Genomic DNA, 45,401 nt, shown 5'->3' on the forward strand with positions numbered 1-45,401 from the left:
ATGCACCACGATACTGAAAACTTATCCAAAGGCCGCCCTACTGTTTTACTGTTCGATGTAAACGAAACTTTACTCGACTTATCTGCCATGCAAAAAGCCGTGAACCATACTTTTGGCAACGAGCTGGCTTTTAAGTTATGGTTCTCTTATTTGTTAACGTATGCGCTCGTGGAGAACTCAACCGGCACCTACCACGATTTTAGCGAAGTAGGCAAAGCCGCTATGCAAATGGTGACAAAAGTGATAGGCAAGGATGTGCCTCAGGAAAAGCAACAGGAACTGGTGGGTATGGTAAAGGAAACGCAACCGCACCCCGACGTTATACCTGGTTTAAAGAAGCTGAAAGAGGCAGGTTTCCGGCTGGCCACGCTTACAAATTCTCCTGCCAAATCAAGTATACCGCACCTGGAGCAGGTTGGCCTGAAGTCTTATTTTGAAGAAACCTTTAGTGTGGATAGCGTGGAAAAATTCAAACCCCATGGCAGTCCTTACCAGTATGCTGCAGATCAGTTAGGTGTTGCCATAGGTGATGTAATGATGGTTGCCGCCCATGGTTGGGATATGGCTGGTGCCTTACGTGGCGGCCTGCGTGCAGCTTTTATTTCACGCCCCGGCCAGGCACTTTACCCCCTCGCCCCGGAGCCGGAACTTACCGCCCCTAACCTGCTGGAGCTGGCCGATATGCTGGTAGAGATGAAGTAGCTGATAACAAGTATAATTACGCTGTTTCAGGCAAGCCTGTTATTGCTCTTCGGATTGTAAATCCGAAAGAGCGTGGGGAATTTACCCTCTGCTCTTTCGGATTTGCAATCCGAAAGTTTTTTACTACCAGGATTTATAATCCGCCACCAACCACGTATCCAGTTGCATGGGGCTGAAAAACAAAGTACATACAGGTTATTTATACTTCCTCAGGCTGACTGTAGTAGATTGGGTAGATGTGTTCACGCGCCCTGTTTACCGGCATATTGTTATCGACTCTTTGAAATACTGCCAATAACACAAAGGCTTGGAATTGTACGCATGGTGCCTGATGAGTAACCACCTGCACCTGATAGCCGGCGCCACAGAAGGACATATCCTGTCAGATATTCTCCGGGACTTTAAGAAATTCTCTAACAAAGCTATTGTAAAGGCGATACAGGAAGAAAATGAAAGCCGCAAAGATTGGCTTCTCAACCGTTTTGCTTTCGCAGCGGCCAACGATGTAAAAACTAAGAACTTCAAATTCTGGCAAGACGGCAACGAAGCCAAAGAGCTACACTCAAACAGCTTCATGGAGCAGAAACTGCAGTACATTCACCAAAACCCTGTGGTGGCTGAGATTGTAGCCGAACCGGAGCATTACCTGTATAGCTCCGCCCCGAATTACGCTGGTCAGCTCGGGCTGCTGGATGTTATTTTGCTGGAGTAGAAATAGGATTGCAAATCCGAAAGAGCGGGATCACTTCTTATTTAAAAACCTATTTCAAGGTAAAAAGCTCTCCCTCCCCCGCAACCTTCTCCTGCTCCCTCCTGTTCAGGTATAGACAATTGTTTATTTGTATCTTTGTAAAGAAGAAGCTGCAGAACACGACTAGCTAAAAGTCCTGTGTTCTGCCTTTGCTGTTTTGTTATAGAGCTGAATGAAAGTAACTGATTTTTTAGAATTGTACCGCCTCGACAGTATGGTGCAAACTGTTGCCGAGCGCTTAAAAGCCCAAGAACCTTACCGCCTCCAGCTAAAAGGTATGGCGGGTAGCCTGGATGCTGTCATGGCCTCGGCGGTTTATACGCTTAACTATGGGCATCAGCTTTTCGTGATGCACGACAAAGAAGAAGCTGCCTATTTCTATACTGATCTCAAAAACCTGCTTGGTGAGCAGAAAGACATCCTGCTTTTCCCAACATCCTACAAGCGGCCTTATAGCTTCGACGATACCGAGAACGCCAACATACTCATGCGTGCCGAGGTGCTCAACCGCCTGAACCAAAAAACCGGCAAAGGTGAGCTGATCGTGACTTACCCGGAGGCGCTGACAGAGAAAGTGATCAACAAAAAATCGTTGGTAGAGAATACACTAGGCGCCAAAGTAGGTGAGAAGCTGGACACGGCTTTTCTGAGCGAGATGCTGGCCGAGTATGGCTTTGAGCGCACCGAGTTTGTATACGAAGCAGGCCAATATGCTGTGCGTGGCGGTATTGTGGATGTATTTTCTTACGCTAACGACCTGCCGTATCGCATCGAACTCTTCGGTGATGAGATAGAAAGTATACGCACCTTCGACCCCGATACGCAGCTGTCTGTAGAAACGAAAAAGGCGATTTCTATTATCCCGAACGTACAGACAAAGCTGCTGCAGGAAACCCGTGAGGCCTTTCTCGACTTTTTGCCTGCCAATACCACGCTCTGGTTTAAAGACGTGCGCCTGACGCTGGACGTGATAGATGAGTATTTTGACAAGGCTTCGCACAACTTCGAGAAGCTGATGGCGGGCAGTGGCGGCACCCAGATTGTGTCGGACCCGGAGCAGCTGTTTCAGACGCAGAAGCAGTTTAAAAAGCTGCTTGACAAGTATACTATAGTGGAAATTGGCAAGCGCTTCCATTTCAAAAATGCAGAAGTGATGCAGTTGCAGGCCAAGCCGCAGCCATCGTTCAACAAAGATTTCAAAAGGCTTGTTAAAAACCTGCACGAGCAGCAGGGAGATGGTTTTGTAAATGTGATTGCCACAGATTCGCCGCGCCAGATAAATCGCCTTACCCTGATTTTTGATGAGTTGGACCACGATGTACGCTTCCAGCACCTGCCTATCTCACTCAGTGAAGGGTTTATTGATTCGACCTTAAAGATAACCTGCTACACCGACCACCAGCTGTTCGACAGGTTCTACCAGCACAAGGCTAAGGAGGGTCACTCCAAAACCAAGGCCATGACGCTGAAAGAGCTGCGCTCGCTGCAGCCCGGCGATTATGTAACCCACGTGGATTACGGCATCGGGCGTTTTGCCGGACTGGAGAAAGTGGAAGTGGGAGGCCGTCTGCAGGAAGCTATTCGCCTCGTGTACCGCGACGACGATTTGCTGTATGTCAGCATCCACTCGCTCCACAAAATAAGCAAGTATAGCGGCAAAGAAGGCGGCCCGCCAAGTATGAGCAAACTGGGTTCGCCGGAGTGGGAGAATAAAAAGAAGAAGGTTAAGAGCAAGGTAAAAGACATTGCCCACGAGCTTATCAGCCTCTATGCCAAACGCAAGGCCGCACCGGGGTATGCTTATACAAAAGATGGCTTTCTGCAGGCCGAGTTGGAGTCGTCGTTTATTTACGAGGACACCCCGGACCAGGCTAAATCCACGGAAGATGTAAAAGCCGATATGGAGCAGCCGCACCCGATGGACAGGCTGGTGTGCGGCGACGTGGGTTTCGGTAAAACTGAAATAGCCATTCGTGCCGCCTTCAAAGCCGCTTGCGATGGCAAGCAAGTTGCCATACTTGTGCCCACCACCATACTTGCCATGCAGCACTACCGCACCTTCCGCGACAGGCTGGAGCAGTTTCCGGTAACAGTGGATTATGTGAATCGCTTTAAAACAACCAAGGATACCAAAGAAACACTAAAGCGTGTGGCCGAGGGCAAGGTAGATATTTTGATCGGTACGCACCGCATCGTGAGCAAGGATGTAAAATTTAAAGACCTTGGCCTGATGATTATAGACGAGGAGCAGAAGTTTGGCGTGAAAACAAAAGACAAACTCAAGGAGATGAAAGTAAACGTGGATACGCTCACGCTTACTGCCACGCCTATTCCGCGCACGCTGCACTTCTCGCTGATGGGTGCCCGCGACCTTTCTGTTATCGCTACGCCGCCGCCAAACCGCCAGCCGGTAAAAACCGAACTGCATGTTTTTGACGAAGGCTTGATTCGGGATGCCGTTGTAAACGAGATGAAGCGCGGCGGTCAGGTTTTCTTCGTGCACAACCGTATTAAAGATATTGAAGAGATTGCGGATATGATTCTGCGCCATGTGCCGGACGCCAAGGTAACCTATGCCCACGGGCAAATGGAGCCTGAAAAACTGGAGAAACGCATGATGAAATTCGTGAACGGCGAGTATGATGTATTGGTAAGTACTAACATTATCGAGTCGGGTCTGGACATTGAGAACGCCAACACCATCATCATCAACCGGGCGCACATGTTTGGTTTATCGGACCTTCACCAGATGCGTGGCCGTGTGGGCCGCTCCAACAAAAAGGCCTACTGTTACCTGCTTACACCACCAGTTGCCGGCCTGCCAAGCGATGCCCGCAAGCGCCTGAGCACCCTGGAGGAATTTTCGGACCTGGGCGAAGGTTTCAAAATTGCCATGCGCGACCTGGACATACGCGGCGCTGGAAACTTACTGGGCGGCGAGCAAAGCGGCTTTATTACCGACCTAGGTTTTGAGATGTACCACCAGGTGCTGGACGATGCCATCAAAGAGCTGAAGGAGACAGAGTTCAGAGAGTTGTTTTTGGGCGATAACCTGGAGCAGTTTATAGAGCCGGTGCGGGACTGTAATATCGAAACAGATATGGAAGTGCTGATTCCGGAGAGCTATGTGAGCAACATATCGGAGCGGCTTAACCTCTACAGCAAATTAGACAGCACCAAAGACTTACAGGACCTGGAGAAGCTGCGCGCAAGTATAGTAGACCGTTTCGGGCCGCTGCCGGAAGCTGTGCAGCAGCTCGTGGAGATCGTGAAGCTAAGGTGGCAGGCACAGCAGTTAGGTTTCGAAAAACTTACCATCAAAAAAGAAACAATCAAAGGCTACCTGCCAAGCGAGAACAACGACAAGTATTTCCAGTCCGACACTTTTGGCAATATTTTAAAGTATGTGCAGCAGCACCCGCGCCGCTCACGCCTGAAAGAAGCCAAAGACAAGCTGATTGTGATAGTAGAGGATGTTCAGTCCCTGAAAGACGCAAAAGAGGTTTTCGAAGAATTTGGCATTAAAGCGGTTGCCCAGGCTTAACCTGATTTTCTCTTGATTTACAAGCCGTCTGCTATACTTTGCCTACTGTAACAAAGTATAGCAGGCGGCTTGTCACTTTATACTTCACATAAAAGTAAACTCTCTACTAACCTATTAGAAGCAACTTGCATGCTCACGTTGCCCACTCCCTGCTTTTTTATACTTGATGCTTCTGGAACATGCTCTCCAACCGCCAGCTTCAAGGTTGAGGATATACTAAGTATGGGCCTGCTCAGCTCTCTTCTGAAAATTTCAGACGAAACAGATCAGGGCAGTTTCTAAAAGAAGCTGACTTTAACCTGAAGCACCAACCTATTCTGAACAAAAACCTGCAACCTGGAGGCAGCCATATTTCTATAAAAGATGCCACAGAGCTCGTACAATGTAGGGTCTGCGAAAAAGCGCGCATAGCTACGGATAAAAGCCCTAAAAACTAAACAAAATCAGCTAAATTTGGTATTACCGCTTAGCTATGCCAGAACAAGGCAGCAGCATGGCGCATGTTGTTACCTTTAAGCCGGGTACGGCAGCTATCACTTTTACTAACATCCATCAATGGACCAAGCAGCAGCTGTTAATACGAAGATAGATTTCACCCAATTATTTAAGGCAATGCCGGGTGCCTTTCTGATTCTATCACCCGACTTCCAAATACTTGCCGCCACAAACGGTTATTTAGATGCTACCTCAAAGAAACGGGAAGAGATAGAAGGGCAATTTCTTTTCGATGCCTTCCCTGACAACCCCGCAGCTTTGCCCAAAAAGCTTTCTGATAACCTGCACACCTCCCTGCTAAAGGCTCTCAAGACAAAGCAGGAGCAGCGCATCGATTCTAACCGTTACGATATTCCTCTTCCTCAAGAAAAGGAAAAAGGGTTTGAGGAGCGCTATTGGCAGGTTATAAACGCTCCCGTTCTGACAGAAGCAGGCGATGTGGCCTATATTCTACACGAAGTGCGCGACATTACCGAGAAAGTATTCGCAGAGCGTGAATTCGCCTCCACTCAAGACAACCTGATGATCATGTCGAAAGTGGCTGGCGCTGTAGTATGGGAATGTGATGTACCCGTCAACAAGCTGGTCTGGAGTGATAACTATAAAGAGATTTTTGGCTATGCCGACAGCGACCTGGTTACAACGCTGGATGTGTGGGACGAGCAAGTGCACCCTGATGACTTCCCGCAGCTGCGCGACAGCCTGAACAACGCGCTCTTGACCGGGCAAAAGTCATGGACTGGCGAGTACCGCTACCGCCGCGCAGACGGAACTTACGCGAATGTGCTTGATCATGGCTATATTTTCTATGACCCACAGCAAAAGCCACTGCGCATGCTGGGCTCTATGGTAGATATAACCAACCAGAAAAAACACGCACACAAGGTAAAGGAGAGCAACGAACGCTTCGAGCGCATAGCCATGGCCACAAATGACGTAATATGGGATTGGGACCTAGTAAACCAGACCGTGTGGTGGAACGAAGGTTTTAAGACTTTGTTTGGGTACGATGACGCGGTCCTTCAACAGGAGCCAGGACCTGAATCGTGGACAAACCGCATTCACCCTGATGACATAGCCGCTGTCAGCGACACCATCCATCATACAATAGACCATGGCAGTGTATGGCAAGCGGAATACCGCTTTCGCTGCCAAAACGGCGCCTATAAGCTGGTGCTTGACAAGGGCTACGTTATCCGGAACGAGAAAGGCGAATCGGTGCGCATGGTTGGTGCCATGGTGGACATAACGGAGCAACGCGAAACCGCCCTGAAGCTACAGGCATCTATGGCCCGCACCAAAGACATTCTGGAATCGCTGCCCCTGATGACCTGGACAGCAACCCCTGATGGCAACGTAGATTATTACAGCTCCCGCTGGTACGACTATACAGCTGCTAGTTTTGATAAGCTCAGAGATTGGGGATGGGGGCACTTTATTCACCCGGATGATTGGGAGATGACGAAAAAAGTATGGTTAGATTCCCTGAAAGATGCCTCTCCCTTTTACCTTGAAAACCGCTGGCTTAGTAAAAACGGCGAATACCGCTGGTTTCTGGCCCGCGCGCTGCCGATCTACGACAGTGACGGCAACATTACCATGTGGGTCGGCTCACATACCGACATAGAAGAACAGAAGCAGATGATGCTGAAGCTGGAGGATAGCAACAGTAAATTTATGATGCTGGCGGAGTCTATCCCTCATATTGTGTGGAGCGGAAACCCTGACGGACATGTGGACTACTTTAACCAACAGTGGTACAACTACACCAAAATGACGCAGGAGGAGACATTGGGCTTCGGCTGGGGACCATCGCTGCACCCCGACGACCAACAATCCACTGTGGATGACTGGCTGCACTCAATGCGCACTGGTGAAAAGTACGAGCGTGAGCTACGCCTCCGAGATATTTATACAGATGACTACCGCTGGTTTCTGGCCCGTGCCCTCCCTCACCGCAATGCCGATGGAGAAATAGTTAAGTGGTTCGGAACAGCCACTTACATACATGAGCAAAAGTTGCTCCGCGAGAAAGTAGAGGAATCCGAGAAGCAATTTCGGTTCCTAGCTGAGTCTATTCCGCAGCTGGTCTGGACTACGCGCCCGGATGGATACACGGATTATTTTAACAAACGCTGGTATGAGTACACCGGCCAAAAATTTGAGGATAGCTTCGGTGAAGCTTGGAATACTGTGCTGCACCCCGATGATCAGAAACGCGCCATGGATCGCTTCCAGTATTCTCTCCGCACCGGTGAGTACTATGAAATAGAGTACCGCATCAAGAATGGCTATAACAACACTTACCGCTGGTTCCTGGGCCAGGGCATGCCGATGCGCGATGAGAAGGGGAATATTATCAAATGGTTCGGCACCTGCACCGACATCGAGGACCACAAGCGCGCGGAGGAGGAGCTGGTGGAAAAGAACATCGAACTAGAACGCATCAACCAAGACCTGGACAGCTTTGTATACACAGCCTCTCATGACCTGAAACTGCCGATCATTAACATGTCCGGCATCTTTGACGAGTTGATGAACGACGCAACATTCAACGACCCGGATGCCCCGAAGCTGATCGAAATGTTCAATAAGTCTTTAAAGCAGCTGCACAACACCATATATGACCTGAGTGAGGTAGTGCGTATCCAGCGCACGAAAGACCATAAGCTGGATGACATAGACCTTAACGAAACAATCAAGGATGTGCTGACAAGCGTACAAGATCAGGTTGATGGCATGGGGGCCAAAATCTCAGTCGACTTCTCTGCTGTAGATAAAGTGCCGTTTACACGCTCCAGCCTGAAGAGTATACTTTATAATTTGGTCAGCAATGCCTTAAAGTACCGCTCCCCGGACCGTGTGCCGGAAATCAGTATTGTATCTGCCGTTAAGGCTGATTACATAGAACTGAAAGTACAGGACAATGGACTGGGCATCGACATGAATAAACATGAGAGCAAGCTATTCCAGATGTTTAAGCGCTTCCATAACCATGTAAAAGGTTCAGGGCTAGGATTATACATTGTAAACAGGCTCTTAAGCAACCACGGCGGCTATATCAACATCGAAAGCTCCGTGAACGAGGGTACTACCTTTTACCTATACTTTAAACTGAAGAAATAACACAGATACCGAACATGAGAAAGCTGAATACCATACTGCTGATCGATGACGATGAAACAACCAATTACCTGAATCATCGCCTGCTCAACCGCCTGGAGGTAGCCCAAGATATTAGAGTAGTAATGAACGGCGAAGAAGCCCTGGATTATCTGGAACACGCCTTTGCGAACGTGGACGGCTATCCCCGCCCTAACCTTATCTTCGTGGATATTAAGATGTCTGTGATGGATGGATTTGAGTTTTTGGAGGAGTATCAGAAATTCACGCCCGAACAGAAAGGCGATACTGTTATGCTGATGCTTACTTCCTCAGCCAGCTTCTATGACCTCGAAAAGCTGAAGCATTTCCCGGACGTGCGCAAGCACTACTCCAAGCCGCTGGCCGAAGGTGACGTCCGCGAGATTATGCAGGAGTATTTTTAGCAGCTATTTTATACTTGCTACAGTAGCGGCACCCTTACTGGTAAGGGTGCCGCTACTGCTTTATACTATGCCCGCTCTTTAACTATAGTTCTTGCATTACCGTAAATATAACCCCACACTGTTGTGGGTAATATTTTCACGAACATACAAAAGACACAGATAAAGCTATGGCAGATGAACAACGCAATCGCAATAACCAAGAGATAGGTAAAGACCTGTATAAGAAGGACCAGGAAAAATGGGGCCAGCAAGGCCAGCGCTACGGTTACCGCGGCCAGGATGACCGCCAGTGGGGCGAAGGCAATTATTTCCATACCGGCCCAAACCCGCGTGGCGCTCAGGACAGTAACAAGCAGAAGTACGGTGACAATTACCAACATGACCGCCGTTCTACTTATGCCCAGGAGCGAAATGCTCACCTACGCGATCATTATGGCAGCAAGCAAGGCAGCGCCTATCGCGAAGATAACCAACAGCTTAACTACGGCAACCGCGGAGACCAGGGGCATAGCATGCACCGTCCGCAAAGGTCAGGAGGCTCATTGCAAGGCAACTACAACGACATGAACGACCACCGCAACGAACCGTGGCGCGAAGCTCCGGGTAGCCAAAGCCGCTACAAAGAAGATGATTACCGCTACGGCAGCGGCTCTCATAACTGGTACCGCGAGGGCCGCTACACACCAGATAGCGACGCAACAGCACCATACCCACGCGATAACCGAGGCTTTATGGACCGCATGAAAGATACCTGGAACGATATCTGGCACTCTGACGACCCGGAGTATAGCCCGCGCCACCAGCACCAGAGTGGGGCTGACCGTGTAGATTCGTATAAACGTTATGGCTCAGAGCCTTACCGCGACCGCGACTTTGACAGAGGCTACGAAGGAGGCCCTCGCTGGGCAGACGAAACAGACTCAGGCAAAGACAGTGACTATAACAATACCGACAGGAACCAACGCTATCGCCGCTAAACCGTATTGCTTTATTATATTAGGTAGATTTGGTAGTAGATTAGTTTTAGTTAGAAACAACAAAGCCAGTTCCCTCGGAGCTGGCTTTGTTGTTTCTGGCTTTTTTGCGTATCTTAAAAAGGAACATCCTGATTATCATGCCGTACACTTAGAAGCTACAGGCCTTTCAGGATTATTTTTTGACCATTTAAGAAACACAGCATGCAGCACGAAGAGCAAGATCCAAGACACCCGCACCATTGGGAACACCAGCGCCACCGCCGCCACCCGCACCCGGAGCACTTTAACGACTTCAGGAGCCGTTGGGGAGAGCCTATGCCGCCTGTTAACCGCCATCCGCAGGACTGGCATCCGGAAAACACAGACCGATTTGAGCAAGAAAACCGGAGGCTCAACCGTGAAGAGTGGCTACCTGAGCAGCAGCATTACCGCCAGCAGCAGCACCATCGTATAAACGAGCAGCACCCGCACGAGCCTATTTGGCGCCAGCGCGATGTGCACTTTGACCCAAGCAACCAGCGTGCTGAAGACCGTTGGTCCGAAGATCCACTGATGCCGCACCCGCACCGCAGGCCCCAGCGCCATTACGATGGCTTTTGGCAGGACTATGAAGATTAACTATGTTTTGCTGAAAGGGTAAAATGTTAAAAGCCGGTTATACCGGCTTTCGTTTTTTCTGGCCACTTATACTGCTAAAACAACCTGCGCAGGCCTACCCCCACTGATATCAACTCAGGCAAACCCGGCACAAGGTTTACCGAAAGCTCCGTATCCTGCTTTAGTTTATAGTTATACTCAAACTCACCGCCGTACCAGTAAAACCTGTATTGCCACTGCCCATGCCGGTTAAAGTAGCCGTCGTCTCCGTAGCCTTCTAGGGTGTTCCAGTCTTTGCGGTAAACCAATGTGGGGCCAAAGCCGCCGTTTACAGAATGCCTGCCGCTGCGGAAAAGTATACCCCGAAAACCCAAATGAGTAAAACCGGCTAACTCAGCGGCACAGTCAGCATACAGGCCTTGCTCGGCACGAATGCTGACCCTATCTTGCAGTACAAAGCGCTCATAACCTACTATAGCCCCCAGGTTTAGCACAAAAACGCCGTTCTTATCTAATCGGTTTGGGAATAATTTGGGATCCTGGCTTTCCTTAAGGTGTGTGGAGAGCCCGAAAAACTTAACTGTTACAGCATTTTTATAGACAGGCTCCTGCTGTTGGGCCCAGGCCGGTAACTGCAGCAAAAGTAAAAGCAGCCACAGCAGCATGTTTGGCAGTGTAACTTGGTATATCATTATTGCTTTATACTTGATCTGTAAAAGTTAGTCTTTCAAACCAGGCAATTCTATTTAAATTTATACTTTGTATTTTTGCAGGGATGGAGGAACTGGAAAGTTTACTGCAGCGCGTGCGCGCCTGCCGCATCTGCGAAGAACACCTGCCGCTGGGGCCACGCCCTGTGCTGACAGCCAGCAGCACCGCAAAGCTACTGGTGGTAGGGTAGGCTCCTGGCACTAAAGTGCATGCCAGCGGCATCCCCTGGAACGACCAAAGCGGCAAACGCCTGCGGCAGTGGCTAGGCCTGGAGCCGCAGGTGTTTTACGATGCCAGCAAGGTGGCCATTATACCGATGGGTTTCTGCTACCCCGGCAAAGGCAAATCCGGGGATCTGCCGCCCCGCCCTGAGTGTAGCCTGCACTGGCACCAGCAATTGCTGGAACAGCTGCCGAATATCCAACTCACGCTGCTCATCGGCAAGTATGCGCAGGAGTACTTTTTGGGAGATCAGGCCAAGCCTACTTTAACTGAAACCGTAACCAATTGGCACCAATACCTACCTTCTTACATGCCCATGCCCCACCCTTCGCCGCGCAATCAGTTCTGGCTTCGTCGCAACCCATGGTTTGAGGCCGATGCCATACCGTATGTACAGCAACTTGTGAAGTCCATTATCTAAGAGTATACGTATATTCATTTTCTGTAGTACATTACCGAACACGCCCTAAGTCCATACTTGCTATATGATAAACTACCCCTCAAGCAAACTGCCAGATGTTGGCACCAGCATCTTCACGGTTATGTCGGCGCTTGCTAACGAGCATAAGGCCCTAAACCTGTCGCAGGGTTTCCCGGATTTTAATTGCCCGGAGCCGCTGATAAACCTGGTGACAAAGTATATGCAGGAGGGTTTTAACCAGTATGCGCCCATGCATGGCATGCCGCAGCTGCGCCACAAAATCAGCCTGAGAATAGAGAAGCTGTACGGTTACCTTCCGAACCCGGACACAGAGATAACAGTTACCTCCGGTGCCACAGAGGCCTTGAATGCTGCCATCACCGCCGTTGTTAAGCCCGGCGATGAAGTGGTGGTACTGGAGCCTTGCTACGATAGTTATGCGCCAGTTATCCGGTTGTGCGGCGGTTCCCCTATCTATGTGCCGTTGGCGCTGCCAGATTTTTCAGTGGATTGGGATCAGGTGAAGAAACGACTATCGCCTCGCACCCGCATGATCATCATCAACACACCCCACAACCCCACTGGAGCCGTTATGACACGGCAGGACATGGACACGCTGGCCAATTTGCTGGACGGCTCGGATATACTGGTGCTGAGCGATGAGGTGTATGAGCACATGGTGTTTGACGGGCAGCAACACTACAGCGCCTTACAGCACCCGCAGCTCCGCGTGCGCAGCTTTGTAGTTTCCTCGTTCGGTAAAACATATCACACCACCGGCTGGAAAGTGGGTTATACCATCGCGCCGCCACAATTGACTAACGAACTGCGCAAAATGCACCAGTTCATCACTTTCTGCACCGCTACTCCTTTTCAACTGGCCATTGCAGATTTTATGGATCAGGAGGGGCATTATCTCGGGTTGCCGGACTTTTATCAGGCTAAGCGCGATTTCTTTGTGGAGCAACTGCAGCAAAGCCGCTTTGAGCTCACTCCTTCGGCAGGCACTTATTTTCAGCTGGCTAAGTATAGCGGCATCTCCAACGAGTATGACCTGGATTTTGCCAAGCGTCTTACAACTGAAACTGGCGTAGCGGCCATCCCTGTTTCCGCTTTTTACCATGATAAAACAGATAACAAGTACCTGCGCTTCTGCTTTGCCAAGAGCGAAGAAACCCTTAAAGCAGCCGGAGAGAAGCTAGCTAAACTTTGATCAATAATTGTTAATTGTTTTAACTCTCGTTCATGAACCTACGCGTTACCATAGTACAAACGGAGCTGCACTGGCAGGATGCCGAGGCAAACCGCAACATGTTCAGCGAAAAGCTGGCCAATGCCGCCCCTAAAACCGACTTGATAGTGCTGCCCGAGATGTTTACCACCGGCTTCAGCATGAATGCAGCCGATGTGGCAGAAGAGGCCAACGGCACCACGCTGAACTGGATGCAGCAGGAGGCGAAGCAGCACCAGGCGGTAGTAACAGGAAGTGTGATGGTGCGGGCGGAGGAGCAGCATTTTAACCGGCTTTACTGGGTGCGTCCCGACGGCAGCTTTGCCACCTACGATAAGAAACACCTGTTCCGGATGGCCAAGGAGCACCATACGTATACTTCTGGCAAAGAGCGGCTGCTAGTGGAGCTGAACGGCTGGAAAATTTGCCCGTTGGTGTGCTACGACCTGCGCTTCCCGGTTTGGAGCCGCAACACAGATAGTGCCTATGACCTGCTGCTGTACGTAGCCAACTGGCCCAAAATACGCCGCCAGCCGTGGCGCACGCTGCTCCAGGCCCGCGCTATCGAAAACCTGGCTTATGTGGCAGGCGTAAACCGCGTAGGCACCGACGGCAACAATCACCCTTACTCCGGCGACTCTGCTATCATTCACCCTAAAGGTTACCATTTACTAGAAACAGCCGAGGTAGAGGGCATCCATACTTTAACTTTAAGTAAAAAAGAGCTGGAAGATTTCAGAGAGGCGTTCCCGGCGCATTTAGATGCCGACAGGTTCAGTTTGGAAGGGTGATTTACGTTAGCACCAGAGGCTTAATAAAGTTGCTATACCGGGTCCAACCACCCCTAACCCCTCCTTGTCTAAGGCGGAGAATTTTACCCCGCCCCAGCCCTCCTCTTTTCTCGAGGGCCTCTACCCCCAAAACAGGGGCGGGAGTTCGGTTCAAGTTGCATTAGCGGTGGCTATCGAAAACGGTCCCAGCCTTTCCGTTGAGCGCCTTGTATTGATGCGGCGCCCGTAAGGGCAGCCTGCAGCGGAGCTAAAGAGGGCCCCTACCCCCGGCAGCTTCAATACACCGCGCGATGCGGGAAGACGAGGCCTCCCTTAAAGAGGGCCCCTACCCCCGCCTGGAGAGAGCCAAAGCCAGAGCTGGAACGAGCAGGATCTAGAGCCTTAGATGAACGGTAGCTAGCAAGTATAGCCTGTATCAAACTGAAGAAAACAGCAGCAACAAAGTATAGCCATAGATGGTATGAGCTGTTAACCAGCACTAGCCCGCAAGTACAGCCATAACGCTAAAATCATACTTCCAGAAACTGCCTCACCGCCGGCACTACCTCCTCCTCCCGCACTACCTTTAAGTCTACATGCGGGCGTGCAGCAAAGATGCGCTGGAGGCGCGGGTGCTGGCCCTGCAGCAGTATCAGCCGCTGCTTTCCCTCTACAAACAGTTCCTCCAGCAGCGGCATCAGGCTATTTAGGTCAGCAGTGTTTTCATCAGACTTTATACTTACCACCGCACGTTCAGACTCCCGGAGCAGGCGCAGGGCGTAGTGCTGCAGCAGTTTATCAGAAGCAGCATCCAGGTCAAGTACAGAGACGGCAGGCATACTTTGGCGCACCTGCTTCACCACCGGCTGATGAAAGGCTGTGCTTACTGCTAAATCAACGTATAAATATGCCTGCATCAGCGTACTATCAATCTAACAGAAGTATGGCTGCCGCTTTCGGAGCTAGCCCTCACAAAGTAAATACCAGCCTGCAGCCCCTGCACCTGCAAGGTATGGGTATGGGTATACTTGTTAGGATGGCTGCGGTAGACGCGCTTGCCCACCGCATCGTATACTTCCAGCTGCACCGGCTCCGAAGCCTGTACTTTTACTGGTGTTTCCTGGTTGTTGTCGTGCGGGTTAGGATATACCAGCAACGAGAGTTTTTCACCTGCACCTGTGCCCGCCTTGTAGCCTGAAGTTTGCTGCAGCAAGTATAAACCACCGCCTCTAGACCCCAACACCAAGTACAGTTTGCCTTCTCCGCCTAGAGGCGCTGCTGCTATACTCAGGCCGTTGCCCAACCTGGTAGCCTGCACCTGCTCCGTTAGCTCGTTTTCCAGCACTTCTGTTTCGGCAGTTAAGGCAGTAGTTATACTTTGGGTGATGTTTTGGAAGATGCGGAGTTCGCCGCTTTCATCCACTGTCAACAAATCTAGTGCGCCGTCGCCGTCTATATCATACACGAAAGGATGCAGGTAGCGGCGCTCAAAATTATAACCGATTCCTCCAAAGCTGCTGTTCTCCAACGTATAAACCGGTGCCGAAGCCGTGCCTGTGTTACGGTAAAACTCCAGGTTGCTGGCCGCTTTGCCTAACAGCAAATCCAAGTCGCCGTCGCCGTCCAGGTCTGCAAAAGCGGGCGAATCGCTGTGGGCTGTTTTTAGCAGCTCCTGCTGCTGCGCCAGGTCATAGGCTGCTGGCTGGCCTGTGGCTGCCAGGTTGCGGAGCCAGGTAATGCGGGTAGTGCCTTCGCTCTTTGCTGTAAGCACAAGGTCTGGTTTGCCATCACCGTTCACATCGGCAAAAAGAGGTTTTATACTATAAAGCTGCTGGCTGTGCAGTTTCAGGAAGTCGTCGGTTACCAACTCAAAAGCCGGATCGGTGGCAGTGCCGGTGTTGCGGTAATAGCTGATGGAGCCGCTGTAAATGCCGTTTCGGTAGCTGGCATCGTTCCCGACCAGCATATCCAGGTCACCGTCGCCGTCCAGGTCTGCAAAAGCGGGGTAAGCGCCTTCGCTCAGGTCAATCATATGGCCCTGCAGAAAATCATCCTGCACAAAACTGAACTCAGGCTTGTCGGTTGCGCCCAGATTGCGGTAAAGCCAGGTGGAGCGCTGAAAATCCATGTCTGTTATTTCAGCATACGCCTGTGGCGCCACCAAAAGGTCAGGCACGCCATCAAAGGTGACATCCTCATAATAAGCCGCCGGAAAAAGGTTAAAACTGGCAGGCTTGCTGGTCGGGAACACAGGTGTGAAACCGTTCATCAGCGCCTGATTGCGGTCGCCTTTGTTTTCCATCATCACCAGGTTATCACAGGCTACGGCTCCCATCAGTAGGTCTTTATCCCCGTCAGCATCGGTGTCTATCAGCAGCAAAGAGGAACCGTCGTGACCGGAGTGCATGGGCGCGTTTGTACTCTCTCCCTCACGCATCTGGCAGGTTTGCCCGAACTCAAAGCTGTTACAGCCTTCACACTCCGTAATGCCGCCCCACCAGTCAGTTTGCTGCTCAAACTGCAGCGACCCGCAGGCAAGCCCCTGCTCGGCCTGCACGTTGCGGTACAGCTCCAGGTAATAGCCTTGCGCAAAATGGGAGATCAGGATATCCAGGTCGCCGTCGCCGTCTATATCCGTAATGGTAGGTACATCAGCACTGTTCATCTGCATGTTTACCCTGCCGTTTTTATAGCGCAGGGCGTCGGTTGCCAAAGTAAACTGAGGCTGCCCTCCCGGCTCCTGCACAAAAACCCGTATGCCCAGCGGAGAACTGGTAAAGATGTCTTTCAACCCATCGCAGTTGTAATCGCGCAGCAGCACCCAGTAATCCAGATCATCCGGAAAAAAGCTTTCATACTCCGGCGCATACTTGTACCGCCACTGCCCCGCCTCCTGCACCGCCAGCCAGGTGTATACTTTGCGCACCTGCCTATCAAACGCAAACAGGTCTTCCTGCCCGTCTTGGTTCAGGTCTATGGTGGAGAACTGGGGCGTATTTAGGCCTCCGCTCCACGGGTTTAGAAGGTCTTTTGTTTGCGTAGTTACAGGTATATCCTGCGTCATCCGGAACCGGAGCGGCTCCTGTTGCTGCGCCTTAGCGCCAACCGTTGCAAAAAGTATAAACAGAAGCGGGATCCAAGGTTTCATAAGCGTAGGTTTGGTGCCAGGTACGGCTATAGGCTATTTTGATGAACGAGACACAGCCTGCTGTCGTTTATGTTTATTTGAATGTATATTGCCATCGTATTAAGCCTCTATACTTTTGATGTACCAGGCTTGACGGCGAGCATCCGATTTAAGTTAAAATTACGCATTTCATGCAGAATAAAATTGAGTTTCTATACCAAAAATACCTGGAGTGCCACCACGTGAGCACCGATTCCCGCGCCGACCAGGACCAAAGTATGTTCTTTGCCTTGAACGGCTCTAATTTTAAAGGAGCAAAGTTTGCCCAAATGGCCTTAGAGAAGGGTGCAAGATTTGCCGTGGTGGATGACCCAGGTATGGCTTCGGAAAATGTGCTTGTGGTGGAGGACACGCTGCAGGCGCTGCAGGATCTGGCGCGCCACCACCGCCGCCAGTTAAGCATACCGGTTCTCGGCATTACGGGCTCTAACGGCAAAACCACCACCAAAGAGCTGATTTATGCGGTGCTGAGCCAGAAGTTTAACACGCTTTACACGCAGGGCAACCTGAACAACCACATCGGGGTGCCGCTCACGCTGCTGCGCATTAAACCGGAGCACGAGATGGCCATTATCGAGATGGGGGCCAACCACATCGGGGAGATTGCGCTGCTGTCAAGTATAGCCCAGCCAACGCACGGCATGATCACCAACATTGGCAAGGCGCACCTGGAGGGCTTTGGCAGTCTGGAGGGCGTGGCGCGTGGCAAAAGCGAACTGTATGTGCACCTGCTGGAGCATGGCGGCACCGTTTTTATCAACACCGGCAACGAACACCTCATGCGCATGAGCCGCCGCATAGAAGATAAAATAACTTACCCTGCACCAGCCGATTACTACTACAGCGAATTGTTAGAAGCATCGCCTTACGTGGTTTACAAAGATGAGGAAGACAATGTGGTGCAGACGCAGCTGGTGGGCAGCTACAACTACGAGAACATGGCCGCCGCCGCCTGCATCGGCAAGTATTTTGGCGTGCCATTGCAGCAGGCAAACGAAGCCATTGCCAACTACAGTCCGGTAAACAACCGCTCGCAGGTGCTGCAGAAGGGCAGCAACACCATTATTCTGGATGCCTACAACGCCAACCCTACCTCTATGGCCGCCGCTGTGCGCAACTTCGGAAGTATGCATGCGCCAAAGAAGGTAGTTATACTTGGCGATATGTTTGAAATGGGTGCAGAGAGCGAGGCCGAGCACCGCGCACTGGGCGAGGTAGTGGCCGAGCAGCCTTTTGATACAGTTATACTTTGCGGTAAGGATATGAAGTATGGCGCAGAGGTAAATGAGAGCTTTTTATACTTTGAGACGAAGCCGGAGCTGCAAACCTGGCTGCGCAAGAACCCGGTAGCGGAGAGCTATGTGCTGATAAAAGGCTCACGGGGCATGGGGCTGGAGACGCTGGTGGAGGAGCTTGGCTGATAACTGTATGCTATTTATTCTGAACGAAAAGGGGCAGGAGCAATAAAACTCCTGCCCCTTTTGCTGTTTAGGAAGGCAACATGCTTCAGGTTTCTATGTTACTTACCCTCCTTTTTCAGCTCTATTTTGCAAACAAAAAGCCCTGTAAAAGCATCTAAAATCATTTCGAGGCGGGGAAACTGTAAAAAGGCATGCTGCTTTACATATAAATATTTTTATATTTATATGTATTATTCGCATATTTTCACATAAAATTTTTAGCCATGAGAAACAAGCTACTACTACTCACCCTCCTACTCTGCTTCTGCTAACTGGCGAAAGCGCAAACACAGGATTCTATTTTTTATAGGCACTCGTTAGGGGTAACTGTAAACCCGATTTATGATGCTGATGGCTTCACAGCCAAGCATCCCACTGCATTAGGGTTGATATACAGGCATTTGTATAAGTAAAGCAAAGCCATTAGGTTGGGCGCTTCTGGGGCTTATGACCAAAGAACATATTTAACAACCCACCAAGAACATCCTGCACCACAAGATTCTCTTGTTAGCACTAAGTTCATTGAACTTGCAATAGGGTATGAGTGGCGAAAGCAGCATAATGAACTAATTTCTTTAGGCATGGGGATAGATGCTTCTTCATATATATCACGCAAGCATGAAGAAGTGGATAACATTTTAATTGGAGACAACACTTTGATCCGCCAAAAATACGAACAGGATTTCAAAACAAGTGGCTATGGTGTACAGCCATTCCTAAACCTCCAGTTAAAACTGACTCCTCGGCTTTTTTTAGCAGCAGAATGCAAGGCATCTATAATGTACAGCAAAACAGAATATACCGCTGCAGGCACACAAGGTAGTATAGATGCACGCCCTGAAGACAGAGGAACACTATTTGGAGGCGATAAAAGGGAGAAGTTTACCACCAGCATAAAACCAATATCCTCGCTTCAGTTAAACTTCAGACTATAAAACTCAACAAACTTAAATATAAAACAGATGTACAAACTTAATCTACTGCCAAGCATTAGGTATTGCCTATTACTCCCTTTATTATTTTTTACCCACTATACTTTTGGGCAAGTTCATGGCTACACTACAGTATGCCCTAATGAGGAGGTTTCTTATACCGATGATAATGCTCCCAATGGAACGGCTACTTGGACGGTTACAGGAGGAACATTTACCTCATCGAGTTCAGGGAATGATTTAAAAACTGTGAAAATCAAATGGAACAACACTACTACACAAGGTGCTGTTAAAATTACAGTGCCAATCACAGACAAACCTTCTTACACTAAATCATTAAATGTGGGCATCAAATCCGTGAACGGCGAAACACCCAATCCCATTCGGGCATTTCTTGGTAGTGTGGAGCAGCCGGTGAACTCCATCAACGGTAGTCGCACATTTAAATTGGAGTGGTGCGAAGGAAGAACTTACACGTTCATCTCCCAAAGACAAGAACTTTCCTAACACGAATGTGCCTATAGACCATTACCTGTGGGACCTGCCGACGGGCTGGACTGTCGCAGATAACAGGGCCTACTGGAACGGCAGCAGTTACGAAGATATAAAGGTCATTCCCGCTAAGGGAGATGGCGGCACCACAATTAATAAAGTAAGGGTGCGTGCCTACAGCAAAACTTGCAACACATCTTATAACTACGGTTCTCCGCTGTCTTACGTTAGTAACGAGGAAGTTCTATATATTGACCGTGAGCCACAACTCGGCAACATTACTGCCTCCCGAGCAAGCCTACACTGCGGAGACAAAAGCTCTATTACATTTTCGGTGCCTACCTTGCCGAATGCTGCCTACTACACATGGCCTTTACCCGCTGGTTGGTCTATCTCTGGCTCTGCCGATGCCAGCACGGTAACCGTAGTGCCTAGCGGCCAGAGCGGCGGGCAAGTTTCGGTGGCAGCCACATAACCTGCAGCAGCCCGGCCAAAACCGTACATGCCACGCCCGTCACCATATCTTACAACAGCAATTTGGCTACACCAGCCTTCAGCAGCACCCCTTACGATATTGGCAGTCCCACTTCCTACAGCATCAGCGCTGTACACGGGGCAATAAACTATACCTGGGAGGCGAGCAATAACATCCTTATCAACGGGAGCCTGTCTCCGCTCAGCACCACATCTACTTCTGTCGCAATATCGCAACGGCCGGGCTACAGCGGCGCTGGCTGGGTAAAGGTTACTGCTGCTGGCTCTCAGTGCGGCGGCAGCTCTGTAACTAAAGATGTTTGGGTAGGCATACCGGAGATAACAGGTTTCAGCTACTCCGGCGGCGGCAGCTATCCAACCTGCCCTCACGAAGAGTTTATTTTCGAACCAGTATTCAACGGCTATAAAGACCAACCGCTCCGGTATCGTTGGAGCGCATCAAATGTCAGTAGCCACGGCGACTTAACAGCCTCTTCCTTAATTGTAACGGCCGCAGGTTATGGTGGTGGTACCCGTATGACAATTGGGCTGGAGGTGGAAACCACCCTTGGCTGGACCCAAAAACAGCAGGTTCAGTTTGAAATTAGAGACTGCGATAGCGGAGCAGAACCTTGGTTCTACCCTAACCCAGTTGCGGAAAATGAACTGACGATTAAAGTACCCGCCAACCCAGACAGCAACTCCACTTATACGCTCCTGGACAAACAAGGCACTACATGCGCTCACGGACAGCTAGAAGGCAAGGAAGTAAAGATTAATACCAGCAACTTACGGGAAGGTTTGCACCTACTCATAATAGAACATAACGGCAAAACTCACACGAGGCGCGTTATGATAAAGAAGTAAATCCACTCTTTAAACTATAAAAGCAAAAGCCAGAGGCGTGCACCTCTGGCTTTTGCTTTTAGCGGAATTGATAAGAATACATGACCTAAAACGGTGAACTGAAATGCTCCAGCAGCGGCAGCACCTCATCCTTCGGCGATACCAGCGGCTCGCTTACTCCCCAGTCTATGCCTAAAGCCGGATCGTTCCAGAGCAGGCCTCCTTCGGTTTCAGGGGCGTAAAAGTCGGTGCATTTGTAGAGGAAGGTGGTATTATCCTCCAGGGCCACAAAGCCATGGGCAAAGCCTTCTGGAATGTATAATAAGTTATGTGTATCGGCATCCAACAAAGTGGTGATATGCTGCCCGTAGGTTGGGGAGTTTTTGCGTAGGTCCACGGCTACATCCAGTGCTTTGCCACTTGAGACTCTTACCAACTTTCCCTGCGCGTGGGGTGGATTCTGGAAGTGCAGGCCGCGCAGCACTTCCTTCTTCGACACCGACTGGTTATCCTGCACAAAAGCCGGCTTTAGGCCAAACGGCTCAAACCACTTTAGGCTGAAAGTTTCCATAAAATAGCCGCGGTCGTCGCGGAAGATGCGTGGCTGAAACTCTATAAGGCCCTCGATGTGGAAAAGTTTGTGATCCATTGCTAAGTAGTGCAGTGCTGAACGGCTATTTGTTTTATCTAAAAACCTGCTGCGGGTTTAAAAGGCCGTAAGTTAGCTATTTTGACCGCAGCATCAGAAAATTTAGCGTAATTTGCGTTTAATCTTCCAACCAAAGTATAAAACATGCAAGCAACTGTTGCATTTCTGCACACACACGTACTGGTGGTGGTTCTGTTCCTGCTGCTGTTTGCCTTTAAAACAGCATTGCTGCTGCTAAACAAACACAAAGCGCTGGCAAAGGCGCGCCGCCAAACCAGAGTCCTCGACATCATCTTCGGCATACTTATTCTAATAACAGGCGGATACCTGCTTTTCAGCTACCAGGGTGTGCTTCCGATGTGGCTCATCGCTAAAGTGGCGCTGGTGCTGCTAGCGATACCGGCAGGCATTATAGGTATAAAGCGCGAAAACAAAATACTGTCTCTTCTATCGCTGTTGCTGTTTCTGTATACGTACGGCATAGCCGAAACAAAGAGTCTGACGATGCAGCATCCGGGGCCTGTGACAAATGCCACCACCGAGCCTTATGCCTCTCCCGAAACAGATGCAGCCGAAACCGGCGATGCCGGTCTAAGTGGGTCAGCTGAGGCGCATAAGGAAATAGTGGCCGCCATGAGCGAGGCGCAGCTAGCTAACGCCAAAGCCATCTACACACAACTGTGCGCCACCTGCCACGGCACGGACGGAGCCAGAGGACTGGGCGGTGCTGCCAACCTACAGGTAAGCAACCTGAGCCAGCACAATCGTGTAAACGTAATCGAGAACGGCCGCGGCCTTATGCCGGCTTTCGGAAGCCAGCTGTCTGACGAAGAGGTTCAGGCGCTGGCTGCCTATACCATGACGCTAAAAAAATAATGAATGGCTAAACAGAAATATTACGAAACTTCTAAGCCGCAGGAAACAGCTGTGCTGGTGGCCGTACCCGGCTACCGCCAAACCGATGAGCAGACAGAAGAATACCTGGACGAGCTGGCCTTTTTGGCCGAAACGGCAGGTGCCCATACCTTAAAACGCTTTGTACAGAAGCTGGATAAACCCGATGTCCGCACTTTTGTGGGCAGCGGCAAGCTGGACGAGATTCAGGCTTATGTAAAGGAGCATGGGGTGGATATGGTAATCTTCGACGATGACCTGAGCCCCTCGCAGGTCCGCAATATTGAGCGTGAGATGCAGGTGAAGATCGTAGACAGAAGCTTACTTATACTTGATATCTTCGCCCTGCGCGCTAAAACGGCCCAGGCCCACGCCCAGGTAGAGATGGCGCAGTACCAGTACCTGCTGCCGCGCCTCACCAACCTTTGGACGCACCTTTCCAAACAAAAAGGCGGTATCGGCATGAAAGGACCGGGTGAAACGGAGATTGAGACAGACCGCCGTATCGTGCGCGACAAAATATCGTTGCTGCGTGAGCGCCTGAAGAAATTTGAGAAACAGAATTATGAGCAGCGCAAGGCACGCGCCGGTATTGTGCGTGTGGCGCTGGTGGGATACACCAACGTAGGCAAATCCACGCTGATGAACCTGCTCTCTAAATCTGAGGTGTTCGCGGAAAACAAGCTCTTTGCCACCGTAGACGCCACTGTGCGTAAGGTTGTGTTTGATAATGTGCCCTTTCTGCTCTCCGATACGGTAGGGTTTATCCGTAAGCTGCCAACCAAGCTAATCGAGTCATTTAAATCTACGCTGGATGAGATTCGGGAGGCTGACCTGCTGATGCATGTGGTGGACGTTTCGCACCCGTCGTTTGAAGACCACATTGCCGTGGTAAACGAGACGCTGAAAGACATTAACTCCGCCGAAAAGCCTGTACTGCTGGTGTTCAATAAAATAGATGAGTACCTGAAAAAGCGCGAGGAAGAGCTGCAGGCCGAAGGACAAGGCATGCTGGAAGAAGACGGCCAGTATGTGCGTCCATCCATAGAAGACCTGAAAGCAACTTATATGGCTAAAGAACATGCGCCGGCCATGTTTATTTCTGCCACAGATAAGCTCAACATTGATGCTTTGCGCGAGGAGTTGCAGCGGCGTGTAGCCGAAATCCATTTCCAGCGCTACCCAAACAACGTATAAAATAAGTTCGCATATTTTATACTTCTCATCAGGCCCACCCTCTGCTATGGCAGGCGGTGGGCCTGGTGTTTTAGCACCGCCTGCCATCGTGCGCTACTTAGCCTCCCCGGCACAACCATTTACCCATACTTTCAGTAAGTAGCAAAGCCACCTTTGTGGCCAATCAGGTAGCCAGTCAGGCCCTGAGAAACAGAAACAACATGAAAACGCTATATATTCTTAGGCACGCAAAATCAAGCTGGAAGTTTGACGGACTCAGCGACCATGACCGGCCGCTGAACAAACGCGGGCGCCACGATGCCCCGCTGATGGGGCAGGAACTGGCCGCGCGTGGCGTAGCGCCGCAGCTGATCCTATCGAGCCCTGCTGTGCGCGCCATTAGCACGGCCACCCTGGTAAGCAGAGAATTGGATTATGACCCAGATGATATTTTGGTAGACACGCAAGTATATGGTGCCGGCAAAAGCGACCTTCTGCAGGTAGTGCAGCATGCACCCGCCGAGATAAACAGCTTACTGCTGGTCGGTCATAATGAGGCCATCTCTGAGTTTGCTAACATGCTATCGCAGGAGCCGATCGGTAGCCTGCCCACTGCCGGTGTGGCAGCCCTTCAGTTCAGCTGCGAGAGCTGGTTTGATATCTCGAGAGAGAACGCAACTCTGCTCTTCACCGACTTCCCGAAGAACCACAAATAACAACACCCTGAAAAACTCCGCCCGGGGTTTAAGTACTTACCACCAAACGATGGAAAAAGAGAAAGACAAGAAGCCAAGAACTAGCTCAGAACCACCCTACATTAACCGCGAACTGAGCTGGCTGGCATTTAACTATAGAGTACTGCAAGAGGCCAAAGACAAAAACGTGCCTTTGCTGGAGCGCATCAAGTTTATGGCTATTTTCTCGTCTAACCTGGACGAGTATTTCAAGGTTCGGGTAGCTACCCTGAAGCGCCTGATAAAACTAAAGCCTAAAACCCGCAGCAAGCTCGACGAGGAGCCACAGGAGACGCTGGAGCAGGTACTAAAGGAGGTGCACAGGCAGCAGGAGGAGTTCGGGCAGGTGTTCCGCGACGGTATACTTGCCGACCTGCGCGAGCACGACATCCACTTGCTAACAGAGCATGACCTTAACCCGGAGCAGGAAGCTTGGGTGCATGATTATTTTGAAGAAACGCTGGAGCCGCTGCTGCTGCCTATTATCCTGGATGAGACGGAAACGCACCTTTTCCTGCACGACCAAACCGTATACCTGAGCGTAAAGATGTGGGATACCACAGAAGCCGGCTGCAAGTCTGAGCGTTTTGCTATGCTGGAGATCCCCACTAAAAAGCACGGCGGCCGCTTTGTAAAACTGCCAACAGTAGACGAGCACCGTCATGTTATGTTTGTGGATGATGTGATCCGCTTCTGCCTGCCCAAACTGTTTCCACAGTACAAGGCTTTCGCCTCTCACGCAATTAAAGTATCCAGAGATGCCGAACTTGATATTGAGGAGGAGGTATCGGGCAGTTTGATGGCTAAGATACAGAAGAGCCTAAAAAAGCGCGAAACCGGTTATCCGGCCCGCCTGCTCTACGACCCTGCCATGCCACAGGACCTGCTGGACATGATGATGGCTCATACTGGCATCACCGAAGACGAACTGGTGCAGGGCAGCAAGTACCATAACTTCCGTGATTTCTTCGGATTTCCGGACTTTAACCTGCCAGACTTAAAGTATGACCCGCAGCCTACGCTCATACATCCGCAGCTGGAAAAAGAGCCAAGTCTGCTTGCCGCCATGAAAGAGCGGGATTACATGGTGCATTACCCTTACCAGTCGTTTGATTATGTGCTGCGCCTGTTCGAGGAGGCTGCCCAGGACCCCAAGGTAACCGCCATGAGCGCTACGCTTTACCGTGTAGCCGATAAATCTAAAGTGGCGAAGGCGCTGGTGAAAGCCGCTAAAAATGGCAAGCTGGTAACAGTAGTTGTAGAGCTGAAAGCCCGTTTTGATGAGGAGTCGAATATATTTTGGGCTGGCAAGCTGCAGAAGGCCGGAGCCAACGTCATTTTTGGGGCGCCAGATTTAAAAGTGCACTCCAAAGTAGGCCTCATCACCCGCAACGAAAAAGGCAAGCTGGTAAACTATGCTTACCTGAGCACCGGTAACTACAACGAGACTACCTCTACCATCTACGCAGACCACGCCCTTTTTACCTCCGACAAACGGTTAACCAAGGATGTGGAGCAGGTATTTAACTTTTTCATAGACCGCCAGACAGACAAGAAGTTTGAGCACCTGTTGATGGCTCCCATAAACATGCGCCAAAGTTTTACCAAACTGATTGACCGGGAGATAAAGAACGCCAAGAAAGGCCTGACTGCAAGTATGATTCTGAAGATGAACGCACTGCAGGACACCCGCATGATCAAGAAACTATACGAAGCCAGCCAGGCTGGTGTAAAAGTGCAGCTGCTAGTGCGTGGTATCTGCTGCCTGAAACCAGGTGTGAAGGGGCTAAGCGAAAACATTGAGGTGCGCAGCATTGTAGACCGTTACCTGGAGCACGCGCGGGTATACATTTTCCATAACAACGGCGACGAAAAGCTATACATTGCCTCTGCCGACTGGATGACGCGTAACCTGAACCGGCGCGTAGAAGTTGCTTTTCCGCTTTACCAGCCTGATTTGGTGGAGCAGGTGCGCCACATCATAGACCTGCAGCTGCAGGATGACACCAAAACCCGTACCGTAGATAACAGCTATATTAAACCTGATGCCCCCACCAACCTGCGGGCGCAGTACGCCATCTATGATTATTTGCGGGCCATGGTGCCTGCAGACCAGACAGAAGCCTGCGAGCCGGAGGAAAAGGAATAGCCGCATCTATTACAAAACGCAAAGTATAAAGCATGCATACTTTATACTTTGCGCCATATTAAAAAGCCCGGCCCAGCTATACTTGCTTTAGTTGGGCCGGGCTTTTTATACTTTCGTAGCCTTGTTTAGCGGTTCTTTTCTGTAAATCTTCTGGGCGGAACCAAGTATAACTCCACCCCCACATAACCTGCCCCCGAAAGATCGTTTGTGATCAGTTCGTCAGAGGAGCCCACCTCGTCAAAAATGCGGTGCCTGTAATACTGCCTGAAACCGCCTTCCACGGCAAACCACAGGAAGTCATAGATCTCACGCTCCATACGCAAAAGGCCTTTTATGTCGGTGCGGCGCAACTCGATTTCGCCAAACTGTTTCAGCACGGTTTCATCCGCAAAAATATCGTAACTGGCCCCTTCCAGGCGGTAACCTGCATAAAACAGGGTTTTCTCGTTGGCATTGTACCGCACCCTGGCATTTGCCGGAAAGATGGACTCTACGCCCCACTTTGGGTTGAACGTGCGGTTATACAGGATGCCGGGGTAAACCCTCTGCCGCCCGAAAGTATAACCCCATTGCAAGCCTACGCCTATGGAGTAGTCAGGTGTTTTTTTCCAGCCGTAAGCCAGGTCGATGGTACCTTTCAGGTAGTCTGATATGTTGATGTTATCGCGGGTATAGTCGCCGTTCAGTTCTCCCTTAACACGGATCAGGTAAAAGTTGCGCTGGTTTAACGAGTGCAGGTAAGCAGCCTGCACGCCTATACTTTTAAGGTTTTTATCTTCCAGATAGCGGTACAGGTCGTAAGACATTGGCGTGAGGTTTTCAAAATTAAATTCCTCCAGCTCATAGTTGAAACCTACAATAAGCTTCGTCTGTGGTTTGTTAATCACTGGCGCCAGGGCACGTACCGAAAATTTATTGTGCCGTTTTACTCTGCCGCTCCCGTTGCCAACCCTCGGGTCGTCAGACTCTGAGTCTATATCGAAACCGGGCAGGCGCTCATAACTGATTACCACCCCACGCGGTTTGCCCATGCCACGCACCCCAGGAGAAGCAAACTCCTCTACCTCTTCTATAACCTTTGTCTCCGGAAGCACCTGTGCTGCTGCCTGCCAAGGCACTGCAAAAAGCGGCATACTTATTATTAAAGCCAGTAGTTTTCTTATTCTCATAGTTTTGATTTTATGAAGTAGGGTACTGCTTTTAAGAGAGCAGCTTAAACAGAGTCTTATACTTCTATATGCAGTTTATGTTAAAAAAAGAAGCCGAATTTCAGCAGCCATAGGTCATCGTCGTCGTCATCGCCTACCGAGTAGGTCAGCGACAGCACTGTGCGGTTCAGCAAATCTACCCAAACACCGCCGCCGTAGCCCATGTGCAACCCTCTGAAAAAGGCTCCGTCGGGCTCATCATCATAGTATACCCTGCCGGCATCAATATGCCCCAGAACCCCTAGCTTGCCAGGTGTTAAGTATAAATTGTAATCGAGCAGGTGCAGGCGGCCCTCCCCGTTAGCATACACACTGCTGCGCCCTGCATAGCGGGTACGCCGGTAGCCACGCAGGTTTTCGGTACCTCCCAGGGTATTGGCCTGGTAAAACCGATAATCTCCTATGTTGTGGGCTGCCCCAAACCGACCTGCCCATGTCAGTTTAAATGGAAAGTTAGGAGTAATGTAGAAGCGGAATTCCGTGCTGAGATTGGTAAAGTCCAGCTCCTCGTTGCCTAGCTGGTGGTTGTAACTGATAGTGTTGTACCAGCGCATACCGATACGCGGATTAGCTATGGTGCTGTTACCACCGAGTACCTCCAGGTTAAAATAAGCCTTGGCTCCCAGGTAATGCTGCACCTCAAACTCACCTGCTTCAACATCATAAGTCCCTTCCTTCAGCTGCCCTGCCCGCGCCTGGTCTACCAAGAAGCTTTCTCCTTCAGGGTTATCTACTTTAAACCTGTCGTAGGTTGGGCCAATCCCCATTCTAACAAAGGCAAAAGGCTCCCGGAAAAGCGATGCGTTTAGCGAAAGTCGTTCGTAGCGGACCCGGTAATAGCTGTTGTCTAAATCCGGTGCTTTGTCTGTGTTGTTGCCTAAGCCATAGAAGTTTCGCTGAAACTGCGGCCCCTGCAGGTGCGCATTAAACTCTATGTTCCAGTTGCTCAGCACATCCCGCACCTCACCGGCATACTTTAAATTATAGGAGCTGGTCCGGAAGGCGTAATTGGCCTCCAGCAGGTGCTCCGAAGCATAAGGGCTTTTTCGGAATTTCTGTGTTCGCCAAAGTATACCTGCTCCCAAAAACACACCGTCCTCCACATTATACTCAGCCGAAAGGCGCGGCCCTATATAAGGCAGCTGGTAGTTATCGCGGTCGTAGAGGTTTATCTCCTCGTCAGGTTCGGTTTTATCTTTTGTCTCGCTGCTAAAGGCAAAGCGGTTTCCTTCTTCCGTATCGTATACTACCGTGTGCTTTTTGAGTCCGCTCACATGCGAGGAGTCTGTAATGATGTCTTCATCGGGACCGCCAATAATGCGCACAAGTATACTTTCCTCCACATCACCAGTCACTACAAACTCATCCTGGCCGCCCATGCCGTAGATGCGTATTTCTTCGGTCTGATCGGTGTAAAAAGTACGGTTGTAGATTTCCTCGCGCACCTCTCCCTCTTTGGAGGTTTTATACCCTAGCACCTGCACCTGCTGGTTGTTTAGGCGGTTGATGAGGAAGCGTTCATGCTTATCACTTCCTGTTATGTCCACGTACTGCGTCAGGAAATCATAATACTGGGCGGCGGCCTGTGGCAGCTTCTCCCGTCTTGCCTGCAGTTTAGCTGTTATCTCTGCTGCGGATATTTCCCGGATCGGCTCCGGCCACCGCTGCACCGCCTCTGCAATCACTTCATCGGTTATACTTTGGCGTATGTCTTCGGCTATCTGCAGCCACTCCTCCCGCGTTAGTTTGGTGGTGATGGTTCGGTCTAGGGTAATGCCGCTGAGGTTAAGGCCAATCACATCCGGAATATCATAGCCGAAGTTCTGGATGTTGCGGATGCCCCACTTGCGCGTTACCAGCCACGGCAATATTCCGTCAGCTTTAAAGAATGCCTGATCGCGGTCTTCTGGCACGGGCGTGTACAGTTTGCCTTTACCGGGCTTGTCTTCCTCCACCCAGCGCCATTGCCCTTCGTGGCGGTCCCAGTCACCTATCAGCATGTCGAAGAGGCGAGCGCGTACGTACTCCCGCTGGTCCACCTCATTGTCGTTGTCCTGCTCCAGCTCCTCCAGCACTTTATCAGTACCTACCAGGTTTTTAGCATAACCTAGGCTGGCGGTTTGCTCATGGTTTTCATCGGCGTCTTCCTCCAGATAAGCCAGGGTGTTGCTAAACTCATCCTGGTACTGCCGCAGGTAAGGCGTGTTAGGAATATAAATGAGCTGCGGATTGGTATGGTATACACCGGCGGCGTCAGCCAGCGGCGGTATAATAAGTGCTCCGTACGGATGCTGCGCCGAAATCTGATCTTGCAGCAGGGTACGGGCAGCGGTTTCGCGCAGGTAGGCCGGCAGAGCCATGGTGGGATCTTTATCTACGGTGCGCAGGCTATACTCTGTTGCGTCCGGGGTGCGTACCTTGAGTGCGGCCGTTTGCTTGCCTCCGCCTTTCTGATAAGGCGTGAGCCCCCCCTGTTCATTTTTCATGTCCAACAGCGGCACTTCTATCGGTGTGGCCCACTCCTCGCGGTAATGTTTACCAAGCAAAGTTCTATGCAGGCCGCCGGCTTTATACTTGGTGTTAGCGGCAAGGGTGATGGTACTGTCAGCGTAAGCAGTATTGTCTTGGGGCCGTTCCCGCTCCTTACGAGGTTTTTTGGAGTACAGCAGCGTGCGGTAGGTTATTGTGCCTGTTTCTCCTTTACCTTCCGGTGCCCAGAACTCTGCCCATACTTCCCCGTTCTCATGGTAGGTTGTCCTTACAAAGCCTTTTACTTTTTGGGCATAATCCGCGACGCCCGGTTTTACATAATCGGTTTTGCAGCCGGACCCGCTGACAATGTGCGCCAGGTTGTTGTACTTAAAATACTGCAGCGCATGCTCATGGCCGGCGGCATAAATGATGTTGTCATACTTGTTAAAGATATCGAGCAGCCCCTGAATATAGGCTTGGTAGCGCGGGTGCGGAATGTCTTGCAAAATGCCGCCATACCTGCGGGCAAACGGATAGATAGAACCTATAACCGGCAGCGGCAAGTACATCCAATCGCGGAGCATGGTTAGCGGAAAAATGTGGTCTTTCAGGGTAAAGAAGCCGCCATGCTCACCGCGTGTCATTAGCGGGTGGTGGGCAACTACCAGTATATCGCTGCCGCTGTTCCTTTCGATGATGTCCTCCAACTTTACCAGCATCTCGCCTTCTGTAGCTGAGCCGCAGTTGCTGTTGTCGCCGTAAGGCCGGTCGAAAGGGTGCAGCCACCACTCAGAATCCAGGGCGATCATGACCAGGTCTTCGCTGAGCTTTATCTCGTAAGGGCCGGGGCAGCCGTTGCCGGGCACGTAAAAATCGCCGCCCACTACAATGTTCTCATCCGTGAGATACTCGTTTACATAGCGCTGCTCCCGCATTACGTACTCCAAACCGCCGCGGCCGCTGTGGTTCCAGTCATGGTTGCCGGGTATCATATACTTTTCGCCGGGGTATCCTTTCAAGATATCCAGCTGGGCCTTCAACCGGTTTTCTGATACTTCCCGGTCATACTTGTCTGCTGGCGGAAGCCCGTTCATGTACACGTTATCGCCCAGGAAAATGGTAGCGCTCTGCTCGCCAGTTTCCATCATCATTTTGCGCATCAGCTGCAGCGAAGGCTCGCCATCCAGATCGGGTGCTCCCACATCGCCTATCAGGTAAAGCGTGTACAGTATGTCGTTTTCGGGCGATGGCTTCTCCTGCTCCCAAGTAAGGGCTTCGTCGCTGTAATGCGGCTCGGTAGAGATACAGGCTGAGAGTAAAAGGCTCAGCAGCACACACCATCCGTGGCGCACCAGCAGCCGATGTGTATGCTGTAAAAGTTTAATCATAGTTTTGTTGGCTTGCAAAAATTGCGGTAAGGCATTCAATTCTAAGGCTTTGAACAAGATGTAACTTCATGCTGATGATTTACCTTATTAAGGTACAGCAGTTTTATACTTATACTTTTAACTCCACGGCTTCATTTGGCTACAGCGGGTGCCACAGGAGCGGCAGAACTGAAGTTCATAAACGAGACGATTCTGCATTTAGTTGTTACCTTACTATATACTACCTAATACCCCCGTAGTTACTGTTTTCACTAACAAAATGCTGATTTTACCGTAACCGCAGATTATCATGTGCCACACGCTCTTTGCACATGAGCGCCGGACTATAGGATGCTGCCTTTTGCGCACCCAGCGCTGCTACAAAACCAATTATGGAAGATCAAACAATTGTAAAACAAGCCGGTGAATATGTGTTCAGGCTTTTCAAGGACAGGCTTTCGAAGAAGCTTGTTTACCACAATTACAAGCACACCTTTGAGACGGTGGCTGAGGCGCAGGACCTGGGCCAGCGCAGCAAGCTCTCCGAAGAACAGCTGCAGGACCTGGCACTCGCTGCCTGGTTTCATGATACCGGCTATGTAAACACCTATGACGGCCACGAGGATGAAAGCGTGCAGATTGCGACGGAGTGGCTGCAGGAGAAACAGTATCCCCAAAATCGCATTGACTTGATTATGAACATGATCAGAGCTACCAAGCACACCCAGGAGCCGGAAACGCTGCTTCAGGAGCTGCTTGTAGACGCCGATATGTCTAACATCGGGAAGGAGACCTTTTTTGCCACTGCCGAGCTGCTGCGGGTAGAGTGGGAGATTTTCCAGGACAGGTTTTTCACGGATAGTGAGTGGGAGCAGTTTCAGATGGATTTTCTGCTTTCTACCACCTTCCACACAAACCAGGCGCAGCGCAAGTTTGCCTCTCAGCTAGGCTTAAATATTCAGGAGCAGCGAAGCCGCCTCAGCAAGGAAATTGAGAAGAAGAAAAAGGAGGAGAAAAAGAGCCGTAAAACGCTTGCCCAGCCTAAGCGCGGCATCGAAACCATGTTCCGTAACACCTATCGGACGCACCTGAACCTGAGCGCCATTGCTGATAACAAGGCCAACATGATGATCAGCCTCAACGCGATTATCATCTCTGTGATTATTACCTACCTCAGTGCCAAAACCTCTACCATCGGCACTGACTATGCCACGCACCGCACGTTCCTGATTCCGATTGGCATACTGCTGCTCACTACGCTTGGCTCTGTGGTTTTCGCCATCATATCGGCCCAGCCGGAGGTAACTAGCTTTACATTTAAGAAGAAGAAAGACCAGCGCTTAGACACCCGTAAAATTAACCTGCTGTTTTTCGGGAATTTCACCAACTTGCCCCTCTCAGATTTTCAGAAAGGCATGCATGATATTATGCGTGACAAGAAATCGCTGTACAACAACATGATAACTGATATATACTACCTGGGTGAGGTACTAGACCGTAAGTATAAAATCCTGCGCATCTCCTATACTATCTTTATGGTGGGGCTGGTGCTTACTGTTTTGGGGTTTGTCTTCGCGGTTGCCACCACTTAAATGCTGCTTGTTTTGTGGTGGATAATAGTGTAAATTCGCCATGCTGAATTATATTTCCCGGCCTTGTAGTTCAATGGATAGAATAGGAGTTTCCTAAACTTTAGATAGCAGTTCGATTCTGCTCAGGGCCACAATCTTTACCCATACTTTGCAGAAAACCCGCACCCTCATCTGCAGCCTTAATCTTAATGCTTGCAGAGGTTTCAGCTTTGCAAGCTATAGCTACCATATAAAGGCATTTTTGCCCTCCATAACCGCTTAACTTTCAACAACTGCAGCACCAGCTAATCATTCTATATATCAAAGTATAGGAGACTTTGCCACCAAATAAACTTATAGTTTGTAACATTATAGCCAGATTTACATATACATAGGCAACTATGCTTCGTTTGCTATACATGAAAAAGCACTACCTCTTTGCTCTTGCGGCACTCTGCCTGCACGCCTGCTCTGATGCTAGCGACAATGGGCAGGATCAGGAGCAAGCCACCATTGCTAGCGAAACAGGCCAGCCGGCACCGCTGCCAGCCGATGTTATTTATGTTACCAAACCGCTTATCAACGGTAAGCTTTACAGCCAGCCAAGTTTCGAGGCCAGCTCCATTGCCTACTTCGATACCACCCAGCAACTTTACATACTCGATACCACACACGCTATGTTTGCGCAGGCCCGCATCCAGCAAGACACTTCTACCTACACAGGCTTTGTGCCTAAAACTATACTTCCGGAGCAGCAGTAGCAGCAAAAACTCATACTTTGATGCAAAAGAGAAGCGGCCGCCCTTTTGCAAAAGGGCGGCCGCTTCTAATCTATAAATATCGTTGTTTCTACTTGATTACCACACGCCGCACGGCACTGTAGTTATCTGCCTCCAATTTTACGTAATACAACCCTTTCGCGTGTCGGTCCAGGTTTATTGTTCTTGTCAGCTTTGACTCTTCGCGCCTTAACGTTTCACGGAAAATCTCGTTACCGATTACATTAAGAATCGTCAGTTCCAATTGCTGCGCCTCCAGGTTAGAGACAGAAATGGTGAATACGCCATTACTTGGATTAGGATAAATGGCCACATCCTCATCCTGCACAAGGCCAAGCGGGTTTTTATCTGTTTGCTGCTGCGTAGCCTGCACCTGCACAGGAGGCTTGGTCTGCGCCTGCACAAACAGCACAGCAAAACATGTAAACAGGGAAAGTATAATTTGCTTCATATAAATCTTGTATCGAAATTCTTACCTAAAAGTATAAGACAAAAGTCATTCCATTATTAAAACGCTCAGGCTGTTTTTTTGTTCCTGTATTATACCCCTCAAAAAAGGGCTATTCACTAAATTTAGCATCTACAAATAGGATAAATTTTATTTCGAAAAGAACTATCAGCTTGAAAAAAAAAGATGTTGTGGTAATAGGCGGCGGACTTGCCGGGTTGGTAAGTGCTCTGGGGCTGGCAAGGGCTGGGCTGCAGGTGGCGCTTGTCGAGAAAAAGGCTTATCCGTTCCACAGGGTTTGCGGGGAATATATTTCCAACGAGGCGCTGCCGTACCTCCGCAGACTTGGTGTACAGATTAGCCGCCTTGCGCCAGCCCGCATCAGCCGGTTTATGCTCACCTCCCCTACCGGCAATGCGCTTCATGCAAAATTGGATTTAGGCGGTTTCGGACTGAGCCGTTATACCTTAGACCACTACCTCTATGAGCTGGCACAGCAGCAGGGAGTAGAATTTGTACTGCAGCAAACGGTGCAGCAGGTCAATTTTGATCAAAATGAGTTTACAACGCATCTTTCTAACGGCAAAAGTATAAACGCGCAGGTAGTTATCGGGGCTTTCGGAAAACGCTCCAACCTGGACCGCCAGCTGCAACGCGGTTTCTTTAAAGCACGGTCGCCTTACGTTGGGGTGAAGTATCACATCAAGTATGATTTTCCGCGCGATCTGATTGCGCTGCACAATTTTAATGACGGCTATGCCGGCACCTCGGCCATAGAGGACGGCAAGTACTGCCTCTGCTACCTCACCACCCGAGACAATTTAAAAAAGCACGGTTCTATTCCTGCCATGGAGCAAGCCATACTTTACCGCAACCCGCACCTGCGCAGCATTTTTGAGGAAGCTGAGTTTCTCTACCCACAGCCCGAGGTTATCAACGAAATCTCTTTTGCCACCAAAACCTGCGTGGAAAACCACATGCTGATGTGCGGCGACGCAGCCGGTATGATTACCCCGCTTTGCGGCAACGGCATGGCCATGGCCATACACGCAGCTAAAATCGCCACAGACCAAACGCATTTATACTTTGCCGGAGGCCGCAGCCGGCAGGAGCTGGAGCAGCAGTATACTTTAGCCTGGCAGAACCAGTTTGCCAGCCGCCTGCGCCTGGGCCGTACGGTGCAACAGCTTTTTGGAGGGCCGCTGCTGTCGGAGGCGGCAGTGGGGCTGCTGAAAACGGTACCTCCCGCAGTGCGGCTCATCATGCGCCAAACCCACGGCAAGCCTTTCTGAAGCACTACCTGCTCTCGCTCACATCTAATAAACTGCTGCTTCCGTACTTAGGCGTAGTAACACAATAACTCGCCGCTCTAAAACCATTGCGGCTCTCCTTAGTTAACTATAAACTTATAAGCTATAGACCCAAGCTTTACACCTGCAACCCCTACTACATGAAAAGCTACATTTGCGCCATCGGCACGGCCAACCCTCCGCACAAAATACCGCAGATGCAGGTAGCAGACTTTATGGCCGCCGCCATGCAGTTCGGCGAGCAGGACACCCGCAAGTTAAAGGCGCTATACCGGGTATCGGGCATCGGGCAGCGCTACAGTGTGCTGGAAGACTACACCCGCCAAAACGGCAATTTCTCCTTTTACCCCAATACTCCTACACTGGAGCCATTCCCGACGGTGCAGCAGCGCATGGGCGAGTACCGCAAACACGCTGTAGATTTATCCGAAGAGGCCATCCGAAGCTGCCTGGAGCAAGCCGGACCTACACAGCTTAGCGACCTGACGCACCTGATAACGGTGAGTTGCACGGGCATGTATGCACCTGGTTTGGATATTGAGCTGGTGGAGCGGCTCAGTCTGTCTCCGAGCGTGCAGCGCACCTCCGTAAATTTTATGGGATGCTATGCCGCCTTTAACGCTATTAAACTGGCGGATGCCATTTGCAAGGCAGACCCGGAGGCGAAGGTGGTGCTGGTTTGCACAGAGATCTGCACCATCCATTTCCAGAAAAATCCGGAGCAAGACCATTTGGTGTCGAATGCCTTGTTTGGTGATGGCGCGGCGGCAGTACTGATGCAGGGGCAACCCTGCCGGCAGGTGAGCCTGGAGCTGCAGTCGTTTCACTGCGATTTGGCACCGGCAGGAAAACGCGATATGGCCTGGCACATTGGCGATACCGGCTTCGAGATGACGCTCTCCTCCTACGTGCCCGACCTCATCAAGAAAGGTATAAAGCAACTGACGGAGCGGCTGCTGCAGGGGCTGAAAACCACGGCTTCAGAAATAAACCTATATGCCATACACCCTGGCGGGCGGCGCATTCTGGAAGTGATAGAGCAGGAACTTGGCATGACACGCCACGACAACCGCTTTGCTTACCAGGTGCTGCGCGACTTCGGCAACATGTCGTCGGCTACGGTGCTTTTTGTGCTGAAGGAGCTGATGCAGACGCTCACGCCACAGGAGCAGGACGAGCCGGTGCTGAGTTTTGCCTTTGGCCCCGGCCTTACCCTCGAATCGATGTTACTAAAAGTACACTATGCACATGCTGAGGCAACGGTCTAACGAGCTGGAGCTACTGGATGACCTAACGCTGAGCGGTGAGGAGCTGCGGCGTAACCTCGATGAGCTGGAAGTGATTAACGACTGGCTTGGTGGGCACAAAGTGGTACTCAGCGCCCTCGACAAACTGGTGAAAAAGCATAAGCCGCAACGCCTGCGTATTGCCGATATTGGCTGCGGCGGCGGCGACACCCTGAAAAGTATAGCTCGCTGGGCGCGAAATAAAAGTATAAACGTGGAGTTGATTGGCGTGGATGCCAACGATTTTATGGTGCAGTACGCCCGCCGCCGCTGCAGCGATTTCCCGGAGGTGCAGGTAGAGCAGCACGATGTTTTCTCAGAAGAATTTGCCTTACAGAAGTATGATGTAGTGGTCTGCAGCCTCTTTTGCCACCACTTTACCGACTCGCAGCTGGCCCGCATGTTCAGGCAGCTGCACCAGCAGGCGCAGTTAGCTGTTATCATCAACGACCTGCACCGGCACTGGCTGGCCTATTATTCCATCAAGTATATTACGGCGGCTTTCTCCCGTTCACACCTTATCAAAAATGATGCGCCGCTATCGGTGTGGCGGGCTTTCCGGAGGCAGGAGCTGGAGCAACTGGTGCAGCAGGCAGGCATCACGAAGTATGAACTTCGCTGGATGTGGGCTTTCAGGTGGCAACTGCTGCTGCACAAAGTATAGTTATACATTAATACTTGTATATTTAAAGAAAAAGCCGATGAATAAATTTCTGTCTCTGCGCCTCCAATTATGGCTGATACTTGCCTATACATTGCTTATGCTTATCTTTTTCATCAAAAAGGAGGCGATGCCTACGCTACCAGAGTTAATGATTCTTCTGTTTCCGCACTTTATGTATGTCATTCGGAATGCCACCGGCGAACATTGACCTTAGCACCACACTCAAAAGCATAGTCATGAGCAAAAAAACCATTAACTTCTGGATACTTTTCTCTGTTTCCGTTATCCTTTCCGCTATAGCCATCTCGCTCTTTTTCAAGGCGCTGAAGGTAATCTTGATCGTTATTTTAACACTTGCGCTTGCTCCAATTATCTACTTTATGCTTCGCCTGATCTTCCCTGTTAAAAGAGATAAAGACGACAAACTGCGTAAGCGGGATTGATGGATTGGCAAGTAGTTGATTGTTGAGCAGTTGCTTGCTACACGGCGTGTTATAACACCCTCTTTCTAAATTTCTAAATTTCTAACTAAAACCACAGCTGCTGTGCCAGCCGGAAGGTATTGGCATGTGCCTCCACAATGTGCGCGATCTGTTTAGAATAGCCGCCTCCCATACTTACCGTTACCGGCAGGTTATTTTTGCGGCACAGCTCCAGCACGGCACGGTCGCGTGCTTTGCTGCCTTCCAGGGTCATGCCTAGTTTGCCGAGCTTATCTGTGGCCAGCACATCCACCCCCGACTGGAAGAACACGAACTCCGGCTGCACCTCGTCAAAAAGACGCGGCAGGTGCTGGTGGAGCAGCTTTAAGTAGGCTTTGTCATCGGTACCCTCTTCCAAAGGCACATCCAAATCCGATTTCTCTTTGTGGAAAGGATAGTTGTGGCCGCAGTGCATGCTGAAGGTAAACACGCGTGGCTCATGCTCAAAAATCTGCGCTGTGCCGTTGCCCTGGTGCACATCCAGGTCCACCACCAGTACTTTGTTTATATTTTTATACTTGATAAGGTGATTGGCGGCAATGGCAATGTCGTTGAGCAGGCAGAAGCCTTCGCCACGGTTGGTGAAGGCATGGTGCGTGCCGCCGGCAATATTCATCCCGATGCCAAACTCTAGCGCAAACAGGCTGGCCTGTACCGTTCCGTTCATAATCACGATTTCGCGCTGCACCAACTGCTCCGACAGCGGAAAGCCCGTTTTCCGGATTTCAGAAGGCGTAAGCTGCAGGTTGTGCAGGCGGTGCCAGTAATCAGCGTCGTGGGTGTCTAGTATAAACCGCTCGGCCAATGGCTCCGGCGCAAACAAGTTTTCGTGTGTGATGGTGCCCTCGTACAGCAGCTGCTCGGGCAGCAGATCATACTTCGCCATCGGGAAACGGTGGCCTTCGGGCAAACTGTGGGCAAAAATCTCGGACCAGGCAATCTTTAACATAGCACAAAACTAACAATAATAATGCTGGCAAGGTTTAGCAGAACAGGTATAAAAGCAGCTATACTTTACATAAAACCTAAAGCAATTTAGTACAATTAGCAATAACTATATAGAAAGACGTGGATAACTTATGCAACCAATTTAAATTTTGGTCGGCTGTGTGAATTTCAGTTGTTTTTACGCACATAATTGTGGATAACTATGTTGATTACACAGGTTTATCCACCAATTCCTGTTGATTCCCTGTGAAGAAGTTCTAATTTTCCTAATAATCTAGTGAAAACAGCAGAAATGTAGAATATATCCACACCACCCATAAACGCCATTGAACTGATCAGCAGCTATAATATAATTTCTCATATTCACAGAAAAGCACAATTAATCACAGGCAAAGCTTACCAGGCCAAAACATCTACTTCACCCGCTTCTCTTCCTCTGCCACAGCATAACCTCAAAGCTAAAAGAAAGTATAAACCCCATATAAGCTCTTTTGAAGAGCGTGAGCTTTAAATCGAAAACTATGAAAAAGATTTTATTCGCAGCATTTCTTATGGTTTGGGCAGTAAGTAGCTCTGCGCAGGACATCTCCAGCGATATTCAGCAGAACCATAACCTACTGAGCCGGTCGCCCAACTCGGGTATAGGTATAAAAGGCGGTGTTAATTTTGCCAGTGTGCACGGCAGCGACAAAGACAAGTTTGGCTCCACTAACAGCCACACATCCTTTCATGCGGGTGTTTTTGCCCAGTTTGGCTTTAATGATTTCTTCTCGCTGCAGCCGGAGCTATTGTACACGCGCAAAGGCTACGAGCGCCAGGATTCTGTTTTCAGGCTGGACTACCTGGAGGTGCCGGTGCTGGCGGTGTTTAACATCTCCGATAACTTTAGCGTGCATCTTGGCCCGCAAGTGGGCATCATGGTTTCGGGCAAGGTGGAGGACGAAGAGATTGACCTGGAACCGTACAACACGTTTGACTATGGCCTGTCGGCAGGTCTGGAAGGCAGCTTAGACCGATTTAGACTGGGAACGCGCTATGTGCATAGTTTCGGGGATTTGCGCAAAGAAAACAGCAGCGGCAACAGTATTGATGAGAATATTAAGAACGGCGTCATTCAAGTATACCTCGGTATAAGTTTCTAACAAATTAACGCTGCCGTAAAAGTATAAAAGAGCCGGCAACCGCGCGGCTCTTTTATCCTTTGGCGCCTTCTGCAAAGTATAAACTATATCGTTTTTGCGCCTGCAAGCGTACCACAAGGTTAAAATGCGCCTCGTTGGCAGCTTTTATCAACCCAAAGCAACTTTATGGGCAAAAACTTCCGATACCTGATCCTGCAGCTGGGCGTGCTACTTTTTATGGGCAGCGCCTGCGACACCACCGTGAAAACCGATGAGGCAAAGATAGGTGATGCCGTGGTGAAGGAAGCGCGCGCGGTACCAACCGATACGTTTATCATAGACACTACCCGCAGCGAGATTACCTGGATCGGGGCAAAGATGACAGGCCGCCACAACGGCATCATCGATGTAAAGCAAGGCGAGCTTTACATGACGAATGGGCTTGTAACCGGCGGCAACATAAGTATGAACATGGTAACGGTGCGCTCAGCAGACAAGACAATTGATGAAAAGGGCAACCAAAAACTGACCGAGCACCTGCGCTCCGCCGACTTTTTTGATACCGAGCGTTATCCTAATGCCTCATTTGAGCTTACCGGCATTGCTCCCTACGACAGTACCGCCGAACAGAGCAGCAACATCAGCCCCAAGTACAGCGAATTGCGCATTAAAAACCCGTCGCACCGCATTACCGGCAACCTCACCATCCGCAGCCAGACTAAAAGCGTTTCGTTTCCGGCACGCGTAACGCTGGAGGATAGCCTGCTGCACGCTAAGGCCAACTTTAACATAGACCGTACCCAATGGGGCCTTGTATACCGCTCCGACAACTCTTTAGGAGACAAAACCATCCGCCCGGAGGTAAACATTGGCCTGGACATAACAGCTGTATCCCGAAAACCTTAGCACTTAGCTATTTGCCCGCATCAGCCATGCGGCCACAGGCACAAAGCACAGCGCCAATATGCTAAAGCTGTTTTTTATGCGTTCCTACTCATAAAGCCATTGTTTACCCATGAGAAAATACCTTTACCTGCTCTCCCTGTTACTTCTTAGCCTCACAGCCAGCGCCCAAAGCCAAAGCCTGAGCCAGCTTAACCAGGAACAGGCGGGCATGCTGGAAACAGGTATGCTGATACTTGGCGGGTGGGCCATCCTGAACATTCTTTTCAGCAGCTTTAGGCTGACGAAGGCCACCCGCAGCCGGAAGTATTTTTACCAGATGAACGTTTACTGGAACATCGTAAACCTGATAATCGCCAGTATTGCGCTGTATGCCATTGTATCTAAAGATAATACTGCGCTTACCTTGGCTGAAAGCCTGCAGCTGCACGATACTTTTAAGAAGATTATATACCTGAACGTGGGCCTAGACTTTGGGTACATTGTGCTGGGCGCTTACCTGAAAGAGCGCTCTCGCTCAGCAGTTAAAACTGAACAGCTGCAGGGCTGGGGCCAATCGGTTATACTACAGGGCACGTTCCTGCTCCTGCTGGACCTGGTGCTGGTGGTGTTGCTGGAGAAATACGCCGATCCGCTCTTCAGAATGGTGCAATAATAGCAGCAGCAAGTATAAACCCGTTAGGGAGTTGGGCTTTTCATAACCTGCAGCTAGAGCTTTTAAACGAAGCAAGCCACACTTTAAAGTATAAAGTGCGGCTTGTTTTCAGGTATTAAGTATAAATATAAACCGGTTAGCGGTCGTGCTTTCCTTCGGCAAATTCTTCTACCATCTTTCTGTTGAAGGCCGGTATATCGTCCGGGTTGCGGCTGGTAACAAGGCCATTGTCTACCACCACTTCCTGATCTACCCACTCGGCACCGGCATTTTTAAGGTCGGTTTGTAGGGTGTGGTAGCTCGTCATTTTCTTGCCTTTTACCTTGCCTGTTTCTATCAGCGTCCAGGGGGCGTGGCAGATTGCGGCAACGGGCTTACCGCTTTCCATAAACTTGTTTACAAAACTCACGGCTTCCTTGTTAGTGCGCAGCTTATCGGGGTTCATTACGCCGCCGGGTAGCAGCAGGCCGTTATAATCTTCTGCGTTTACTTCACTCAGCTTCTTATCAACCTTAAACTTGTCGCCCCAGTCGGTGTGGTTCCAGGCCTTGATTTCGTTGTTTTGGTTCGGCGAGATTATATGCGCTTCGGCCCCTTCGTCTTTCAGTGCCTGCAGCGGCTTGGTAAGCTCCACCTGTTCAAATCCTTCTTCTACTAGTATCGCTATTTTCTTTCCTTCTAATTTATTAGCCATTGTTAAGTTTGTTTGTATGGTTTAACATTTACTTACCTAACTAACGCGCCAAGGCACTTTTTGTTAACTAATCACGGCCATACCTTAACCGGTTTCAGCTAGCCATACGCCAAGCAAATCTTTCTTTTCTGAATATTTCATAAAATATATTTTGATGTTTTGACATTCTCCAGTTATGTTTGTGCCACTATTTGTATTTAGTCTAAATAAAATCAGTGGTGATAGAGATAAATTTCTAAAGCCGCCATAAACTCAACAGCTATATGTTTATAAAGTATACTTTACTCGTTTTAATGCTCCTGCTCAGCCAACTGGTGTGGGCGCAAAACCTAAACTCCCTAAAAGGCTCAGTAATTGGTAAAGACGGGCAGCCTGTACCCTCAGCCAGCGTAGTGCTGGAGAACACGCGTTATGGCACTGTTACAGATAAAGAAGGTCAGTTTGAAATAAGCCGCATAGCCAGCGGCACCTACCAGGTACGCGCCATGCTCATTGGCTTCGACAGCAAGCCCCAAACCGTTACGCTTGCGCAGGGCAGCACAAAAGAAATTACGCTTACGCTAACGCCAAAAGCCAACCAGGTATCGGAGGTAGAGGTGTTTGGGGTAAGAGACAAGCAGCCCGAGAAGCTGGATGCCATTACCCGCCTTCCGCTGAAGCCAAGCGAGCAGATCCAAAGTATATCCGTTATCTCGGAGAAGCTGATTGAGCAGCAGGGTGCGCTTACTGTAATTGAGGGAGTGCGCAACGTACCGGGTGTTTATACTTACGCTACTTATGGTGGCGTGAAAGAGAGTATCTCCTCGCGCGGCTTCCGCGGCATACCTACCCTTAAGAACGGCGTGCGCGTAATGACCGACTTCCGTGGCCAGGGTTTTTCTACGGATATGCAGGGCGTGGAGAGCGTACAGGTGCTGAAAGGTGCCAGCTCTATTACCATGGGTGCCTCCACTGACCTGGGCGGCCCGGGCGGCATTGTGAACATCGTTACTAAAACACCTAAGTTCGAGAACTCCGGCAGCTTATCGCTACGCGCAGGCAGCTGGGGCTTAATAAGACCTACTTTTGATGTGCAGCGCGTGCTGGACAAGAATAACAAAGTAGCCATTCGCCTGAATGGCGCTTACGAAAACGGCGGCAAGTTCCGCGACCACATGAGCAACGAGTCCTTCTACATCAACCCGTCTTTGGAGTGGAGGCCGAACGCCCGCAGCACTTTAACGCTGGAAATGGACTATTTTAACGAGGCTCAGGGCATTGACCCAGGCACTGTAAACCTGTCTGTTAACAACCAAGAAAACCAGATTTACGACCTGCCATCTGATAGATACTTAGGTTTTGAGTCTGATAAAACAGACACCAGGCATAGTACTTACACTGCACGCTATAACTACAACCTGACAAACAACCTGTACCTGCGGGCTGCTTTATTCAACTCGAACTATGATTCAGACGCTATCAAAACAGGCTTATCAGCACTGAAGAAGGATGAGGCAAACGGCATAAACGTAGACCAGGTAAACTGGTACAAGCGCTCCATCGCCCACAACTCCACCCGCGAAGACAATAGCACCGTGCTGCAGTTGGACCTTGTAGGCCGCAAACTACAGACAGGCAGCATAAACCATACGTTTCAGGTGGGTGCCGATTACCGCTACATCGACCTGTTTCAGCCTACGTTTAACTCTATTGCCGTAGATGAGATAAATGTTTTTGACCCGGCTACGGTTACGCATACTTTACCGGAGAACCTGCCTGCTTTTGAGCGCACCGGCGGTACACAGTCTTACGACCACCGCTTCGGCGCCACGTTTCAGGATGTGATACAGCTGACAAACTGGGCAAGGGTATACGGCGGCGTACGCTACAGCACCACCAAGAGCAGAAGCGACGGGGAGAGCAGCGCCACTTCCTCGTTCTGGAATCCGTTGGCAGGTGTGATGTTTACAGTAAAGGACGGCCTGAACATTTTCGGCTCTTACACCAACAGCACCAACCCGCGCTCTGCCGCTGTGGTAGACGTAAACGGTGACCCGCTGGGTGCCGAGCGCATTGATCAGTTTGAGGCTGGCATTAAGTCTGAGTGGCTGAACAACCGCCTGCGCTTTAACCTGACCTTCTACCAAATCAACAACAAAGACATGAACCTGAAAGCCTTTGCCGTAGATGAAAACGGTACTGTGCTGGAGACGGGCTACTACATAAAAGGCGGCAACGACGAGCGTAAAGGCGTGGAGGTAGAACTGACAGGCCGCGTGCTGGAGAACCTGGAGATTGTAACCGGCTATGCTTACATCGACGCGCAGTACAAAGACCACACTACTTTTGTGCCGGGTTCAGCGCCTAACAACACGCCCAAGCATACTTTTAACGCTTACGCCAACTACACTATCAGCCACGGCCTGCTGCAGGGCCTTAACTTTGGGGCCGGAGCTTACTACCTGGGCGAGCGCCCTTAGAGGCTGTTTTGATTTGATTGAATAAAAAAGCAGGTGCCGGTTGTTCAGGTAAGAAAAGTTTGCAGACTTATG

Annotated in this window: 39 protein-coding genes, 1 tRNA gene and 1 pseudogene; 32 read left to right on the top strand and 9 right to left on the bottom strand. The window is 50.2% G+C overall.

The annotated features are described in order from the left end of the window. The 7 genes from Q1B04_RS12035 to Q1B04_RS12065 all read left to right on the top strand — a co-directional run bounded on the left by Q1B04_RS12035 (position 1) and on the right by Q1B04_RS12065 (position 10,635). Positions 1 to 702 carry a haloacid dehalogenase type II gene (locus tag Q1B04_RS12035; protein ID WP_299759063.1) on the top strand — a complete coding sequence of 234 codons (702 nt, stop codon included), beginning with the start codon at positions 1 to 3 and terminating at the stop codon, positions 700 to 702. A 307-nt stretch (positions 703 to 1,009) separates the two neighbouring features. Beyond that, positions 1,010 to 1,414: a transposase gene (locus Q1B04_RS12040; protein WP_366524679.1), complete on the top strand. Its 405-nt coding sequence runs from the start codon at positions 1,010 to 1,012 to the stop codon at positions 1,412 to 1,414. A 211-nt stretch (positions 1,415 to 1,625) separates the two neighbouring features. After that, positions 1,626 to 4,997: a transcription-repair coupling factor gene (gene mfd / locus Q1B04_RS12045; RefSeq protein WP_299759064.1), complete on the top strand. Its 3,372-nt coding sequence runs from the start codon at positions 1,626 to 1,628 to the stop codon at positions 4,995 to 4,997. 555 nt (positions 4,998 to 5,552) lie between these two features. After that, positions 5,553 to 8,618 carry a PAS domain-containing protein gene (locus tag Q1B04_RS12050; protein WP_299759065.1) on the top strand — a complete coding sequence of 1,022 codons (3,066 nt, stop codon included), beginning with the start codon at positions 5,553 to 5,555 and terminating at the stop codon, positions 8,616 to 8,618. A gap of 14 nt (positions 8,619 to 8,632) precedes the next feature. After that, positions 8,633 to 9,040 (top strand): response regulator, encoded by a 408-nt coding sequence (locus tag Q1B04_RS12055; RefSeq protein ID WP_299759066.1) that lies wholly within the window; start codon positions 8,633 to 8,635, stop codon positions 9,038 to 9,040. 167 nt (positions 9,041 to 9,207) lie between these two features. Next, positions 9,208 to 10,017, top strand: coding sequence for a hypothetical protein (locus Q1B04_RS12060; protein ID WP_299759067.1), 810 nt, complete (start codon positions 9,208 to 9,210; stop codon positions 10,015 to 10,017). 201 nt (positions 10,018 to 10,218) lie between these two features. Next, positions 10,219 to 10,635: a hypothetical protein gene (locus Q1B04_RS12065; protein ID WP_299759068.1), complete on the top strand. Its 417-nt coding sequence runs from the start codon at positions 10,219 to 10,221 to the stop codon at positions 10,633 to 10,635. 74 nt (positions 10,636 to 10,709) lie between these two features. Here the strand turns inward: Q1B04_RS12065 and Q1B04_RS12070 are convergent, their stop codons facing one another. Next, on the bottom strand, positions 10,710 to 11,306 hold the full coding sequence (locus Q1B04_RS12070) for a hypothetical protein (RefSeq protein WP_299759069.1): 597 nt from the start codon (positions 11,304 to 11,306) through the stop codon (positions 10,710 to 10,712). Positions 11,307 to 11,389: 83 nt separating this feature from the next. Here Q1B04_RS12070 and Q1B04_RS20020 point away from each other — a divergent pair, with 83 nt between their 5' ends. The 4 genes and pseudogenes from Q1B04_RS20020 to Q1B04_RS12085 all read left to right on the top strand — a co-directional run bounded on the left by Q1B04_RS20020 (position 11,390) and on the right by Q1B04_RS12085 (position 13,990). Then, entirely contained in the window at positions 11,390 to 11,515 is a 126-nt protein-coding gene (locus Q1B04_RS20020; RefSeq protein WP_366524680.1) for a hypothetical protein, read from the top strand. Positions 11,516 to 11,527: 12 nt separating this feature from the next. After that, positions 11,528 to 11,968: pseudogene (locus Q1B04_RS12075) on the top strand (uracil-DNA glycosylase family protein); the annotation flags it as partial. Between the two features lie 64 nt (positions 11,969 to 12,032). Continuing rightward, on the top strand, positions 12,033 to 13,181 hold the full coding sequence (locus tag Q1B04_RS12080) for a pyridoxal phosphate-dependent aminotransferase (protein WP_299759070.1): 1,149 nt from the start codon (positions 12,033 to 12,035) through the stop codon (positions 13,179 to 13,181). A 32-nt stretch (positions 13,182 to 13,213) separates the two neighbouring features. Beyond that, positions 13,214 to 13,990 carry an amidohydrolase gene (locus Q1B04_RS12085; RefSeq protein ID WP_299759071.1) on the top strand — a complete coding sequence of 259 codons (777 nt, stop codon included), beginning with the start codon at positions 13,214 to 13,216 and terminating at the stop codon, positions 13,988 to 13,990. A 509-nt stretch (positions 13,991 to 14,499) separates the two neighbouring features. On the opposite strand, the gene Q1B04_RS12090 is transcribed toward Q1B04_RS12085, so the two are convergent. Together Q1B04_RS12090 and Q1B04_RS12095 are read right to left on the bottom strand one after the other, a co-directional pair. Continuing rightward, entirely contained in the window at positions 14,500 to 14,886 is a 387-nt protein-coding gene (locus Q1B04_RS12090) for a hypothetical protein (RefSeq protein ID WP_299759072.1), read from the bottom strand. Then, positions 14,886 to 17,117, bottom strand: a complete 2,232-nt coding sequence (locus Q1B04_RS12095; protein ID WP_299759073.1) for an FG-GAP-like repeat-containing protein — start codon at positions 17,115 to 17,117, stop codon at positions 14,886 to 14,888. Before Q1B04_RS12095 ends, Q1B04_RS12090 begins: the two co-directional genes overlap by 1 nt. Positions 17,118 to 17,287: 170 nt before the next feature. On the opposite strand from Q1B04_RS12095, the gene murF reads away from it, so the two are divergent. The 5 genes from murF (at position 17,288) to Q1B04_RS12120 (ending at position 21,381) form a co-directional block, all read left to right on the top strand. Continuing rightward, the gene (murF, locus tag Q1B04_RS12100; RefSeq protein ID WP_299759074.1) at positions 17,288 to 18,577 is read left to right on the top strand and encodes a UDP-N-acetylmuramoyl-tripeptide--D-alanyl-D-alanine ligase; all 1,290 of its coding nucleotides are present in this window, start codon (positions 17,288 to 17,290) and stop codon (positions 18,575 to 18,577) included. Positions 18,578 to 19,044: 467 nt separating this feature from the next. Further along, entirely contained in the window at positions 19,045 to 19,551 is a 507-nt protein-coding gene (locus Q1B04_RS12105) for a hypothetical protein (protein ID WP_299759075.1), read from the top strand. A gap of 27 nt (positions 19,552 to 19,578) precedes the next feature. Then, positions 19,579 to 20,055, top strand: a complete 477-nt coding sequence (locus Q1B04_RS12110; protein ID WP_299759076.1) for a hypothetical protein — start codon at positions 19,579 to 19,581, stop codon at positions 20,053 to 20,055. A 7-nt stretch (positions 20,056 to 20,062) separates the two neighbouring features. After that, on the top strand, positions 20,063 to 20,515 hold the full coding sequence (locus Q1B04_RS12115) for a hypothetical protein (RefSeq protein ID WP_299759077.1): 453 nt from the start codon (positions 20,063 to 20,065) through the stop codon (positions 20,513 to 20,515). 62 nt (positions 20,516 to 20,577) lie between these two features. Beyond that, the gene (locus Q1B04_RS12120) at positions 20,578 to 21,381 is read left to right on the top strand and encodes a T9SS type A sorting domain-containing protein (RefSeq protein WP_299759078.1); all 804 of its coding nucleotides are present in this window, start codon (positions 20,578 to 20,580) and stop codon (positions 21,379 to 21,381) included. A gap of 85 nt (positions 21,382 to 21,466) precedes the next feature. On the opposite strand, the gene rfbC is transcribed toward Q1B04_RS12120, so the two are convergent. Next, positions 21,467 to 22,009, bottom strand: a complete 543-nt coding sequence (gene rfbC / locus Q1B04_RS12125; protein ID WP_299759079.1) for a dTDP-4-dehydrorhamnose 3,5-epimerase — start codon at positions 22,007 to 22,009, stop codon at positions 21,467 to 21,469. A gap of 144 nt (positions 22,010 to 22,153) precedes the next feature. Here rfbC and Q1B04_RS12130 point away from each other — a divergent pair, with 144 nt between their 5' ends. From Q1B04_RS12130 to ppk1, 4 genes are all read left to right on the top strand, one after another. Next, entirely contained in the window at positions 22,154 to 22,885 is a 732-nt protein-coding gene (locus Q1B04_RS12130) for a cytochrome c (RefSeq protein WP_299759080.1), read from the top strand. Positions 22,886 to 22,888: 3 nt separating this feature from the next. Then, on the top strand, positions 22,889 to 24,100 hold the full coding sequence (gene hflX, locus Q1B04_RS12135) for a GTPase HflX (protein WP_299759081.1): 1,212 nt from the start codon (positions 22,889 to 22,891) through the stop codon (positions 24,098 to 24,100). 200 nt (positions 24,101 to 24,300) lie between these two features. Beyond that, positions 24,301 to 24,795, top strand: a complete 495-nt coding sequence (locus tag Q1B04_RS12140; protein WP_299759082.1) for a histidine phosphatase family protein — start codon at positions 24,301 to 24,303, stop codon at positions 24,793 to 24,795. 49 nt (positions 24,796 to 24,844) lie between these two features. After that, on the top strand, positions 24,845 to 26,962 hold the full coding sequence (gene ppk1 / locus Q1B04_RS12145; protein ID WP_299759083.1) for a polyphosphate kinase 1: 2,118 nt from the start codon (positions 24,845 to 24,847) through the stop codon (positions 26,960 to 26,962). Between the two features lie 125 nt (positions 26,963 to 27,087). Here the strand turns inward: ppk1 and Q1B04_RS12150 are convergent, their stop codons facing one another. Both Q1B04_RS12150 and Q1B04_RS12155 read right to left on the bottom strand, forming a co-directional pair. After that, positions 27,088 to 28,131, bottom strand: coding sequence for a DUF6268 family outer membrane beta-barrel protein (locus Q1B04_RS12150; protein WP_299759084.1), 1,044 nt, complete (start codon positions 28,129 to 28,131; stop codon positions 27,088 to 27,090). A gap of 80 nt (positions 28,132 to 28,211) precedes the next feature. Continuing rightward, on the bottom strand, positions 28,212 to 32,030 hold the full coding sequence (locus Q1B04_RS12155; protein ID WP_299759085.1) for a BamA/TamA family outer membrane protein: 3,819 nt from the start codon (positions 32,028 to 32,030) through the stop codon (positions 28,212 to 28,214). Between the two features lie 371 nt (positions 32,031 to 32,401). On the opposite strand from Q1B04_RS12155, the gene Q1B04_RS12160 reads away from it, so the two are divergent. From Q1B04_RS12160 to Q1B04_RS12170, 3 genes are all read left to right on the top strand, one after another. Then, entirely contained in the window at positions 32,402 to 33,601 is a 1,200-nt protein-coding gene (locus Q1B04_RS12160) for a Pycsar system effector family protein (RefSeq protein ID WP_299759086.1), read from the top strand. Between the two features lie 59 nt (positions 33,602 to 33,660). Continuing rightward, positions 33,661 to 33,732: transfer RNA gene (locus tag Q1B04_RS12165), tRNA-Arg, on the top strand. A 267-nt stretch (positions 33,733 to 33,999) separates the two neighbouring features. Continuing rightward, positions 34,000 to 34,341 carry a hypothetical protein gene (locus Q1B04_RS12170; RefSeq protein WP_299759087.1) on the top strand — a complete coding sequence of 114 codons (342 nt, stop codon included), beginning with the start codon at positions 34,000 to 34,002 and terminating at the stop codon, positions 34,339 to 34,341. Positions 34,342 to 34,429: 88 nt separating this feature from the next. Here the strand turns inward: Q1B04_RS12170 and Q1B04_RS12175 are convergent, their stop codons facing one another. Continuing rightward, complete coding sequence (locus tag Q1B04_RS12175; RefSeq protein WP_299759088.1) at positions 34,430 to 34,810, bottom strand: T9SS type A sorting domain-containing protein; 381 nt, start codon at positions 34,808 to 34,810, stop codon at positions 34,430 to 34,432. 170 nt (positions 34,811 to 34,980) lie between these two features. Here Q1B04_RS12175 and Q1B04_RS12180 point away from each other — a divergent pair, with 170 nt between their 5' ends. The 5 genes from Q1B04_RS12180 (at position 34,981) to Q1B04_RS12200 (ending at position 38,510) form a co-directional block, all read left to right on the top strand. After that, positions 34,981 to 36,099 (top strand): FAD-dependent oxidoreductase, encoded by a 1,119-nt coding sequence (locus Q1B04_RS12180; RefSeq protein ID WP_299759089.1) that lies wholly within the window; start codon positions 34,981 to 34,983, stop codon positions 36,097 to 36,099. Positions 36,100 to 36,257: 158 nt separating this feature from the next. Further along, a complete protein-coding gene (locus tag Q1B04_RS12185; protein WP_299759090.1) occupies positions 36,258 to 37,385 on the top strand; it encodes a type III polyketide synthase in 1,128 nt (375 codons plus the stop codon). After that, complete coding sequence (locus tag Q1B04_RS12190) at positions 37,360 to 38,067, top strand: methyltransferase domain-containing protein (RefSeq protein WP_299759091.1); 708 nt, start codon at positions 37,360 to 37,362, stop codon at positions 38,065 to 38,067. Before Q1B04_RS12185 ends, Q1B04_RS12190 begins: the two co-directional genes overlap by 26 nt. A 37-nt stretch (positions 38,068 to 38,104) precedes the next feature. After that, positions 38,105 to 38,275, top strand: coding sequence for a hypothetical protein (locus Q1B04_RS12195; protein ID WP_299759092.1), 171 nt, complete (start codon positions 38,105 to 38,107; stop codon positions 38,273 to 38,275). A gap of 28 nt (positions 38,276 to 38,303) precedes the next feature. Next, a complete protein-coding gene (locus Q1B04_RS12200; RefSeq protein WP_299759093.1) occupies positions 38,304 to 38,510 on the top strand; it encodes a hypothetical protein in 207 nt (68 codons plus the stop codon). 85 nt (positions 38,511 to 38,595) lie between these two features. On the opposite strand, the gene Q1B04_RS12205 is transcribed toward Q1B04_RS12200, so the two are convergent. Further along, positions 38,596 to 39,498 (bottom strand): histone deacetylase, encoded by a 903-nt coding sequence (locus Q1B04_RS12205; RefSeq protein ID WP_299759094.1) that lies wholly within the window; start codon positions 39,496 to 39,498, stop codon positions 38,596 to 38,598. Positions 39,499 to 40,018: 520 nt separating this feature from the next. On the opposite strand from Q1B04_RS12205, the gene Q1B04_RS12210 reads away from it, so the two are divergent. The 3 genes from Q1B04_RS12210 (at position 40,019) to Q1B04_RS12220 (ending at position 42,176) form a co-directional block, all read left to right on the top strand. Next, positions 40,019 to 40,639 (top strand): porin family protein, encoded by a 621-nt coding sequence (locus tag Q1B04_RS12210; protein WP_299759095.1) that lies wholly within the window; start codon positions 40,019 to 40,021, stop codon positions 40,637 to 40,639. Between the two features lie 165 nt (positions 40,640 to 40,804). Further along, a complete protein-coding gene (locus Q1B04_RS12215) occupies positions 40,805 to 41,524 on the top strand; it encodes a YceI family protein (protein ID WP_299759096.1) in 720 nt (239 codons plus the stop codon). 109 nt (positions 41,525 to 41,633) lie between these two features. Then, entirely contained in the window at positions 41,634 to 42,176 is a 543-nt protein-coding gene (locus tag Q1B04_RS12220; protein WP_299759097.1) for a hypothetical protein, read from the top strand. Between the two features lie 136 nt (positions 42,177 to 42,312). On the opposite strand, the gene Q1B04_RS12225 is transcribed toward Q1B04_RS12220, so the two are convergent. Further along, positions 42,313 to 42,870, bottom strand: a complete 558-nt coding sequence (locus Q1B04_RS12225; protein WP_299759098.1) for a type 1 glutamine amidotransferase domain-containing protein — start codon at positions 42,868 to 42,870, stop codon at positions 42,313 to 42,315. A 263-nt stretch (positions 42,871 to 43,133) separates the two neighbouring features. Between Q1B04_RS12225 and Q1B04_RS12230 the strand changes: the two genes are divergently transcribed. Then, positions 43,134 to 45,329 (top strand): TonB-dependent receptor, encoded by a 2,196-nt coding sequence (locus Q1B04_RS12230; RefSeq protein WP_299759099.1) that lies wholly within the window; start codon positions 43,134 to 43,136, stop codon positions 45,327 to 45,329. The last annotated feature ends 72 nt before the right edge of the window (positions 45,330 to 45,401 follow it).

This window comes from uncultured Pontibacter sp. (assembly GCF_947495565.1).
Lineage (GTDB): Bacteria > Bacteroidota > Bacteroidia > Cytophagales > Hymenobacteraceae > Pontibacter.

What these genes read in the sequence shown, in the direction of transcription:
- Q1B04_RS12035 (WP_299759063.1), top strand. Translation starts at nt 1, where the DNA reads ATGCACCACGATACTGAAAACTTATCCAAAGGCCGCCCTACTGTTTTA.
- mfd (WP_299759064.1), top strand. Translation starts at nt 1,626, where the DNA reads ATGAAAGTAACTGATTTTTTAGAATTGTACCGCCTCGACAGTATGGTG.
- Q1B04_RS12050 (WP_299759065.1), top strand. Translation starts at nt 5,553, where the DNA reads ATGGACCAAGCAGCAGCTGTTAATACGAAGATAGATTTCACCCAATTA.
- Q1B04_RS12055 (WP_299759066.1), top strand. Translation starts at nt 8,633, where the DNA reads ATGAGAAAGCTGAATACCATACTGCTGATCGATGACGATGAAACAACC.
- Q1B04_RS12060 (WP_299759067.1), top strand. Translation starts at nt 9,208, where the DNA reads ATGGCAGATGAACAACGCAATCGCAATAACCAAGAGATAGGTAAAGAC.
- Q1B04_RS12065 (WP_299759068.1), top strand. Translation starts at nt 10,219, where the DNA reads ATGCAGCACGAAGAGCAAGATCCAAGACACCCGCACCATTGGGAACAC.
- Q1B04_RS12070 (WP_299759069.1), bottom strand. Translation starts at nt 11,306, where the DNA reads ATGATATACCAAGTTACACTGCCAAACATGCTGCTGTGGCTGCTTTTA.
- Q1B04_RS20020 (WP_366524680.1), top strand. Translation starts at nt 11,390, where the DNA reads ATGGAGGAACTGGAAAGTTTACTGCAGCGCGTGCGCGCCTGCCGCATC.
- Q1B04_RS12080 (WP_299759070.1), top strand. Translation starts at nt 12,033, where the DNA reads ATGATAAACTACCCCTCAAGCAAACTGCCAGATGTTGGCACCAGCATC.
- Q1B04_RS12085 (WP_299759071.1), top strand. Translation starts at nt 13,214, where the DNA reads ATGAACCTACGCGTTACCATAGTACAAACGGAGCTGCACTGGCAGGAT.
- Q1B04_RS12090 (WP_299759072.1), bottom strand. Translation starts at nt 14,886, where the DNA reads ATGCAGGCATATTTATACGTTGATTTAGCAGTAAGCACAGCCTTTCAT.
- Q1B04_RS12095 (WP_299759073.1), bottom strand. Translation starts at nt 17,117, where the DNA reads ATGAAACCTTGGATCCCGCTTCTGTTTATACTTTTTGCAACGGTTGGC.
- murF (WP_299759074.1), top strand. Translation starts at nt 17,288, where the DNA reads ATGCAGAATAAAATTGAGTTTCTATACCAAAAATACCTGGAGTGCCAC.
- Q1B04_RS12110 (WP_299759076.1), top strand. Translation starts at nt 19,579, where the DNA reads ATGTACAAACTTAATCTACTGCCAAGCATTAGGTATTGCCTATTACTC.
- rfbC (WP_299759079.1), bottom strand. Translation starts at nt 22,009, where the DNA reads ATGGATCACAAACTTTTCCACATCGAGGGCCTTATAGAGTTTCAGCCA.
- Q1B04_RS12130 (WP_299759080.1), top strand. Translation starts at nt 22,154, where the DNA reads ATGCAAGCAACTGTTGCATTTCTGCACACACACGTACTGGTGGTGGTT.
- hflX (WP_299759081.1), top strand. Translation starts at nt 22,889, where the DNA reads ATGGCTAAACAGAAATATTACGAAACTTCTAAGCCGCAGGAAACAGCT.
- Q1B04_RS12140 (WP_299759082.1), top strand. Translation starts at nt 24,301, where the DNA reads ATGAAAACGCTATATATTCTTAGGCACGCAAAATCAAGCTGGAAGTTT.
- ppk1 (WP_299759083.1), top strand. Translation starts at nt 24,845, where the DNA reads ATGGAAAAAGAGAAAGACAAGAAGCCAAGAACTAGCTCAGAACCACCC.
- Q1B04_RS12150 (WP_299759084.1), bottom strand. Translation starts at nt 28,131, where the DNA reads ATGAGAATAAGAAAACTACTGGCTTTAATAATAAGTATGCCGCTTTTT.
- Q1B04_RS12155 (WP_299759085.1), bottom strand. Translation starts at nt 32,030, where the DNA reads ATGATTAAACTTTTACAGCATACACATCGGCTGCTGGTGCGCCACGGA.
- Q1B04_RS12160 (WP_299759086.1), top strand. Translation starts at nt 32,402, where the DNA reads ATGGAAGATCAAACAATTGTAAAACAAGCCGGTGAATATGTGTTCAGG.
- Q1B04_RS12170 (WP_299759087.1), top strand. Translation starts at nt 34,000, where the DNA reads ATGAAAAAGCACTACCTCTTTGCTCTTGCGGCACTCTGCCTGCACGCC.
- Q1B04_RS12175 (WP_299759088.1), bottom strand. Translation starts at nt 34,810, where the DNA reads ATGAAGCAAATTATACTTTCCCTGTTTACATGTTTTGCTGTGCTGTTT.
- Q1B04_RS12185 (WP_299759090.1), top strand. Translation starts at nt 36,258, where the DNA reads ATGAAAAGCTACATTTGCGCCATCGGCACGGCCAACCCTCCGCACAAA.
- Q1B04_RS12190 (WP_299759091.1), top strand. Translation starts at nt 37,360, where the DNA reads ATGCACATGCTGAGGCAACGGTCTAACGAGCTGGAGCTACTGGATGAC.
- Q1B04_RS12195 (WP_299759092.1), top strand. Translation starts at nt 38,105, where the DNA reads ATGAATAAATTTCTGTCTCTGCGCCTCCAATTATGGCTGATACTTGCC.
- Q1B04_RS12200 (WP_299759093.1), top strand. Translation starts at nt 38,304, where the DNA reads ATGAGCAAAAAAACCATTAACTTCTGGATACTTTTCTCTGTTTCCGTT.
- Q1B04_RS12205 (WP_299759094.1), bottom strand. Translation starts at nt 39,498, where the DNA reads ATGTTAAAGATTGCCTGGTCCGAGATTTTTGCCCACAGTTTGCCCGAA.
- Q1B04_RS12210 (WP_299759095.1), top strand. Translation starts at nt 40,019, where the DNA reads ATGAAAAAGATTTTATTCGCAGCATTTCTTATGGTTTGGGCAGTAAGT.
- Q1B04_RS12215 (WP_299759096.1), top strand. Translation starts at nt 40,805, where the DNA reads ATGGGCAAAAACTTCCGATACCTGATCCTGCAGCTGGGCGTGCTACTT.
- Q1B04_RS12220 (WP_299759097.1), top strand. Translation starts at nt 41,634, where the DNA reads ATGAGAAAATACCTTTACCTGCTCTCCCTGTTACTTCTTAGCCTCACA.
- Q1B04_RS12225 (WP_299759098.1), bottom strand. Translation starts at nt 42,870, where the DNA reads ATGGCTAATAAATTAGAAGGAAAGAAAATAGCGATACTAGTAGAAGAA.
- Q1B04_RS12230 (WP_299759099.1), top strand. Translation starts at nt 43,134, where the DNA reads ATGTTTATAAAGTATACTTTACTCGTTTTAATGCTCCTGCTCAGCCAA.